Annotated in this window: 55 protein-coding genes and 1 pseudogene (2 of these 56 running past the window's edge); 29 read left to right on the plus strand and 27 right to left on the minus strand. The window is 64.1% G+C overall.

Annotation, left to right across the window (positions count from 1 at the left end):
* Together tdh and G3N58_RS02590 are read right to left on the minus strand one after the other, a co-directional pair.
* Positions 1–276, minus strand: the 5' end (the start) of a protein-coding gene (gene tdh, locus G3N58_RS02585; RefSeq protein ID WP_167038937.1) for an L-threonine 3-dehydrogenase. It extends 756 nt beyond the left edge of the window; 276 of the gene's 1,032 nt are visible here — the first part of the coding sequence; its start codon is at positions 274–276; its stop codon lies off the left edge, out of view.
* 28 nt (positions 277–304) lie between these two features.
* On the minus strand, positions 305–1,519 hold the full coding sequence (locus tag G3N58_RS02590) for a glycine C-acetyltransferase (protein WP_167038935.1): 1,215 nt from the start codon (positions 1,517–1,519) through the stop codon (positions 305–307).
* A 201-nt stretch (positions 1,520–1,720) separates the two neighbouring features.
* Here G3N58_RS02590 and G3N58_RS02595 point away from each other — a divergent pair, with 201 nt between their 5' ends.
* The 3 genes from G3N58_RS02595 (at position 1,721) to G3N58_RS02605 (ending at position 4,131) form a co-directional block, all read left to right on the plus strand.
* Positions 1,721–2,371: an XRE family transcriptional regulator gene (locus tag G3N58_RS02595; RefSeq protein ID WP_205998442.1), complete on the plus strand. Its 651-nt coding sequence runs from the start codon at positions 1,721–1,723 to the stop codon at positions 2,369–2,371.
* Positions 2,372–2,513: 142 nt separating this feature from the next.
* Positions 2,514–2,918, plus strand: coding sequence for a DUF2471 family protein (locus G3N58_RS02600; protein WP_205998404.1), 405 nt, complete (start codon positions 2,514–2,516; stop codon positions 2,916–2,918).
* Positions 2,919–3,048: 130 nt separating this feature from the next.
* Positions 3,049–4,131 carry a tyrosine-type recombinase/integrase gene (locus G3N58_RS02605; RefSeq protein WP_167284118.1) on the plus strand — a complete coding sequence of 361 codons (1,083 nt, stop codon included), beginning with the start codon at positions 3,049–3,051 and terminating at the stop codon, positions 4,129–4,131.
* A 51-nt stretch (positions 4,132–4,182) separates the two neighbouring features.
* Here the strand turns inward: G3N58_RS02605 and G3N58_RS02610 are convergent, their stop codons facing one another.
* The gene (locus tag G3N58_RS02610; RefSeq protein ID WP_205998405.1) at positions 4,183–5,409 is read right to left on the minus strand and encodes a DNA-binding protein; all 1,227 of its coding nucleotides are present in this window, start codon (positions 5,407–5,409) and stop codon (positions 4,183–4,185) included.
* 1,189 nt (positions 5,410–6,598) lie between these two features.
* A complete protein-coding gene (locus G3N58_RS02615) occupies positions 6,599–6,907 on the minus strand; it encodes a hypothetical protein (RefSeq protein WP_205998406.1) in 309 nt (102 codons plus the stop codon).
* A gap of 456 nt (positions 6,908–7,363) precedes the next feature.
* Here G3N58_RS02615 and G3N58_RS02620 point away from each other — a divergent pair, with 456 nt between their 5' ends.
* Positions 7,364–8,713, plus strand: a complete 1,350-nt coding sequence (locus G3N58_RS02620; protein WP_167038924.1) for a replication initiation protein — start codon at positions 7,364–7,366, stop codon at positions 8,711–8,713.
* A 76-nt stretch (positions 8,714–8,789) separates the two neighbouring features.
* On the opposite strand, the gene G3N58_RS02625 is transcribed toward G3N58_RS02620, so the two are convergent.
* Entirely contained in the window at positions 8,790–9,845 is a 1,056-nt protein-coding gene (locus G3N58_RS02625; RefSeq protein ID WP_167038921.1) for a ParB/RepB/Spo0J family partition protein, read from the minus strand.
* A gap of 24 nt (positions 9,846–9,869) precedes the next feature.
* Entirely contained in the window at positions 9,870–10,532 is a 663-nt protein-coding gene (gene parA, locus G3N58_RS02630) for a ParA family partition ATPase (RefSeq protein WP_167038919.1), read from the minus strand.
* Between the two features lie 761 nt (positions 10,533–11,293).
* On the opposite strand from parA, the gene arsC reads away from it, so the two are divergent.
* Positions 11,294–11,653: an arsenate reductase (glutaredoxin) gene (gene arsC, locus G3N58_RS02635; RefSeq protein ID WP_205998407.1), complete on the plus strand. Its 360-nt coding sequence runs from the start codon at positions 11,294–11,296 to the stop codon at positions 11,651–11,653.
* 57 nt (positions 11,654–11,710) lie between these two features.
* On the opposite strand, the gene G3N58_RS02640 is transcribed toward arsC, so the two are convergent.
* Positions 11,711–12,694 (minus strand): sulfonate ABC transporter substrate-binding protein, encoded by a 984-nt coding sequence (locus G3N58_RS02640; RefSeq protein ID WP_205998408.1) that lies wholly within the window; start codon positions 12,692–12,694, stop codon positions 11,711–11,713.
* Positions 12,695–12,991: 297 nt separating this feature from the next.
* Between G3N58_RS02640 and G3N58_RS02645 the strand changes: the two genes are divergently transcribed.
* On the plus strand, positions 12,992–14,368 hold the full coding sequence (locus G3N58_RS02645; protein ID WP_167038915.1) for a gluconate:H+ symporter: 1,377 nt from the start codon (positions 12,992–12,994) through the stop codon (positions 14,366–14,368).
* Positions 14,369–14,549: 181 nt separating this feature from the next.
* Positions 14,550–14,832 (plus strand): annotated as a pseudogene (locus G3N58_RS02650) (DUF1272 domain-containing protein).
* A 140-nt stretch (positions 14,833–14,972) separates the two neighbouring features.
* Here the strand turns inward: G3N58_RS02650 and G3N58_RS02655 are convergent.
* Together G3N58_RS02655 and G3N58_RS02660 are read right to left on the minus strand one after the other, a co-directional pair.
* Positions 14,973–15,179 (minus strand): zf-HC2 domain-containing protein, encoded by a 207-nt coding sequence (locus G3N58_RS02655; RefSeq protein ID WP_167038913.1) that lies wholly within the window; start codon positions 15,177–15,179, stop codon positions 14,973–14,975.
* On the minus strand, positions 15,166–15,774 hold the full coding sequence (locus tag G3N58_RS02660; protein ID WP_205988986.1) for an RNA polymerase factor sigma-70: 609 nt from the start codon (positions 15,772–15,774) through the stop codon (positions 15,166–15,168). The genes G3N58_RS02655 and G3N58_RS02660 overlap by 14 nt, the downstream gene beginning before the upstream one ends.
* A gap of 448 nt (positions 15,775–16,222) precedes the next feature.
* Here G3N58_RS02660 and G3N58_RS34460 point away from each other — a divergent pair, with 448 nt between their 5' ends.
* Both G3N58_RS34460 and G3N58_RS02665 read left to right on the plus strand, forming a co-directional pair.
* Positions 16,223–16,354: a hypothetical protein gene (locus G3N58_RS34460; RefSeq protein ID WP_275692053.1), complete on the plus strand. Its 132-nt coding sequence runs from the start codon at positions 16,223–16,225 to the stop codon at positions 16,352–16,354.
* Between the two features lie 325 nt (positions 16,355–16,679).
* Complete coding sequence (locus tag G3N58_RS02665; RefSeq protein WP_205998409.1) at positions 16,680–17,231, plus strand: NADPH-dependent FMN reductase; 552 nt, start codon at positions 16,680–16,682, stop codon at positions 17,229–17,231.
* Positions 17,232–17,344: 113 nt separating this feature from the next.
* On the opposite strand, the gene G3N58_RS02670 is transcribed toward G3N58_RS02665, so the two are convergent.
* The 3 genes from G3N58_RS02670 to G3N58_RS02680 all read right to left on the minus strand — a co-directional run bounded on the left by G3N58_RS02670 (position 17,345) and on the right by G3N58_RS02680 (position 21,593).
* Positions 17,345–18,457 carry a hypothetical protein gene (locus tag G3N58_RS02670; protein WP_205998410.1) on the minus strand — a complete coding sequence of 371 codons (1,113 nt, stop codon included), beginning with the start codon at positions 18,455–18,457 and terminating at the stop codon, positions 17,345–17,347.
* A gap of 320 nt (positions 18,458–18,777) precedes the next feature.
* Positions 18,778–21,072 carry a hybrid sensor histidine kinase/response regulator gene (locus tag G3N58_RS02675; protein ID WP_205998411.1) on the minus strand — a complete coding sequence of 765 codons (2,295 nt, stop codon included), beginning with the start codon at positions 21,070–21,072 and terminating at the stop codon, positions 18,778–18,780.
* Between the two features lie 275 nt (positions 21,073–21,347).
* The gene (locus G3N58_RS02680; RefSeq protein ID WP_167282522.1) at positions 21,348–21,593 is read right to left on the minus strand and encodes a hypothetical protein; all 246 of its coding nucleotides are present in this window, start codon (positions 21,591–21,593) and stop codon (positions 21,348–21,350) included.
* 33 nt (positions 21,594–21,626) lie between these two features.
* Between G3N58_RS02680 and G3N58_RS02685 the strand changes: the two genes are divergently transcribed.
* The 7 genes from G3N58_RS02685 (at position 21,627) to G3N58_RS02715 (ending at position 28,790) form a co-directional block, all read left to right on the plus strand.
* Complete coding sequence (locus tag G3N58_RS02685; RefSeq protein ID WP_167038903.1) at positions 21,627–21,992, plus strand: response regulator; 366 nt, start codon at positions 21,627–21,629, stop codon at positions 21,990–21,992.
* Positions 21,985–22,608: a chemotaxis protein CheC gene (locus G3N58_RS02690; RefSeq protein ID WP_167038901.1), complete on the plus strand. Its 624-nt coding sequence runs from the start codon at positions 21,985–21,987 to the stop codon at positions 22,606–22,608. The genes G3N58_RS02685 and G3N58_RS02690 overlap by 8 nt, the downstream gene beginning before the upstream one ends.
* Positions 22,605–23,552 carry a diguanylate cyclase gene (locus G3N58_RS02695; protein ID WP_205988984.1) on the plus strand — a complete coding sequence of 316 codons (948 nt, stop codon included), beginning with the start codon at positions 22,605–22,607 and terminating at the stop codon, positions 23,550–23,552. The genes G3N58_RS02690 and G3N58_RS02695 overlap by 4 nt, the downstream gene beginning before the upstream one ends.
* 237 nt (positions 23,553–23,789) lie before the next feature.
* Positions 23,790–24,641 carry a presqualene diphosphate synthase HpnD gene (hpnD, locus tag G3N58_RS02700; RefSeq protein ID WP_205998412.1) on the plus strand — a complete coding sequence of 284 codons (852 nt, stop codon included), beginning with the start codon at positions 23,790–23,792 and terminating at the stop codon, positions 24,639–24,641.
* A gap of 4 nt (positions 24,642–24,645) precedes the next feature.
* Entirely contained in the window at positions 24,646–25,914 is a 1,269-nt protein-coding gene (hpnE, locus tag G3N58_RS02705; protein WP_205998413.1) for a hydroxysqualene dehydroxylase HpnE, read from the plus strand.
* Positions 25,911–28,031 (plus strand): squalene--hopene cyclase, encoded by a 2,121-nt coding sequence (shc, locus tag G3N58_RS02710; protein ID WP_205998414.1) that lies wholly within the window; start codon positions 25,911–25,913, stop codon positions 28,029–28,031. Before hpnE ends, shc begins: the two co-directional genes overlap by 4 nt.
* A gap of 3 nt (positions 28,032–28,034) precedes the next feature.
* The gene (locus G3N58_RS02715) at positions 28,035–28,790 is read left to right on the plus strand and encodes a phosphorylase (protein ID WP_205998415.1); all 756 of its coding nucleotides are present in this window, start codon (positions 28,035–28,037) and stop codon (positions 28,788–28,790) included.
* A 157-nt stretch (positions 28,791–28,947) separates the two neighbouring features.
* On the opposite strand, the gene G3N58_RS02720 is transcribed toward G3N58_RS02715, so the two are convergent.
* Positions 28,948–30,003 carry a VacJ family lipoprotein gene (locus G3N58_RS02720; protein ID WP_205998416.1) on the minus strand — a complete coding sequence of 352 codons (1,056 nt, stop codon included), beginning with the start codon at positions 30,001–30,003 and terminating at the stop codon, positions 28,948–28,950.
* Positions 30,004–30,005: 2 nt separating this feature from the next.
* Entirely contained in the window at positions 30,006–32,621 is a 2,616-nt protein-coding gene (locus G3N58_RS02725; protein ID WP_205998417.1) for an MMPL family transporter, read from the minus strand.
* 212 nt (positions 32,622–32,833) lie between these two features.
* On the opposite strand from G3N58_RS02725, the gene G3N58_RS02730 reads away from it, so the two are divergent.
* Positions 32,834–33,436, plus strand: a complete 603-nt coding sequence (locus G3N58_RS02730; protein WP_167038884.1) for an ABC transporter substrate-binding protein — start codon at positions 32,834–32,836, stop codon at positions 33,434–33,436.
* Between the two features lie 160 nt (positions 33,437–33,596).
* Here G3N58_RS02730 and hpnH read toward each other — a convergent pair whose 3' ends face one another.
* Positions 33,597–34,751: an adenosyl-hopene transferase HpnH gene (gene hpnH, locus G3N58_RS02735; RefSeq protein ID WP_167282508.1), complete on the minus strand. Its 1,155-nt coding sequence runs from the start codon at positions 34,749–34,751 to the stop codon at positions 33,597–33,599.
* Between the two features lie 10 nt (positions 34,752–34,761).
* Positions 34,762–35,706, minus strand: coding sequence for a 4-hydroxy-3-methylbut-2-enyl diphosphate reductase (ispH, locus tag G3N58_RS02740; protein ID WP_167282500.1), 945 nt, complete (start codon positions 35,704–35,706; stop codon positions 34,762–34,764).
* A gap of 361 nt (positions 35,707–36,067) precedes the next feature.
* Here ispH and hpnC point away from each other — a divergent pair, with 361 nt between their 5' ends.
* Both hpnC and G3N58_RS02750 read left to right on the plus strand, forming a co-directional pair.
* Positions 36,068–36,934, plus strand: a complete 867-nt coding sequence (hpnC, locus tag G3N58_RS02745) for a squalene synthase HpnC (protein ID WP_167038879.1) — start codon at positions 36,068–36,070, stop codon at positions 36,932–36,934.
* An 11-nt stretch (positions 36,935–36,945) separates the two neighbouring features.
* The gene (locus G3N58_RS02750) at positions 36,946–38,118 is read left to right on the plus strand and encodes a glycosyltransferase (RefSeq protein ID WP_167038877.1); all 1,173 of its coding nucleotides are present in this window, start codon (positions 36,946–36,948) and stop codon (positions 38,116–38,118) included.
* Positions 38,119–38,257: 139 nt separating this feature from the next.
* On the opposite strand, the gene G3N58_RS02755 is transcribed toward G3N58_RS02750, so the two are convergent.
* Both G3N58_RS02755 and hpnA read right to left on the minus strand, forming a co-directional pair.
* The gene (locus G3N58_RS02755) at positions 38,258–38,827 is read right to left on the minus strand and encodes a hypothetical protein (protein WP_205989068.1); all 570 of its coding nucleotides are present in this window, start codon (positions 38,825–38,827) and stop codon (positions 38,258–38,260) included.
* Between the two features lie 120 nt (positions 38,828–38,947).
* A complete protein-coding gene (gene hpnA / locus G3N58_RS02760) occupies positions 38,948–39,958 on the minus strand; it encodes a hopanoid-associated sugar epimerase (protein WP_205998418.1) in 1,011 nt (336 codons plus the stop codon).
* A gap of 138 nt (positions 39,959–40,096) precedes the next feature.
* Here hpnA and G3N58_RS02765 point away from each other — a divergent pair, with 138 nt between their 5' ends.
* Positions 40,097–40,390 (plus strand): acylphosphatase, encoded by a 294-nt coding sequence (locus tag G3N58_RS02765; RefSeq protein ID WP_167038872.1) that lies wholly within the window; start codon positions 40,097–40,099, stop codon positions 40,388–40,390.
* Between the two features lie 62 nt (positions 40,391–40,452).
* On the opposite strand, the gene egtD is transcribed toward G3N58_RS02765, so the two are convergent.
* The gene (gene egtD, locus G3N58_RS02770; protein WP_167038870.1) at positions 40,453–41,457 is read right to left on the minus strand and encodes an L-histidine N(alpha)-methyltransferase; all 1,005 of its coding nucleotides are present in this window, start codon (positions 41,455–41,457) and stop codon (positions 40,453–40,455) included.
* 586 nt (positions 41,458–42,043) lie between these two features.
* Between egtD and rarD the strand changes: the two genes are divergently transcribed.
* Entirely contained in the window at positions 42,044–42,946 is a 903-nt protein-coding gene (rarD, locus tag G3N58_RS02775) for an EamA family transporter RarD (RefSeq protein ID WP_205998419.1), read from the plus strand.
* Positions 42,947–42,985: 39 nt separating this feature from the next.
* On the opposite strand, the gene G3N58_RS02780 is transcribed toward rarD, so the two are convergent.
* The gene (locus G3N58_RS02780; protein ID WP_167038866.1) at positions 42,986–43,525 is read right to left on the minus strand and encodes an Mpo1-like protein; all 540 of its coding nucleotides are present in this window, start codon (positions 43,523–43,525) and stop codon (positions 42,986–42,988) included.
* A 101-nt stretch (positions 43,526–43,626) separates the two neighbouring features.
* Here G3N58_RS02780 and G3N58_RS02785 point away from each other — a divergent pair, with 101 nt between their 5' ends.
* A complete protein-coding gene (locus tag G3N58_RS02785) occupies positions 43,627–44,340 on the plus strand; it encodes a Crp/Fnr family transcriptional regulator (protein ID WP_167038864.1) in 714 nt (237 codons plus the stop codon).
* 128 nt (positions 44,341–44,468) lie between these two features.
* Here G3N58_RS02785 and G3N58_RS02790 read toward each other — a convergent pair whose 3' ends face one another.
* From G3N58_RS02790 to G3N58_RS02815, 6 genes are all read right to left on the minus strand, one after another.
* Positions 44,469–44,855 (minus strand): hypothetical protein, encoded by a 387-nt coding sequence (locus tag G3N58_RS02790; protein ID WP_167038862.1) that lies wholly within the window; start codon positions 44,853–44,855, stop codon positions 44,469–44,471.
* 481 nt (positions 44,856–45,336) lie between these two features.
* The gene (locus tag G3N58_RS02795) at positions 45,337–45,597 is read right to left on the minus strand and encodes a hypothetical protein (protein ID WP_167038860.1); all 261 of its coding nucleotides are present in this window, start codon (positions 45,595–45,597) and stop codon (positions 45,337–45,339) included.
* Positions 45,590–46,339 (minus strand): DNA/RNA non-specific endonuclease, encoded by a 750-nt coding sequence (locus G3N58_RS02800; RefSeq protein ID WP_167038858.1) that lies wholly within the window; start codon positions 46,337–46,339, stop codon positions 45,590–45,592. The genes G3N58_RS02795 and G3N58_RS02800 overlap by 8 nt, the downstream gene beginning before the upstream one ends.
* Positions 46,340–46,781: 442 nt before the next feature.
* A complete protein-coding gene (locus G3N58_RS02805; protein ID WP_167038856.1) occupies positions 46,782–47,144 on the minus strand; it encodes a DUF3564 domain-containing protein in 363 nt (120 codons plus the stop codon).
* A 219-nt stretch (positions 47,145–47,363) separates the two neighbouring features.
* A complete protein-coding gene (locus G3N58_RS02810) occupies positions 47,364–49,076 on the minus strand; it encodes an acid phosphatase (protein ID WP_205998420.1) in 1,713 nt (570 codons plus the stop codon).
* 106 nt (positions 49,077–49,182) lie between these two features.
* The gene (locus tag G3N58_RS02815) at positions 49,183–49,488 is read right to left on the minus strand and encodes a hypothetical protein (protein ID WP_167038851.1); all 306 of its coding nucleotides are present in this window, start codon (positions 49,486–49,488) and stop codon (positions 49,183–49,185) included.
* Between the two features lie 222 nt (positions 49,489–49,710).
* On the opposite strand from G3N58_RS02815, the gene G3N58_RS02820 reads away from it, so the two are divergent.
* The gene (locus G3N58_RS02820) at positions 49,711–50,682 is read left to right on the plus strand and encodes an IclR family transcriptional regulator (protein WP_205998421.1); all 972 of its coding nucleotides are present in this window, start codon (positions 49,711–49,713) and stop codon (positions 50,680–50,682) included.
* 107 nt (positions 50,683–50,789) lie between these two features.
* Here G3N58_RS02820 and G3N58_RS02825 read toward each other — a convergent pair whose 3' ends face one another.
* A complete protein-coding gene (locus G3N58_RS02825; protein WP_167282486.1) occupies positions 50,790–51,863 on the minus strand; it encodes a porin in 1,074 nt (357 codons plus the stop codon).
* Positions 51,864–52,308: 445 nt separating this feature from the next.
* On the opposite strand from G3N58_RS02825, the gene G3N58_RS02830 reads away from it, so the two are divergent.
* From G3N58_RS02830 to G3N58_RS02855, 6 genes are all read left to right on the plus strand, one after another.
* The gene (locus G3N58_RS02830) at positions 52,309–52,623 is read left to right on the plus strand and encodes a non-heme iron oxygenase ferredoxin subunit (RefSeq protein ID WP_167038845.1); all 315 of its coding nucleotides are present in this window, start codon (positions 52,309–52,311) and stop codon (positions 52,621–52,623) included.
* Between the two features lies 1 nt (position 52,624).
* Positions 52,625–52,936, plus strand: a complete 312-nt coding sequence (locus G3N58_RS02835) for a recombinase-like helix-turn-helix domain-containing protein (RefSeq protein WP_167038843.1) — start codon at positions 52,625–52,627, stop codon at positions 52,934–52,936.
* A gap of 48 nt (positions 52,937–52,984) precedes the next feature.
* Positions 52,985–54,076 carry an aromatic ring-hydroxylating dioxygenase subunit alpha gene (locus G3N58_RS02840; protein WP_167038842.1) on the plus strand — a complete coding sequence of 364 codons (1,092 nt, stop codon included), beginning with the start codon at positions 52,985–52,987 and terminating at the stop codon, positions 54,074–54,076.
* Complete coding sequence (locus tag G3N58_RS02845) at positions 54,069–54,836, plus strand: SDR family oxidoreductase (protein WP_167038840.1); 768 nt, start codon at positions 54,069–54,071, stop codon at positions 54,834–54,836. Before G3N58_RS02840 ends, G3N58_RS02845 begins: the two co-directional genes overlap by 8 nt.
* Positions 54,837–54,862: 26 nt before the next feature.
* Positions 54,863–55,411 (plus strand): cupin domain-containing protein, encoded by a 549-nt coding sequence (locus tag G3N58_RS02850; protein WP_167038837.1) that lies wholly within the window; start codon positions 54,863–54,865, stop codon positions 55,409–55,411.
* A gap of 83 nt (positions 55,412–55,494) precedes the next feature.
* A protein-coding gene (locus G3N58_RS02855) for an alpha/beta fold hydrolase (RefSeq protein WP_205998422.1) crosses the window boundary here: on the plus strand, positions 55,495–55,643 show its 5' end (the start). It continues 730 nt past the right edge of the window; 149 of the gene's 879 nt are visible here — the first part of the coding sequence; the start codon lies at positions 55,495–55,497; its stop codon lies beyond the right edge, outside the window.

The following is a 55,643-nucleotide window of genomic DNA, read 5'->3' on the forward strand; positions in this document are numbered from 1 at the left end:
CGTAATGTGCCCTTCTCCCGACACGCGATCGCCGATCGCAAAGCCGCGCACTTCCTGCCCCATCTCGACGATTTCGCCCACGTACTCATGGCCGACGTGCATCGGCACGGGAATCGTCTTTTGCGCCCAGTCGTCCCACTTCCAGATATGAATGTCGGTGCCGCAAATCGCGGTGCGCGTGATGCGAATCATCACGTCGTTATGGCCGACTTCCGGCTTCTTCACGTCCGTGAGCGTGAGGCCCGGTGCGCGTTCGAGTTTTGCCAATGCTTTCATTTGCGTCTCCGTTCGAATCGCGCGGCGACTAGGCCGGGATCACGCCAAGTTCGCGGCCGACGCGCGCGAACGCCTCGACGGCGCGATCGATCTGTTCGGGCGTATGCGCGGCGCTCATCTGCGTGCGAATGCGCGCGCGGCCGCGCGGCACGACCGGAAACGAAAAGCCGATCACGTAGACGCCTTCCTTCAGCAGCGCGTCGGCCATCTTCCCCGCGAGTTGCGCGTCGCCGAGCATCACCGGAATGATCGGATGTTCGCCCGGTACGAGCGTGAAGCCGAGCGCGCTCATCTTGCCGCGGAAATGCGCGCCGTTTTCGCGCACGCGTGCGCGCAATCGCGCGCCTTCGTCGCTCGCGAGCAGTTCGAGCACTTTCAGCGAAGCGGCAGCGATGCTCGGCGTTAGCGTGTTCGAGAACAGGTAGGGACGCGAGCGCTGCCGCAGCAATTCGACGATCTCCTTGCGCGCGGCGACGTAGCCGCCCGATGCGCCGCCGAGCGCCTTGCCGAGCGTACCGGTGATGATGTCGACGCGCGCCATCACTCCGCCATGCTCGGGCGTGCCGCGCCCGTGTTCGCCAATGAAGCCGACCGCGTGCGAGTCGTCGACCATCACGAGCGCGCCGTATTGGTCCGCGAGATCGCAGATGCCCGCGAGGTTCGCGATGATGCCGTCCATCGAGAACACGCCGTCGGTCGCGATCAGCTTGAAGCGTGCGCCGGCGGCGTCGGCTTCCTTCAGGCGCGCTTCGAGATCGGCGAGATCGTTGTTCCTGTAGCGAAAGCGCTTCGCCTTCGACAGCCGCACGCCGTCGATGATGCTCGCGTGATTCAGCTCGTCGCTGATGATCGCGTCGTTTTCGTCGAGCAGCGTTTCGAACAGGCCGCCGTTCGCGTCGAAACAGCTCGAATAGAGAATGCAGTCGTCGGTTTGCAGGAACGCGGCGAGCGCTTCCTCGAGTTGCTTGTGCACGGTCTGCGTGCCGCAGATGAAACGCACCGACGCCATACCGAAGCCGTCCTTGTCGAGCCCTGCTTTCGCGGCGTCGATGAGCCGCGCGTCGCCGGCGAGGCCGAGGTAATTGTTCGCGCAAAAATTCAGCACGTCCGTGCCGTCGGCAAGACGCACGTCGGCCGATTGCGGACTCGCGATCACGCGTTCGCTCTTGTAAAAGCCATCGGCGCGGATCTGCGCGAGGGTGCCGCGCAGATGGGCAAGGTACTGGTCACATTGGTCACGCATGAACGAGACTCCGGAGAGATGAAGGAGACGACCTGACTCGCTGCGCTGAGTCGCTGCACTGAGCGTCGGCGCTTGACATCAGCATAGTCCGCATCGACGGCGTGTGCAGCAGCGAGCTGGCCTGTTATAGTCGGCTGTCAGCTTTATCGGATATTTTCGTTTTTTCGAACTAAAATCCGGTATATCGAACAACTCTAAACGATAGGTCAGGAAATGGCAAGTTCGGGTATCCGCCGCACCGCGCGCAAGGCAACGGCCCAAACAGCGTCCGCCGCGGGCACGACGGCGGCGCCGGTCAATGCTGCACCGCCGCGCGTCGGCGAGCAGATTCAGCGGCTGCGCGCCGAGCGGCGCATGACGCTCGACGATTTGTCGCGCGCGGCGGGCGTGTCGAAATCGATGCTGTCGGAAATCGAGCGCGACAAGGCCAATCCGACGATCGCGGTCGCGTGGCGGCTCACCAATGCGCTCGGTGTGAGCCTCGATTCGCTGTTTGCGCCGCCGAAGGCGCCGGAAGCGATCGCGGTCTCCGGCGCGCACGACATTCCGACCTTGAGCGGCCATGATGCGAAATATCAATTGCGGGTGTGGGGGCCGATCGAGCTGGCCGGCAAGTTCGAGTGGTACGAGTTGACGCTGCAGCCAGGCGGAGCGCTCGTGTCGAACGCCCACGAACCCGGCACGCGCGAGCATCTGACCGTGCTGAACGGATCGATCGAAGTCGAGGCGGCCGGTACGACGAAGCGGCTCAAGGCAGCGGACACCGCGCGCTATGTCGCGGACGAACCGCATGCGATTCGCAATGCCGGCAAGGGTGAGGCGAAAGCGTTGCTGGTCGTGATTCACGGTTGAGCGGCGGGGCGCGCCCGGTGCGCGGCAGATCGGGCGACCGGTGACAAGCGGATGACGGGCCGTTGGTAAAATAGGCCATTCGGCCGAGGTTGCGCTCAATACTGTATGTTTGTACAGTATTATCTGTCGACTGGAGCCGATAATGAACAACCTGAAAGCGAACCCTACCGATCAAGCTCTGGCCGCGCTGCGTTATCAGACCGCCGCGCGCGATCTCGAACATATCGTGCGCAATATCGCGGCCCGCTACATCGTCAAACAGGTGCCGCTCACGTGGCGTCTGCTGCATGCCATCGAAGCCGAGGCGTTGGCCGATCTCGGCTTCGCAAGCCGGCACGATGCCGTGATGCTGGGCCTGTTCGAGCGGCCATCCGATCTGCCCTATCCCGAAACCGATGACACCGTGGATTTCGGCTCGTCCAATGCGCTGCCCGCAGTGTTTGCGTTTGCCGTTAACGCCTACGAAGACGCGGCGCGGGAAGCAGCACGTCTCGCCGCCACGCAACCGGTGCCGCGCGATATGACACTGAAACGCGCGCATGCCTAGGGCGGGTGATACGGCAGCAAGTTGATTTTCTTCGGCTTTTCGCTCCGGTTTTTGTTTTGCGTTCCGATCCGGTGTCCATTGCCGCCTACAATAGGCACAGCAAAAGGCGCAACTAACGGAAAAAATACCGATGTCACCTCCTCATCTGTCCGACCCTGTCCCACGTCCCGCGCCTTCGACCGATCTCTTCGATCAGCAGCGCGAAGACTGGCGTCGCGATCCTCAGATCGCTTTCGACGCATGGCTAGCGAAGCAGCATTTCAGACGTTCTTCCGCGTTGGTCTATCAGGCGCAGTGGGGACAGTTTCTCGACTGGCTCGGTACGCAGCAAAAAAGCCTGGCCACGGTCGACTCGCACGCGATCGCCGAATTTGTCGCTGGACTCGAAATACGGAAAACGCAACGAGTCCGCTATTTAAGGCTGATCGAGCGCGTACTCGATCACGTTCGCGAGATCGAATCCGCCTCGACCAACCCGGCTCGCTTTATTGCTCAGGACGGCGAAGCTGCGTGGCGCAATGCACGCGATAACGACCCGACCGGCTTTCTCACACATGCCGAGCGAACCGCCTTGATCGCGCAACTGTTTGCACCATTGCCGGATTTATCGGCGGCGCAACGCTGGAGAGAACGGCGTGATCGTGCCTTGATTGCCGTGTTTCTCGGCGGAGGACTGAAGACCGGCGAGGCAGCGTCCCTAACGGTTAGTTGCGTCAATGCGGGTTCGCCGTGGGTCACGATCGAGTCGGCCAATCCAATGCTGACGCGACGTACACGGCTTGCGCCATTCGCAACGGCCATTCTCGACGCGTGGCTCGCCGAACGACGTCTGACGGAACTGGCCGGCAATCTCGTGTTTCCCGCAGCGCCGTCCGGGCGGCCGATGCACAAAGCCACGATGCTGCGCGCCGTCGATGCGCTGGTCGATGCTGCGGGAATCGCCGGATCGAGAACGTCGCGCGCGAGTCCACAGACTTTGCGCAACACATTTGCGGCGGACCTGTTCGAAAGCGGGGTCGAGGCCGAACAGGTCGGTCAGTGGCTCGGCTTCGTGCAGGCAGTGTCCGCCAACCGGCTGTATCGCGCGTGGCAAACGTGGATGGATCAGCAGGATTCGCCGGCCGCCAATGTGCCGGATCCAGCAGCGGCGCCTTTGTCGACACCTCGGCGTGACGGGCGTTTGACGAATACAACGGGAGAAAACCCGCCCTGAAAGTCCTCACCTCTTGACTCCCGGATTTCCTCACCTTTAGCGCTTTATCCGCTATCGCACGATATCGACAGCTCGCGTGGACTGTGCGGCCGCAGCGTCTGACAGAAACTGGCTAACCGCCGCCAGCCTTGATTCGCCGAGGCCCGAGGAATGCTCACACTCTGGGCAAAGCAGCTCGAAACGGTGATCGACCTGCGACAACTCCGGCTCACCTTCCTCGCATTTCGGGCAGCGCGCAGGCAACGTCACGTGACCGTCCGCCGCAGTGCCGATCATGCTCAACTCTTCGTTCGTGAGCCGGCCGGCGTTGACCAGCGAGCAAAGCAGGGCGGCGATCGCCGGGTCGATACCTTGCTGGCCGCGCAGCATCGCGACTTCCCTGGTCAACGTGTCCACCTCATCCGACTGTTCGCGCAATTGCGCGTCGAGCCGGTCCCCACGAGCCCTGGCCGCGGCAATCTGCTGAATGAACTCGAATTCCTTGCGGCTCGCGTCGCGCACACCGGATTGATAGGTCGCGGCCATGCTGCGCAGCGAATCGAGCTCGACCAGCATCGGCTTGACGCGTCGCTCGGCCTCGGCAACCGCGTCCTTGATCTGCTGCGCATAGTGTTCGGTGCTTTGCCGCAATTCGACGTGTAGTGCGTCGATCCGGTCGCGCAGCGTTGCGTTCGTCGCTTGCTCGGTTTCGAGACGCTGGCGGAGCGTCTCGTTTTCCTGGTCGAGTCGTCGCGTGGTCGCTTGCAATCCCTCGAGATGGATATTGCCGTGCGTGGTCGCGCTCGATAGCTCGGTTTCTAGCACCCGGACACGTTCCCAAGCGGCTTCGGCTCGCATTTCGCTGCGTTTGACGGCCTCATCGGCTGCGTCACGGCGAATTTCCGCGTCGCGGGTACGCAGATCGGCAGCGCCGATTTGCACATGGATTTCTTCGCGTTCGCTATCGAGTGCCGCTTTTGCCTCGGCCACGGCTTCTTCAAACAGCACGCCGAGCAGTTCGCCGGCACGTTCTTCGAGCGCTTTCGGGATCGCACCGGCGCCGACCTTGACGCGCGAGACATTGCGGATGCGTTCCCAGAAGTGATCGATGTCTTTTGGAATGTCGCTAGCGCTGCCGGTTTGTGTCAGATCGCGAACCGCAGCCATCGACGGGCGAATGCCCAGATCGAAAAAGAGCCGCTTGCAGGCGTGCAGTGAAAGATCCTGCCGGCGCATGCCTTGGGCACGCATGGCTTCAAGCTCGTCTCGAATGGTTTGCCGTTCCTGATCCAGATTCATATCAACCTCGATGTTGCTCGAATTGGATGAATCATAACAATTTACGTAGCGTTTGCTACCAATTTATCCGTGACGAGGGGATTGAGGTAAACAGATGTGCTTTTGAGGGAGCAAAGCACTGCTGAACCTGCGTGACAGTTTTATTTCCGTGAAACAAAACGAAGAATAGCTAATAAGCTCTTGTAAAGAAAGAGCTTTTATTGATTTTTCAATGATCGCGCACTGTTTCACGAGCGTTGGCGGATTGAGAGGGTTGAGGACGTGGTGTTTCGGAAGCTCGCGGGGTGGAAAAGCTTGAGAGTAATAAAAGTAAACACCCTTGAACCCTTGTTAAAAACGTTAACGCCTCGGCAAACCCTTATCTGGCGGGGGTTTCAAGCCGACAAGGTGAAGCTTTGCGGGAGACGTGGTGAGATTCTGCGGGAACCTCGAGTGATGGGGTTCGGGGAGCCTGGTGAGAAGGTCCGGGACAGAACGTGAGCGAGTTCAGGAAACGCCGTATACGGGCGGTTTGGCGAAAGGTGAGGTTTTGCGGGAGCCTGGCGCCGTGAATCGCCCGGCCACACGCGAAAAGCTCTTCCTGGGCCGGCAGGCCCAACGGTGAGCGCTTTCGGGAGTCTTGCGAGCACTGATTTTCTGGGTTGTTTTTGGGCTGTTAACCCCATTGGTGAGATGAGTCGGGAGAAAATGCAGATTGAAGGTGAGGTTTTACGGGACCAGCAGGTCGTTTTTGCCTCAATTTTGAGCATTCGGAGCCCTAAGGTGAGCTTTTACAGGACAGGAGCGGATTTTGTAATCCAGATTTGTCCGCGGCGTTGACTGGCTGGTGGCCACGAGGATCGGAAAGGTGAGCGGATTCGGGACGTGAGCGTTTGGCTCGATCTGCGAGGCTGCTCAGGCGGACAATTTCGCTAAAGGTGAGGCTTTTCGGGACGTGCTACGAGGGTTTTCGGACGTTAAGGTGAGGAAATACGGGAGAAAAATCGGGTTCATCGGCTGGAGATGCCCGTCTGATGGCCGTTACGATCCACCGGCTCCATGGGAGACTGGATTTCACGGGTGAGGTTTTTCAGGAGGATTGGAGCCGGTAAGCGGGGAGACCTTCGAGGTCCCAAAGTGATTTGAGGTGAGAATTTTCGGGAGATCGAGGCGATTGGTAACGTTTGTGGATTACTCTAACCTACTGAAATCATTGATAATTATTTGGACCGTCGGCAAAGGTGAGGTTTTTCGGGACTTTCCGTGGCAACCTCGCGTCGCCCTCGGGAATACCTAAAGGTGAGACTTTTCGGGAGAGTTTTTCGGCGCAGGTCGGTGCTGGCGCGGCTTGAGCGTGCATCACCTCACGTGATTCAGTGGCGTCGAGGTGAGCTTTTTCGGGGATATCGCGGAAGAGAGGCTGAGTTAACGGCAGGAAACCCACGGTTGACGATGGACTTTGGCCATTGTTTTGAGCCGTTTGGGTGAAAGGAGAAGTTGCGAGCGCAACGCCGAACAAACGGGAAGCGACTGCTTGAGCAGAGCATTGGAGAGGGGGCTGAGCGCATTTCTTTGCATCGGTGCCATTGAAGCGTCGGGTCTGCGCCGCTGGACGCGATCCTGCCGGTGACAAAGCTGCGGAGGGGCGACTTCGCCACCCGGTCGTTACGCCACCGAGTCCCTCTTGTTTACGCGCAGCCTTAAAAAAATCCGCAATTTTTTGAGGTGAGGAAGTTCGGGATCAAAAACTCCCCGTTCCCGTGGACTGCGAATCTGTCCGGATCGGCAAACGCCGCGACCTGCAAGGACACCCCGAACCTGGCGGCAGACGGCTGAGGTGAGGGTTTTCGGGAGTGGTTCGAGGTGAGCCGCGCTTCGTAAACTCACTTCACCGGCAATGGTGAGAGGGACGCTATAGACGCGTATCACCCCAGCCGGTATGCTCACGCGAAATTCCCCCTTCTCACCCCGACGCATGGCCACGAAGCGCGCGAAAAAGACCGATGTAGTCAGCCCGAGTTCGGCTGAGTTGCGCAAAGCCGTCGAGGCGATCGCGATCCAGCCCAAGAGCGGCAAGATCACGCTGCTGACCCGCAAGCTCTTCAACGTGCTGCTCGCGGTGGCCCAGCAGGCCGACGAGTCGGGCGACACGTACCGCGCGCTGCTGTCGGACATCGTCGCGAATTCGGCATTCGATTCGAACGATACGGCGCTCGTCAAGGAACACTTGCGCCGTATGGTGTCGGTGCAGGTCGAATGGAGCACCGGCACGTCCAGTCAGAAGCCCGGCCGTAAATGGGGTATTTCGACGCTGATCGCGGACGCGGAAATTCTCGAAGATCCGACCACCCGACGTGTCTGGGTCGAGTTTTCGTTCGCGCCGAAGATCAAGAAGAAGCTGCTCGATCCGGTTCAGTACGCGCGTCTGAGCCTGCAATTCCAGAGCCAGTTGCGCAGTAGCGCCGGCCTCGCGCTGTACGAGATCTGCGTGCGCTATCTGACCAACCCGAGTCATCTGACGATGCGCGAGACGTGGGAATGGTGGCGTCCGATTCTGTCGGGCACACCGGACACGGAAGCCGGCGACGAAGCGAAGCGCGAGTACAAGTATTTCAAGCGCGATTATCTGCGTCCGGCCATCGCCGAGGTCAATGCGGTCACGAACATCTTCGTCGAGCTGATCGAGCATCGCGAGGGACGGCGCGTCGCCGAAATCCAGTTTCGCGTGACCGAGCGCAAGCAGCCGATGCTCGCGCTCGACGAACATCCGAACGTGTTTGATAGCACGCTCGTCGATCGCATGGTGAAGATCGGCATTCCACTCAAGGAAGCGCAGACGCTCTATGCGGACAGCGAGGAAAATCGTATCCGCGCGGCTTTGCAGATGACCGAGCAGCGCATGCGCAGTACTTCGCTGCCGCCGGTGCGCAGCGCGCCCGCGCTGTTCAAGGATGCGTTGAAAAAAGGCTATGCACCGCCTGTCGAGGCGCTGCCGACCGCTGTCGGCGTGGGTAAAGCCGTCGCGACGCCGGCCGACGACCTCAAGGCGCGTCTGCTGGGCGAATATTCGGCGTATCGCCGCAAGCAGGCCTACGAGCTATACAACGAACAGGGTGACGCGGAACGGGATATGGCGCGGCAGTCGTTCGAGGAGGAGGAACTGCCGGGGCTCGGTTCGCACCTGCGCGACGATTGGCGCCGCCGTGGGCTGGATTCGAAGATCGTCGAAACGGCGTTCTTCGACTGGCTTTCGCGCAAAACCTGGGGCGAGCCGACCGATGGCGATCTGCTTGCCTTTACGCTGAGCCAGTCGCGCGCGGCCTGAGCGGGGTCTGCCGCGCGATAACCGGCCGTCGCGAATGGCGGGTGGCGCTGCGCATTTGCGTGGCCACCTCGTCCGCTTACTTCAGCATCTTTTCAATCTGCCGCAGAATGTCGTCGCGTTTCTCGCGCGTGAGGCCTTTCAGGCGCAGCTCGAGCCGGTCGTCCCCGTAGGACTTGAGATCGCCGACCGATACCCCTTCCAGTTTGATTTCCAGACGTTGCGCGTAGCGCTGCCGACCGGCGGGCTTGGCGCTTTCCTGCGCGGTCGCCCTGCCCTGGACGATGTCGGCGACCTGGCGCGTGCTCAGGTCGTCGGCAAGGATTCGGTTGATCAAGCGCAGTGTGGCTTCCGCGCCGCGCGCCGTGTGATAGCGGCCCACCTGGTAAGCCATGTTCGAGCCGAAGCGGTCGGGGCGCGCGACCATCTCGTGCATCACGGCTTCCGGCAACTTGGCGACGGACAGCGCGACCGCGACCGTCGATTCATCGAGCCCAAGGTGTTCGGCAAGCTCCTTCTGGCTCTGGAAATGCCGTTCATCGAGAAATCGCTTCCAGACGACCGCATTGTCGAACACGGTCTGCGAGTCGCGCTGGACATTGAGGTCGTAGCCGAGCTTGTAGCTCTGCAGGCCGATCGGCAGATCGATGACGATCGCCTTCACCGATTCCTTGTTCGCTTCCTTCAAGGCGCGTACGCGCCGGCCGCCGTCGCTGACGAAGTAGGTGCCGGGATTGTCGTAGTCGGGAATGACGTGAATGGCTTGCTGCTGCCCTTGCTTAGCCAGATTGACGGCGAGCTCGGCGATCGACGACTTCAGATAGAAGTGCCTTGGATTGAACGGGCTCGGCTTGATCGTCTTGAGCGCAAGCTCGATGACCTGGCCCGGACGATAGCCGTGCTCGAGCCGCCATGCACGATACGCCGCCGATTCGTTGGCGGTGTCGACGGCATCGATTTCCTGCATGCCTGGCGGTACGACGGCAGGTATCGCGCGTCCGGCTGCTGCGGGATTTTGCGGCGCGTTTTTGACCAGACCGTCGATCGCGTTCAGACGGTCGAGCGCGGTGCGCTTTTCGCTGCTGGTCGTGTCAGGACGTGCTTGAAAGCCTTTGGCGAATTGGGACGGTTTCATTCAGGCTCCTTTATGCGCATAAATTCAGGGGAGCAGGGCGGCGATCTCATTCGCGCACGCCCTGACTTCGATAGCGGCGAGTTTGGCGCCGCGGTCGGTCATCTGCAGCACCGTCTGCCCTAGCGCCATGGCCTGTTTGTAGGCTTCGCGCGTTGGAATCTGGGTCTTCAACAAAGGGAAGCCGAGTTCTTCGAGCGCGCGTTTCAGTTCGCGCGTCAGCATCCGCTTCTCTTCCGTCTTGTTGAGCAGGAAGACGGCGCGCAGGTCTTCGTTCATGACTTGGGCTTGCTGAACCAGCTTGACGAGGCCGATGCTCGACCAGTAATCGGCGGGCGATGACGACGTCGGGATGACTGCCACGCTCGCCGCAAGCAGTACGACGCCGGAGACTTTTTCGGTGATGGAAGGCGGGCAGTCGACGACGATGATGTCGTAGTCAGCCACGAATTTCTTGATCTCGCGGTGGATCTGACTGCCCGCCTCAGAGAGATTGACGACAGGGAATGGGATGCCGACGTCGCCGTCAGAGGAAGCGCTGGCCCAGTGGATCAGCGTGTTTTGGCCATCTGCGTCGACGACGAGAACGCGTTTACCTTTCTCGTGAAACGCAGCGCCGAGATGCATCGCGATTGTGCTTTTCCCGACGCCACCCTTCTGCTGTGTTACCGCGATGATTTCTGCAGCCAAATTTCACCTCCTCTTTTTAGACGCAGTTGGATTTTACCTGGTTGATTTCCTATTTCAAATGACTTGAGTAAATAGAAATGAAAATTAGCCGTTCGGCAGACGTTTATGCGCATAAAGATGACAGGAGCGCTCGCGAGAGGTGATGCGATGACCGGCTCGCGGTGATGGAGAGAAGGCGCGAGAGGTTTTCTCGTCGTGGGCGCAATCGGGGAATGAAGTATTGAGAGAGGGGCGAGCTGCTTTGAGTGTGTGGTCTTGGGACAAAGAGGTTTGGCTTTGCGTCGGCAGCTACTGAGACATGTGCCGTTGATTTCCGCCTGCGGCGTGCGACGCGCCTGCGGGACTTTATGCGCATAAAGTCCGGGTCATCCCGGCAAGGATTGATGTCTATCGAAGAGGGCAACGCTACGAGGCGCCGATGGCGCATCAGGCGGCGGAGCAAACGGCTTTGGGGTTTGGCGGAAGGTTGCCTACGCCGATCTTCGCGAGAGCCCTTTACCTGAATCACTAGCCCCGCGTGAATTTCTCCAGGGAAACCAGAATTCAATTCTCGACCTCGCCGCTAGCCGAAGCGAGGGCCGGTTTATGCGCATAAACTCGGGAGCTGATAAACCACGTGCCCCGCAGCCGTCATCCAACCACGGCTCAACAGGCGACCCCGCCAAGCTCAACACCCAACCGCCCCCCACCCGCTAAAATCCCTTTTACTACCTCGTCGCCAGACCCTGGAACGCAAACCCAAACCGAACCGCTCAATCTCAATGATCACCATCTACCACAACCCCCGTTGCTCCAAATCGCGCGCCGCCTGTGAACTGATCACGAGTACCTACAACAGCGCGAACGAAGCAACCGAGATCGTCGAATACTTGAAACAACCGCTTACCGTCGCCGAACTCAAACAGATCAATGCACAACTCGGCTGTCCGGTCCGCGAAATGATTCGTGACACCGAAGCCGAATACAAAGAACTCAATCTCGCCGATCCGTCGCTGAGCGACGCGCAGTTGTATGACGCATTGGCGCAGCATCCGATCCTGCTGCAACGTCCGATCGTCGTGCGAAACGGGCGTGCCGTGATCGGCCGCCCGCCTGAAAACGTCGCCGCACTCTTCGCCTGAGCAAATGGGCGAGTACTGACGTCAAGGATGCGCGTGGCGCAAGCTCACGCGCCGACGCTAGGCGTTGCTTGCCAGCGCTGCGTCTCTGGTGACGATCTTCATCGGGATCAGGCGCAGTTCGCTGAACGTATCTGCAATACGTTGTTGTTCCGCAAGCACGTTGGGATCGACAGGTTTGTAGATATGCGCGTAGTGGCGCAGGCCTGATTCGATCACGCTCGCGTCGAGCCCCTGAATCGGCGCGAGTTGCGCCGCGGCCTCGCTATAGTGCCCTCGCACCCACTCCCCTTCCTTGCCGACTTCGTCCATCGCGATGGCGAGCACGTCGCCGTTCTGTTGCGCAAACGGCCGAGCGCTCAAGAAAAACTGATGGTGGCTCACGATGCCTTCGGCATCCGCGAGCAGGCGCGCATTCGACTGTCGCTTCGCGGCTTCGAGGAACGGGTCCCAGATCGCCCATGCATCCACCGCGCCACGTTCGAAGGCCGCGCGCGCATCAGCGGGTGGCAGATAGACGGGCTGAATCTCGTTGAATTTCACGCCGTTCTTCTGCAATGCGGCCACCAGGAACCAGTGCACATCGGAGCCTTTGTTCAGCGCGATTTTCTTTCCCTTCAGGTCGGCCAATGTTTTGATCGGCGCATCGGGATGCACGAGGATGCCTTCGGCGTGCGGCGTCGGAATTTCATACGCGGTGTAGACGAAGTTCGCGCCCGCTGCCTGCGCGAAGATGGGCGGCGCCTCGCCCACGTAGCCGAAGTCGATTGCGCCGACATTGAGTCCTTCGAGCAACTGCGGGCCGGCCGGAAACTCGGTCCATTTGACGCCGATGCCGAGCGGCGCAAGCCGTTTTTCGAGCGTACCGTGCGCCTTGAGCAGCACGAGGGTGCTCGCTGCTTTCTGATAGCCGATGCGAAATTCCTTTACGTGCGCATCGGCGGCAAACACGGACGTGGAGACGATAGGCAACGCGGCGGCGGCCAGTGAAGCCCCTACGCTGGTCAGAAACGCGCGGCGCGTGAGCGGCGAATGACGGGACATGAACATGCTCGTAAAAAAGACGGACGCAAAATGGCCCGATTGGCTCCGACGATAATTCGTCTGTCCGCCTGGACGAACCGATAAATTCGCATAAGCAAATCACGCGGTCGCAGCGAAGCATTGCCATGTGTACCCGTCACATCGCACGACGCAAGCCCAAGCCCACCACACTGCAGCCTGTCGTTCCCCGCCGCTACAATCGGCCAGTCGCCCAAACGTCTGAAAGCGTGAACCCCCAACGCCGCCGGGCAATCACGCAAAACCACGTCCGCATCAACCAATCGAAAAAGGACCTCCGTGCATCCGATAACAACACTCACCCCGTGGGCTGCCCACGATACGCAGCTCATCCTGTCGTGCGTGCTCGGGCTCGCATTGATCATCGTCTTCATCAGCGTGCTCAAGCTCGCGCCGTTCCTGTCGATCCTCGTCGGCACGTTCGCGGCGGGCTTTGCGGCCGGTCTGCCGCTCGAAGCGGTGGCGAGCGCCTTCAGCAAAGGCGCGGGTGCGTTGCTCGGCGATGTCGGCATCATCATCGCGCTCGGGGCGATGCTCGGCGCGCTGATGGCCGAATCGGGCGCGGCCGACCGACTCGTGTCGACCATCCTCAAACATTCGACGCCACGCACGCTTCCGTGGATGATGGCCGTCGTCGCATTGCTGATCGGCTTGCCGCTCTTCTTCGAAGTCGGCCTCGTGATGATGGTGCCGATCATCTTCGTGATGGCGCGCCGCTCGCAGCAGCCGATCCTGCGCATCGCGATTCCCGCGCTCGCCGGCATGACGACGCTGCACGCGTTGCTGCCGCCGCATCCGGGTCCGCTGATCGCGGTGAGCGCGCTGCACGCCGACCTCGGCCTCACGCTCGGGCTTGGTTTGATCGTCGCGATTCCGGCCGTGATTCTCGCGGGGCCGCTCTATGGCGTCTGGTTATCCAAGCGGATACAGGTCGGCGAGCCTGAAGAAATGGGCAAGCTCTTCACGGCGCAAGAAAACGGCACCGAGCCGCCGAGCTTCGCGATTTCGCTGATTACGATCCTGCTGCCCGTCGTGTTGATGCTCGGGCGCACGGTCGCGAAGCTGCTGCTGCAGCCCGAAACATTCCTCTTCGATGCGCTGAATTTTCTCGGCGAACCGTTGGTCGCGCTTGGCCTCACCGTATTGTTCGCGGTGGTCGCGCTCGGCTGGTCGCGTGGCATGGCGCGCGAGCGCGTCGGCGGCATTCTGCGCAAAAGCCTGCCGCCGATCGCCGCGCTGCTGCTGACCATCGGCGCGGGCGGCGGCTTGAAGCAGGCGCTCGTCGTCGCGGGTATCAGCACGACGATCGGCAAGATCGCGCTCGGCTCGCATATGCCGCTGCTTCTGCTCGCCTGGCTCATCGCGGTCGCGCTGCGTCAGGCCACCGGTTCGGCAACGGTCGCCACGACGACCACGGCCGGCATCGTCGCGCCGGTCGTGGCCGGCCTCAGCGCGACACACAATTCGCTGATGGCGCTCGCGATCGGTGCGGGCTCGGTATTTTTCTGCCACGTCAACGACGCGGGTTTCTGGATGGTCCGCGAATACTTCGGATTGCAATTGAAACAGACGGTGCTGGTCTGGTCGGTGTTGCAGACGATCGTATCGGTCGTCGGACTCGCGTTGACGCTCGTGTTGTGGAACGTGCTGACGTAACGATGCCACGCAACGGGAGCGAGGCGTATCGTCATTGCCGGCGATCGACGTATGCACGCACGGTAGGCCGGCGCTCCCGCACCGCTCCTTCCGCCGCGAGCGGCCGGCCGCTTACACTGACCGGAGAGCGAGACGCCCCCGCGCCTCGCGTTCCTGAAGCGGAGCCGCCGATAGGCTCGAGCTGAGACCGTCCTGCGAAGGTTGCGGCAAGTCGCTGCCGCCGAACGCGCCCGCTGCGATGATCTGCACGTACGAATGCACGTTCTGCGAGGTCTGTGCGCTGACGCGACTGCGCAACGTCTGCCGCGAATTGCGGCGGCAATTTCGCGCCTCGGCCGATTCGCACCCGTGCGCAGCTCGCGAAACATCTGGCACGGACCGAAGCCAATCCCGTCCTTATCGATGAAGCGTCGCATGCGCGTTTTTTCGAACGCTATCGCGACACGCCACCGGCCGAGCGTTGATCGCTGGCGCCGCCAACACCGAAGCAAGCGAACAGCGGACAGCGAATGGCACATCGAGGCACAGGCGCCGTGCCAGGCGTCCAAGCCTTGCTACGCCCTCAGCGCTCCGTCCAGAGCCTCTGCATCCCATCGCTTGAATTTCACCGCTCGTCATTCCCCGCCGCATCCGCCGACTCGATTCCGCTGACCGTGTGCGCGGCCGCTCGCAACAACCGTATCTGCTTGCGATAGTTACGGCAGCCGCTGCACGTCGGCAGATGCAGGCGGATCGCGAGCCACTCGCCGCTTGTCAGCGACCGGTCGAGCGCGTCGGATAGCAGCCGCGTGATGTTCTTACACTTCCCCATTGGCATCCTCGCTCGATAAGCCCTTTTCGCTCAGACACGTGCGCAGCCGTAAGCGCGCCCGATAGATCAGCACGCTGCAATGATTCGCGTTGATCTGCAATTCGGTGCAGATGGCCGCGATATCGAGGTCGAGAAACTCGCGCATCATGAATACGCGCCCAATGTGCTCAGGCAGATGATCGAGGCACATCTCGAAGAGGGTCCAGAACTGCTGCTGGCGCAACGCGGTTTCGGGCGTCGGCCACGGGCGCGGTTTCGTCTCGCTCGACCAGTGGCCGTTGTCCTTGAACAGCTCGCGATCGAGCAGCGCCTCGCCGTCGAGTTCGGTTTCGAGCGCCGACAGATTGATCGTGCGCCGCCGCGCGCGCAGCGTGTCGACGAGCTTGTGGCGCAGGATGCCGAACACCCACGTCTTGTGTTCCGATTGCGCGGCGAAGCGCTCGGCCTGGGTCCATGCGGCGGTCAGGGCTTCCTGCACGGCATCTTCGGCGGCCGCGGCGTCGCGCAATTGCAGGCGCGCGAAGCGCACGAGATCGCGCCGCAGTTGCGCGAGATAGACGGGATCGTCGAGCGCCGCGCCACGTGGCTGCGTCATGTCGCGCTCCTTCGATGCACGGACTGCCGCGCCTGTTCTTCTGAGACTTCGCGATTCATGAGCGGATGATCGTCCTTGCGCTGTCTGCGGATGCGTGCGCCATTCTCCCTCACGCTCCTGCGCAAGCGAATCGGTATTGAACATAGATCTCCGGTCTGCGATCGCCAGATAGCTTGGTCGCGCGACGCGGCAGCTTATGACAACGGCAAGAGATTATTTCGAAAAATGAAATTAAAGTCGTGGGGCGAAACGGTGGTCAATCGGCAGCACGGCAAACAGGCATGCGCCGTTCTGCCACCGAATTGACACAGAGGGGCAATGCCGATTATTTCATTTTATAAGAAAATATCTTCCCATCTTCGCTGTTTGTGGGCAGTGAGCGGCTCGCTATGCTTCACGCCAACGATCACCCGAGATCGCAAACCACACGCTGACGAGGACCTTTGCCATGAAACGCATTCTTTCCGCCCTGATCGCTTCCGCCGCCCTGTTTGCCGCTGCTTCCGGCGTGGCTTACGCTGCCGCTCCGGCCGCGTGCAACGGCCCCCCGTCGTACTGCAACGTGTTCTTCGGCAACTGATCGAAGCACGCGCAGGGCCGGACAGGACATCGACCCGGTTCGGTCCTCGATAAATGTATTGCATCGCTTTGCCTCAAATCGTCCCGGCCCGGGGGCGGGCTTGATTGACAAGGCAAAAGTCTCAGTTATCCACAAGGTTATTCAGTGAATTTGTGGATAACTTTCAGGGATAAATCGTTATCCACCGGCACGATCTCCGTAGCCGCCTTCCGGCCTGTCCCGCTCCGCCAATTTGTCGCCCCGCGTCGCCACTCGCGCGGCTTTTGCCTATGATGAACACCTCGTACTCTTTGCGCGTCGAGCGCCTTACCCGAGGAAGCGAACCATGGCTTATCACATTGCAGTTGTCGTTGGCAGTCTGCGGCGGGATTCGTTCAATCGCCAGTTGGCCCAAGCGGTCATTTCCCTTGCTCCATCCGATTTCACCTTCGAGTTCATCGATATCGGCTCCTTGCCCCTCTACTGCCAGGACTACGATGCCGACTATCCCGAAGCCGGTAAAAAGCTCAAGGAACGGGTCGAGGCCACGAACGGCCTGCTGTTCGTGACGCCCGAATACAACCGCTCGATGCCGGGCGTGCTGAAGAACGCGCTCGACTGGGGTTCGCGCCCGTGGGGCACGAACTCGTGGGGCAACAAGCCCGGCGCGATTATCGGCACGTCGCTTGGCGCAACCGGCACGGCGCTCGCGCAGCAGCATCTGCGCAACGTGCTCGCCTACCTCGACGTCGCCACGCTTGCCCAGCCCGAAGTCTTCATCAAGCACGATCTGTCGGTCATCAACGAAAAAGGAGAGATCGTGAACGACGGCACGCGCAAGTTCCTGCAAACCTTCGTCGACCGCTACGTCGCCTGGGTCAAGCGGCACGCGGCGTAACGGGCCGTTTCGCTAACGCAACAACCGGCGGCGCGTCGCATGCCCGAAGGCCGCGCCCGCGTGTGAGAGGCCCACGCGGGCGGCGGCCACAGCCTGATCCGCCGCTCGCCTGTCTAGGCGTGGTGATGTCCCGTCACCCGCTCCCACCCATGACGCACCGCGAGCTTGAAGCGCTCCCACGTGCTCTCCGGCGACGTGGTTTCCCAGTAGCGCCGCGCTTCGGGCTCGATCTCTTCCCACGGACGATCGCGGAATCGCGCATCGTTGCCGATCTCCGCGCCATAGCGATAAGCCGGCACATAGTCCTCGTAACGCGGGTTGTCGGACGCGTACTGTTCGTCGTAATGGGCGCGGAAATCTTCTTCGTACTCCAGATACTCGTTAGGCATCCGGGCACCGGGCTCCGCAGTCGGCTGCCCGCGTTCGGGGATGACTTCCGGCGGCTGCATGACCGCGCTCGAGCCCGGCACCGAGCCGGCGGCAATCGCGCTGCGGTCCACGTCGCTGGCTCGCGCGTTCAGCGGATCGGACTTCGGATGCTCGTCGAGCGGCGACGGCGCGAACGGTTCGGCTCGGAGGCTGTCCGGCGGCGTGGTGTGGCGCGGATCGCGTGGCGTGGCACCCATCGGCACAGTCGCGCTCGTCGTTCCGGCTACACCGGTGTTGTCACTTGCCGCGGTGGCGGGCGCCGCGCCAGCCGCACCCGGCGCCCCCGCCGCCCGCAGTGACGTAGCCGCCCCGGCCGCCGCCGTCGTTGCGCTGGACGTGTGCGGCGTGCCCGGCATCACCGCGCCGATGCCCAGTTCGTCGAGCACCGAATATTCGCGCCGTGCCGCGGCCTGCGCACCTGCTGTCTGCGCGTCCCAATCGGGCAGGCGGTCGTCGACCTCGGTCGCACCGAGCCGCACGAGCGTATTGCGCGCAAGCTCCGCATGCGATTCGCTCGCGGCATTGACGCACACGAGCACTGCGCCGCGCCGCAGCGCTTCCGCGTAGCGCGTGGTGTCCAGCGCGCGCGAACCGGTCGCGAACAGGCTCGACAGAAAGCGCTCGATATTCGCAAACATCCCCGCATTGGTGACATCGTCGCTCGCCGGGCAGGCGGACGGCTCGGGGTTCGTCCGCAGATCGATCGCCTCGCGTGCAAAACCGGTCTGCACGAGCGTGTCGCGGGCGCTTTCGGCTTGCACGCGGGTGTCGAATAAACCCATCACGGTGTGTTGCATGGCTATCTCCCGACATGTTCAGGCGGAACGGGCAGCGCCGCACGCGCTATCCGCCTTGCCCCGTGGACGCCGCAACGATCGTGCCGGAGCGTGGCCGCGCGCTCGCGTATCCGCTGTGATCTGCCGTGAGGCCACGCCGCGTGGGGCGTCCATGCAAAAAAGCGCGGCGTGTCGCCGCCGCGCTTTTACAAGTCCTGGTAAATGACGCCTGAGTGACGCCTGAGTGACGTGCGGGTGATGCCTGCATGACCCCCGGATTCAGGCGCACGGAGCACACGGCCGAGAAGCTACGAGGCCATGAGGTCAGGAGGCCCCGCCCCTCAGGAATCGGCCGGATGCGTCACCGGATCGTTATCCGTCTGCGCGAGATTGCGCTGGATCGTTTCGAGCAGCTTCTCGAGCAGACCGATGTCGAACGGCTTGGACAGCACGCGCACGTTCACATGCCGCGCGCGGTCGAGTTCTTCCGCGTAGCCGGTGACGAGAATGACCGGCAGTTGCGTATCGAAGGCGAGCACCGCTTCTGCCAGATCGATGCCGTTCAGCTTGCCGGGCATGTGAATGTCCGACAGCACGAGATCGAACGGCAGCGGCTCGCCGGTGTCCGCGCGCTTCGCGCGGGCGTCGTCGAGCAGGCGCAGCGCGAGGTCGGCGTTGAATACGCCGGTGACCTTGTGGCCCATCATCTGCAGTAGCGCTTCGGTGCCGGCGGCCACTTCCTGGTTGTCCTCGACGAGCAGCACGCGCAGCCCCTGCGGCGCTTCGATCTCCTGCGGACCCGCTTCGTCCGGGCTGACGCTTTGCGGCTCGGCCGACGCGCGCGGCAGATACAGGCGCACCGAGGTGCCCGCGCCGATCGCGCTGTCGATCGCGGCAAGCCCGCCCGAACTCTCGCAGAACGCAAACACCTGCGGCAGCCCGAGGCCCGTGCCCATGCCCTTCGGTTTGGTCGTGAAGAGCGGCTCGAAGGCGCGCGCGAGCACCTCGGGCGCCATGCCGGTGCCGGTGTCCTCGAGCGAGATCTGCACGAATTCGCCGGTGAGCGGGAAGCCGTCCTCGTGACGGAACACCACGTTGCTCGCGCGCACCGCGAAGCGCCCGCCGTTGGCCATTGCGTCGCGCGCGTTCACGGCGACGTTGATGAGCGCGAGCTCGAGTTCCGCGACGTCGACGCGCACCGGCCACGTATCGGCGCCGCTGTCGATCACGAGCGACACCTTCGCGCCGAGCGACGCGCGCAGCAGTTCGCGGCAGGTCGGCAGCCAGCGTTCGAGCGACAGCGTCTCGGTGCGCAGCGGCTGCTTGCGCGCGACGCCGAGCAACTGCCGCGTGAGCGACTGGCCGCTCTTCAACGCGCGCTCCATCGCCGAGAGTTCGCGCTCGACCCCGCCGACGCCGCGCCGCCGCACGATCTGCACGTTGGCGGAGAGGATCATCAGCAGGTTGTTGAAGTCGTGCGCGACGCTGCCGACCAGCGTGCCGAGCGCTTCCATCTTGCGCGACTGGCGGTATGCCGATTCGATCGAGCGGCGCATCGACGCCTCGGCCTGCCAGCGCTGCCACGCTTCCTCTTCGGCGCTCAGACGCCGCAGCGACAGCCAGATCACGCACCACAGCGCGATCGACGGCGTGAACATCGACAGGATCAGCACGCTCAGGTGCGTGTACCAGGCGGTCCAGATCGCCGAGGTGCGGTAGCCGCACAGCACGTACACGGGATACGAGCCGACGCGCCGGAATGCGACGATCAGGTTGCCGCCGGCGAGGGGCGAATGCATCCGCACGACGCCCGTGCGCTGGCCTTGCGCGACCGCTTTCGTGAACGGCGTGTCGGGCGAGATCGCCGTCGCCTCGCGCGGGCCGGACGGATAGTGCGCGAGCACCGCGCCGTCGGTGCGCACGAGACTCATGATCATCGGCGTATCGCCGCTGCCGCCGAGCAGTTCGCGATAGAACGCGTCGAAATAGCTCGGCCGCAGCGCGATCGACACGACCCCCGCGAACGAGCCGTCGGGCATCTTGCGCTCGACGCCCATGTTGAACACCTCTTCGCTCGCCACGCGTCCGCTCATCACCTTCGAGACGTGCTGGAGTTCGTTGCCGTCGCGGATGCCGACGAAGTCGTCGCGCTCGCCGATCGACAGCACCGGTGATGGATAAAAGCGGCTGCTCGCGAGCAGGTCGCCCCCGAGCCCGAAGATCGACACCGCGGCGACCTGCGGATAGCCGCCGCCCATCGTGCGCAGCTTGTCGTGAATCGTGTGTTCGCGCCCGCGAATGCCGTCGTCGTCGAGGCCCGCGGTCAGATCGACGATGCGCGAGTTGAGCGTCTCGTTCATGTCGAACACCTTCAGCGCGTGTTCTTCGGCGACGCGCACGGTACGTCGCGTCATGTCGGTCGCGTCGGCCTCGCGCGAGCGCAGATCGGTGAACGCCATCGCCGCGACGTAGACGAACGGCAGCACGACGGCCGCGACCAGCAGCGCGATCAGCGTGATGCGCCGCACATGGAAATTCTGTTCCGGCACGGCGGGGAACGAGGCGTCGTCCTGTTCGCGGACAGAACGGCGGGGAAGGCGGCTCGCACGTGGTGAGTCGACCCGGTCAGGTGTCATTTTCGTTGATGCCAAAAGTCATTTGAAGCGGGCAGCCCCGTAGCGGCCCGGTAGTTTGTCGCCGCTTTCAGAGGAAGCATAGACCCCGAGCGGCAAAAGTTGCCGCAAAGCGCCGGGAGCCAGGGTTTGCCGTTCCCGCTGTTCTTTAAAAGTAGTCTTAAAACAAACAGCGACGAATCGGCAAGCGCAAACGTACACAAAAGTATAAAGATAAAAGAATGGGCACTGGAACTAGTTAATCATTTTTAAAATCTGCTTCGCATAGAAAAATCTCATTAATGAACCTCGTCCTGGTGAGTTGCCTTTGCGCGAGTTTGCTTCGACAATCCTTGCCACGACAAAAAAGCCGTTGCCACGTCCGTGCCGCGGATCGTCAGGGTCCGCTGAACGCGTCCCGCCGCACACGCTCCCTTCTCGCCAGGCAAGCCGTATTTCGACAGGCGCCAGTGTGCTTTGTCGCGCATCGGTCGATTGCGCGCCGAAGCCCAGGCCGCCATCCGTTGCAGATACGAACGAGCCATTCCGCTTTTCAACCCGTCCGAGCCGACGTTGCCATGCTGCCCATTGTGATCGCCGACGATTCGCTGCTTGCCCGCCGTGTGCTGACGAAAGCGCTGCCGCCGGACTGGGACGTCGAGGTGTCCTACGCGGCGAACGGGCGCGAGGCGCTGGCGCTGTATCGCGCGGGCAAGGCGCCAGTGATGTTCCTCGATCTGACGATGCCGGACATGACCGGCTACCAGGTGCTCGAAACGTTGCAGCACGAGGACCTGAACTGCTTCGTGATCGTCGTTTCCGCCGACGTGCAGCCGCTCGCCCGGGCACGCGTGCGCGAACTCGGCGCGCTCGCGTTCATCGCCAAGCCCGTGACGTCCGAGGCGCTCCTGCCGGTCCTCAAGGAGTACGGGCTGTATGTCTGAGACGGACTTCACCGAGGACCAGCGCGACGCGCTGCAGGAGATCGCCAATCTCGCGATGGGCCGGGCCGCGACGCGGCTCGCGCGGCTGCTCGATTCGTTCATCGAACTCTCGGTGCCGCGCGTGCGGATGGTGGCCGTGAGCGAGGCGGCGCGCGCGCTGCGCGAGATGACCGGCATCGACGATACGGTCAGCGCGGTGCGCCAGGGCTTTCGCTCGGACATCAAGGGCGAGGCGCTCGTGATCTGCCGCAGCGACAGCATCGCGCAGCTGTGCGCGCTCGTCGGCGATCCCTACGCGCGCTCGAGCTACGAGTCGATCAGCCAGCGGGAGCTGATGTTCGACGTGGCGAATCTGCTGAGCGGCGCGTGCGTGTCGTCGATACTCGACCAGCTTGGCCGCACGCCGGTGTTCTCCGCGCCGGGCCTGCTCGGCGAGGCGCTCACGCTCGACGAGGTGTTCCAGCCCGGCGTGCTGCAATGGCGCGTCGCGCTGCTTCTCGAAGTCAATTTCACGCTCGAGGATCGGGACTTCCGCGCGCATCTCGTGATGCTGATGGCCGAGGAATCGATTCTCCCCATGAACGACGCGCTCGACGCGCTGCTGTCCAGCCTATGAATGAACCGGTGGAATCGTTGAGCGACCTCGTGGTCGAGCGGGTCGGCTTCGGCATTTTCGTGCTCGACCGCGAGATGAACGTGCTGATGTGGAATCGCTTCATGCAGGACCACAGCGGGCTGTCGGCGCAACAGGTGGTCGGCCGCCCGATCTTCGCGCATTTTCCGGAGCTGCCGCGCGTGTGGCTCGCGCGCAAGATCGAGAGCGTGTTCCAGCTCGGCACCTTCGCGTTCAGTTCGTGGGAGCAGCGCCCGTATCTGTTCAGATTCGATCACGACCGGCCGATCACCGGCGGCGTCGACTTCATGCAGCAGGACTGCACGTTCATGCCGCTGATGCGCGAACGCGACGTGGTGGCCGTCTGCGTGACGATCTCCGACGTCACGCACGTGAGCATCGTGCAGCGCGAACGCGAGGAAGCGGTCGAGAAGCTGCGCGAATATGCGAACCGCGACGGACTGACCGGCATCGCCAACCGCCGTTTCTTCGAGACGCGTCTGCAGGACGAATTCGCGCGCTGGCAGCGCTATGGCGGCGATATGTCGATGCTGCTGTTCGATCTCGACCACTTCAAAAAAATCAACGACCAGTTCGGCCACAGCGTCGGCGACACGGTATTGCGCGTGATGACGCAGCGCGTCGCGGGCGTCGTGCGCGCGCAGGACACGTTCGGGCGCTTCGGCGGCGAGGAGTTCGCGCTGCTGCTGCCGTGCACGCCGCTCGAAGATGCGATGCGCGTCGCGGACAAGATTCGCAGCGTGATCGCCGAAACGCCGGTCGAACTGCTCGGCACGAGCGTGCCGGTGACGGCGAGCCTCGGCGGCGCGGCGGCGCGCGAAGGCGTGCCGAGCTACGACGTGCTGATCAACGAGGCCGACGCGGCGCTCTACAGCGCGAAGCGGCAGGGGCGCAACCGCTCGGTCGCTTTCCGGCCACCGGGCTGACCGGGCGGCGGGCGCGCTGGCCGCTGGCCGGAGCGCCTCGCCCGGCGGCCTTCCTGTCTGTCCCTAAATGGGGCCGCGAAACTGCGGCCACCGGCAAAGGTTGTTATACTTTTCGCCGTTTCCGGCCTCCCAGCCGGATGTTTCGCGCGTGTCCGCGCGCGCGGGCCCACTGTCCTGCGGGTCGGCATAAAACCTTCTTTGAACGCCTTTCAGCAGGCGCCTCCAGCGGAGATCGTCTTGGCTGTTTCCAATCTCGTCGTGGACGACAACGAAATCGATGCCGCTGCCGCCACGTCCGGCAGCTCGTTTTATCTCGCCATGCGCATCCTGCCGGCTGCGCAGCGCGATGCGATGTATCAGGTCTATGCTTTCTGCCGCGCCGTCGACGACATCGCCGACAGCGACGACATACCGCGCGCCGAGCGCTCGGCCGCGCTCGATCAATGGCGCGCCGACATCGACGCGTGCTATGCCGGCCAGCCGCGCGCCTCGTTGCGCGCGCTCACGCGGCACATTCACACGTTTCATCTGCAACGCGAAGATTTTCACGCGATGATCGACGGCATGGCGATGGACGCCGCCGCCGACATCTGCGCCCCCGACGACGCCACGCTCGACCTCTATTGCGACCGTGTCGCGAGCGCGGCGGGCCGTCTGTCGGTGAGGATATTCGGGATGCGGGAAGAGCCCGGCCGGCTGCTCGCGCACCACCTCGGCCGCGCGCTGCAGCTGACGAACATCCTGCGCGATATCGACGAAGACGCCGGCATCAACCGCTGCTATCTGCCGCGCGAGCTGCTCGCGCGCGAGGGCATCGCGATCACGAACCCCACGCAGATCGCCGACGATCCGCTCCTGCCGCGCGTCTGCGCGACGCTTGCCGAGCGCGCGAGGCAGCACTTCGCGGCGTCCGACGCGATCATGGATCGCGAGCCGCGCGCCCACGTGCGCGCGCCGCGCATCATGTCGGGCGTCTATCGGGTGCTGTTCGAGCGCACGCTGGAGCGCGGCTTCGACATTCCGCGCACGAAGGTCAGCAAGCCGAAGCTGCGTCTGCTGTTGATCGTCGCGCGGTACGCGCTTTTCTGAGCTGATGCCGAAGCTCGTCCACGTGGTCGGCGCGGGCGTGGCGGGCCTCGCCGCCGCCGTGCAGTTGCAGCGGCGCGGCGCGCGGGTCGTGCTGCACGAGGCGCGAGACCACGCCGGCGGCCGCTGCCGTTCGTACTACGATGCGAAGCTCGGCATGACGATCGACAGCGGCAATCACATCGTGCTGTCGGGCAATGCCGCGACGCTCAACTACGTGCGCGCGATCGGCGCGATCGACGAACTGAGCGGCCCGGCGCGGCCCGAGTATCCGTTCGTGGATCTGGCGACGCGAGCGCGCTGGACCGTGCGGTTGTCGCCGGGGCTCGTGCCGTGGTGGATTTTCGATGCGCATGCGCGCGTGCCGGACACGCACCCGGCCGATTACCTGGCGCTTGTGCCGCTGCTGTTCGCCAAGCCGGCGCGCAGCGTCGCGCAGACCATGCGTTGTCACGGGCCGCTGTGGGACCGGCTGTTGCGGCCGCTGTTTCATGCGCTGCTGAACGTTGAGCCGCGTGAGGCGTCGGCCGAGCTGACCGGCGCGATCGTGCGCGAGACGCTGCTGGCCGGCGGCCTCGCCGGCCGACCGCTGGTGGCGCGCAACGGGCTCGGCAGCGCGTTCGTCGATCCGGCGCTGCGGCTGCTGCAACACGGCGGCACGACGATCCGGCTCGGCTCGCGTCTGCGCGAGATCACGTTCGCCGCCGAGCCGGCGCGCGTGCAGGCGCTGCATTTCGCCGACGAAAGCATCGCGCTCGACGCGAACGATGCCGTGATCCTCGCGCTGTCGTCCGAAGACGCACCGGCGCTCGTGCCGGGTCTGTGCGCGCCGACCCGCTTCGCGGCGGCGCTCAATGTGCATTTCGCGGTCGAGCCGCCGTTCGGCTCGCCGCAGATCACCGCGTTGCTCAACGGGACGGCCGCCTGGCTGTTTGCGTTGGACGGCCGCTTCTCCGTGACGCTGAACGGCGCGGAGAGCCTGCTCGACACGCCGCACGAAGCGCTCGCGGCGAGCGTCTGGGCCGAGGTCGCGCAGGCGGTCGATCTGCCGCTCGCGCCGCTGCCGCCGTGGCAGGTGGTGAGCGAACGACGCGCGACGTTTGCCGCGTTGCCCGATCAGGAAACGCGGCGGCCGGGCATGCGTACCCGCTGGAACAATCTCATGCTCGCGGGCGACTGGACGGCCACCGGCCTGCCCGCGACACTTGAAGGCGCGATCCGCTCCGGCCAGAAGGCTGCGGACACGCTGCTGAATCAACCGATGGAACGCCGATGAACGACCTATCCCAGAACCCGCCGCTCGACGCGGTCCTGCCTGACGCCGAAGCCGCCGGAACGGCGCTTGGGGCTGCCGCCGCGCAGAACGCGCCGGAAGCTGGCGCAACGTCAACGACCGCGCAAGCGGCGGCGCCTGAGGCGGCGGCTGCGGCGGCAACCGAAGCGACTGCTGCTGCTACCCCCGACGCGGCCTCGCTCGACGCCGCTATCACGCGCGCGACCGACGCGATCCTCGCCGCTCAGCAGCCCGACGGCCACTGGGTCTACGAACTCGAAGTCGACGTGACGATTCCCGCCGAGTATGTGCTGCTCGTCCACTATCTCGGCGAAACGCCGAACCTCGAACTCGAACAGAAGATCGCGCGCTATCTGCGCCGCACCCAGTTGCCGAATGGCGGCTGGCCGCTCTTCACCGATGGCGCGCTCGACGTCAGCGCGAGCGTGAAGGCGTACTTCGCGCTAAAGATGATCGGCGATTCGCCCGACGCCGAGCACATGGTGCTCGCGCGCGAGGCGATCCTCGCGCACGGCGGCGCGGAAAACGTGAACGTGTTCACGCGGATTCTGCTTGCGCTGTTCGGCGTGGTCTCGTGGCGCGCGGTGCCGATGATGCCGGTCGAGATCATGCTGCTGCCGACGTGGTTTCCGTTCCATCTGTCGAAGGTGTCGTACTGGGCGCGCACCGTGATCGTGCCGCTGCTCGTGCTCAACGCGAAGCGGCCGCTCGCGCGCAACCCGCGCAAGGTGCGCATCGACGAAGTGTTCCGCGGCGCGCCCGTGAATACCGGCATGAACGAGCGCGCACCGCATCAGCATGCGGGCTGGTTCGGCTTCTTCCGCTGTGTCGATACGGTGCTGCGCGCGGTCGATGGCCTGTTCCCGAAGGCGATGCGCGAGCGCGCGATCCGCGCGGCGGTCGCGTTCGTCGACGAACGGCTGAACGGCGAGGACGGCCTCGGCGCGATTTTCCCGGCGATGGCGAACTCGGTGATGATGTACGACGTGCTCGGCTATCCGGCCGATCACCCGAATCGCGCCATCGCGCGCAAGTCGCTCGACAAGCTGCTCGTCGTCAAGGACGACGAAGCGTATTGCCAGCCGTGTCTGTCGCCGGTGTGGGATACCTCGCTCGTCGCGCATGCGCTGCTCGAAACCGGCGAGAAGCACGCCGAGCAGGCGGCCGAACGCGGGCTCGAATGGCTGCGTCCGCTGCAGATTCTCGACGTGCGCGGCGACTGGATTTCGCGCCGCCCGAACCTGCGGCCGGGCGGCTGGGCGTTCCAGTACAACAATGCGCATTATCCCGACGTCGACGATACGGCCGTGGTCGTGATGGCGATGCAGCGCTCGGCGGCGCTCACGCAGTCCGACGCCTATCGCGAAGCGATCGCGCGCGCGCGCGAGTGGGTCGTCGGCATGCAGAGCAGCGACGGCGGCTGGGGCGCGTTCGAGCCCGAAAACACCCAGTACTACCTGAACAACATTCCGTTCTCCGATCACGGCGCGCTGCTCGATCCGCCGACCGCGGACGTGTCGGGCCGTTGCCTGTCGATGCTCGCGCAGCTCGGTGAACTGCCGCAGGGCAGCGAGCCTACGCGGCGCGCGTTCGACTACATGCTGAACGAGCAGGAATCGGACGGCAGCTGGTACGGCCGCTGGGGCATGAACTACATCTACGGTACGTGGACCGCGCTGTGCTCGCTGAACGCGGCCGGCATGCCGCATGACGATCCGCGCATGAAGCGCGCGGTGCAGTGGCTTCTGTCGATCCAGAACAAGGACGGCGGCTGGGGCGAGGGCGGTGAAAGCTACAAGCTCGACTATCGCGGCTACGAGCGCGCGCCGAGCACGGCCTCGCAGACCGCCTGGGCGCTGCTCGGCCTGATGGCGGTGGGCGAGGTCGGTCACGAGGCGGTCGCGCGCGGCATCGATTACCTGCAGCGCGAGCAGCGCGAGCATGGGCTGTGGGAAGAAGAGCGATTTACCGCAACCGGTTTCCCGCGCGTGTTCTATCTGCGTTATCACGGTTATTGCAAGTTCTTCCCGCTGTGGGCGCTCGCGCGCTTCCGTCATCTGAAGCGCAACGGGTTGACGCGCGTCGCGGTCGGGATGTAACGGATGCCTTTTTCGACAGCGCGTTCCGCCGATGCGGACCGCCGCGGTTTGCCCGTGATCGTCGTGACGGGCATGGCGTTCGAGGCGCGCATTGCGCGCGGCGACGGCAGCGATGGCGTCGAGGTGGTCTACGCGGCGCGGGCCGATCTGCTCGAACGCGCGCTGAACGCGGCGCTCGAGCGCGGGGCGGCGGGCATCGTCAGTTTCGGGACAGCGGGCGGGCTTGCGCCGGACCTGGAGCCGGGCGCGCTGATCGTCGCCGATGCGGTGCATGGGCCGTTCGGGCGGATCGAAACCGACCGGCCATGGGCGGATCGGATCGCCGCTGCCGTGAGCGCGGCGGGGGCCGCGCGTGGCGTTGCCGCGCGGCTGCGGCGCGGCCCGACGGCAGCAGTCGCCGCACCGCTGATTACCGCTGCCGACAAACGCGCTCTGCACGACTCGACCGGCGCGCTCGCGGTGGATATGGAATCGCACATCGCGGGCAGGATCGCCGCCGCGCATGGGTTGCCGTTCGCCGTGTGCCGCACGATTGTCGATCCGGCCTGGCGCACGTTGCCGCCGGCCGCCACGGCTGGCTTGCGCGACGACGGCAGTACGGCGCTCTGGCCGATTCTGCGGGAATTGCTGCGGCAGCCGTCGCAACTCGGCGCGCTGCTCCAGTTGGCCGCCGACGCGCGCGCCGCGAAGCGCACGCTGGTCGAGACACGCGAGGCGCTAGGCGAGAGCGGCGCGCTGCGGATGGCGGCGGGCAACTGAGATCAGGCGGCGCGGGTGGTGCCCGTGAAGGTGGCTGACAAACGCTTTGGCCCAGACTGATTGGGATGCCCGGATGCCCAGACGATGTAGCTCGCTCGAACGGGGCGCCCATTGCGGGCGCTCCGTTTTGCTTCAAGGGCTTTCGTCCAAAGCAGCCTTATTGCGGAGCCGGTACTGCCGCCGGTTGTTTAGCGTCGGCGGGCGCGGTTTGCGGTGCTTCAGCGGCAGGCGATGCCGAAACCGGCGTTGCGCCGGGATCGCTGTAGTTGGGCAAATCGCTCGGCTCGCCCTTATCGGCTCCGGCTCCACCGCCGGGTACCCCCGATGCTCCACCGGTCGCCGGCGCAGCCTCACCCGGATCGGTGTAATTCGGCAGATCACTCGGCGCACCCGTCGCACTCTTCGCGGCCCCAGCACCAGACGCCCCATTCGGCGCCTGCGCCGCCTCACCCGGATCCGCATAGTTCGGCAGTCCGGCCGGCGTCCCCGAACCGGACTCGCCGTGATCCTCGTAGTCGGGCAGGGGCGCGGCATTCTCGCTCGTGCCGCGCAGACGCGCACGCCGCTGCTGCGTATAGGCGTCACGCACGAACGAGTACTTGTCGAGCGCGGCCTGCTGCAGCAGATCGGTCGCGCCGAGCAGATCGGAGCGCGTGCTCACGAACTGCAGCACATACAGCGGATTGCGCGTTGCCGGTTCCACGTAGTTGAGCGGATTGAATTTCACGTCGACGACGAGCCCCATGCTGTCGCGCACGGTGCTCGGCCCGAACAGCGGCAGCACCAGATACGGACCCGACGGAATGCCCCAATGCCCGAGCGTCAGACCGAAGTCCTGATGATGCTTCGGCAGCCCGGCCGGGGTCGCCCAGTCGAGCAGACCGCCGATACCGAACACCGAGTTGAAGGCGAAGCGCACGATGTCTTCGGTCGCGTCGGTCACATTCAATTGCAGCAGCGCGTTCGCGGCGTTGGTGAGGTCGCCGAGATTCGAGAAGAAGTTGCTGACGGCCGTGCGCAGCGGCTGCGGCGTGACCTTCTGATAGCCCTTCGCCACCGGCACCGCGATATAGCGGTCCACGCCGTCGTTGAAGTTGAAAATGACCCGGTTCACGGGCTCGAACGGATCGCCCGGCTTGTGGTCGGGCGCGGTTGCGCAACCTGAGATCAGACCGGCGGCGGCGAGCGCCAGCGCGGTGTTATACAGCTTCATGCTTAGATTCCCTTTTGCTTCGCGCGACGTTGGCGCGGCTTGCCCATCAGTACGGGCTGAAATACCACTGCACCGATCAGTGTGCAGAACAGCGAAAGCGCGAGCAGCCTCCCCATGCTGGACGTGCCTGGATGATGCGACAGCCAGAGGCTACCAAACGCGGTGGCCGTTGTCGCTGCGCTGAACAGAACTGCGTGCGTGAGGCTCGACTGCAACAGGCTCGTCTGGCCGTGGCGCCACGCCATCACGAAATAGATCTTGAAGGCCACGCCGACGCCGAGCATCAGCGGCAGCGCGATGATGTTCGCGAAGTTCAGCGGCATGCCGAACACGACGCACAGTTCCAGCGTGACGAGCGCGGAGACCAGCAGCGGCACCAGCGTGCGCAGTACGTCGCCGATGCGGCGCAGCGCGATCCACAGCAGGATCGCGATCGACAGCAGCGCATAGATGGCGGCTTGCAGGAACGCCTTGATGATCGTGTCGGCCGAATGCAGGATCGAAATCGGCCCGCCAATTGCGCCGGGCTCAGCCTTCTTCACCGCGTGCGCGAAGCGCGCGAGCATCGTGTCGTCGTTCGGATCGACGCCGGCCGGCACCTTCGGCGCGATGTCGACGAGCGCGCGGCCACCCTTGCCGATCCATGACGCGACGATGTCCTTCGGCAAGTTCTCCTGCGTAATTTCGGTCGGTTGCAGCAGATTTTCCAGTTGCTTCAGCGCGATGCGCAGCGGCTCGGACAGCGCGGCTTCGGCACGGTCGCGCGTGGCGGCGTCGGCGGCGGCGAGCTTCTGCAACGTCGCCGACAGATGCTGCGCCTCGGCGGCGCCCGGCCCTGGATGATCCTCGGCCGCGAGCGCAAGCTGGTTAGAGGCGCGCCTGAGCGCGGCGACGCGGACCTCGTCGGTGGCCGGCGCCGCGGGCTGCTGCTGCAACGCGGGCAGCAACTGCTGCGCAGCGCTCGCGATCAGCATCATCTTCTGCTGCTGGTCGGCGGGCACGAACGTGCTCAGCGTCGTCACGCGGCCTACCTCGGGCAGCTGGCGCAGGCGCGCGGCGATGGCATCGGCGTCGGCGAGCGACGGCGCGAGCGCATGCACGTTGTTGACCGCGGCTTCCGGCGAATCCTTCAGCGACAGCAGCGTCGCCATCGATTCCGTATGCGGGTCCTTCAGGTGCAGCGGATTGAAGTCGAAGCGCAGATGCGTGAGCAACGGCGTGGCGCCGATTACGACGATCAGCGTGCCGATCAGCACCGGCTTGCGATGGCGATCGAGGAAATCGTCGACGGGTGCGAGCTGCTTGAAGCCGGGCGAGGCAGCTTCGCCCGGCGGATTGAAGACCTTCAGCAGTGCCGGCAGCAGCGTCATGTTCGTGAAGTACGCGACGAACATGCCGACGCCGGCGATCTGGCCGAGCTCGGACACGCCGCGATACGCGGTCGGCAGGAACGAGAAGAAGCTCAGCGCGACCGCGACGGCCGCGAGCGTGAGCGGCACGCCGATGCTGTGCGCGGTGTGCATGAGCGCGGCGGAGAGCCGGTCGTCGCGGTTGCGCTCCTCGCGATACTTGACGCCGAACTGCACGCCGAAATCGACGCCGAGCCCGACGAACAGCACCATGAACGCAACCGAAATCATGTTGAGCGCGCCGACCATCATCAGACCGAGCGCGGCCGTGATCGCGAGCCCGACGAACAGCGTGATGAACACGGCCGCGATCATGCGGCCCGAGCGCAACGCGAGCCACAGAATAATCAGTACGACGATGAACGTGCCGATGCCGTTGAGCACCGCGCCGTCCTGCACGGATGCGAACTCTTCGTCGGCGAGCGGTTGTTCGCCGGTCAGGCGGATCGTCGCGCCGAAGCGCGAGTCGAGATGCAGCGACGCGGCCGTCGCGCGAATCGCTTTCGAGGCGCTCGCGCCGGCTTCGAGGGCGTCGTAATTGACGACCGGCTGTACGACCACGAACGCGCGCGTGGGATCGGTGGCGACCGTTTTGTCGACGAGCGCGCGCCATGAGAAGGCGGCCGGCTGGCCGGCCAGCACGCGATCGAGCGTGTTCGCGCTTTGCGAGAGCAGATGGCTCATGTCGGCGAGCTTCACCTGGCCGAGTTGCAGCGGCAACAGCAGGCTCGTGGTTAGCGTGCCGGCGAGGCCGGTCAGGCTCGGATCGTGCGCCAGCGCGTTGACGAGCGGGCGCGACTGCACGAGTTGCGAGGTGGTGGACATCACCTCGTCGGTGGACGGAAACAGCAGGCCGTTGTGTTCGAAGAACGGCCCGCCGGCCGGCTGCGAGACCGCGGTGAACTCCTTCGAATCGGCCTTGAGCGCGGCGCTCAGCACGTTGGCGGCGGCGTCGGCGAATTCGGGCGCGCGCGCCTCGACGACTACGAGCACGGTGTCGCCGCGTTCGGGGAAGGCGGCGTCGAGCGCGTGCTCGAGTGCCGACCATTGCTTGTCGGTCTCGATGAGACGACTGATGTCCGTGTTGATCTTGAAGTTGTGCGCGACGTAGACGCCGCTCAGAACGGCGAGCACGATCGACAGCGCGATGATCCTCAGCGGATGACGCACCGAGTACGCGACGAGACGGACGATATATGACTTCAGCATGTAGGCGGACGTAGCCTTATCACGGAGATGGTTCTTGACGAAGGTGCATAAGTATACAGAGCCGCGGCAACGTAGCCCGAGTTCGGTCGCAAGCGCGGCACCCGGCCGGCTGGCCCGGTTGGGAACGCAATCCCGGCTATACTGGTCTATCCCTCATTAGCCTTGGGCTCGCGAGCCCGCCGGCGCTACTACTTTCAGGTCCTGACGCGCGTATGAAACGATATCTGACTGCTTTTCTGGCCGCGGCCGTGGTGTCCACGGCGGCATTTGCGCAAAGCGCGCCCGATGCGGTGGTAAAAAGTGCCGTCGAGGGCACGGTGACCGCAATGAAGGCCGATCCGCAGGCACGCGGCGGCGACATGGCGAAGATCACCCACGTCGTCGAAACGCACTTCCTGCCGGCCACCGACTTCCAGCGCACCACGCGTATCGCGGTCGGCAAGCCCTGGTCGACCGCCACGCCGGAACAGCAGAAGCAGCTGTACGAGCAGTTTACGCTGCTGCTCACGCGTACCTATGCCGCATCGCTGTCGCAACTGCGCGACCAGGACGTGAAGTTCAAGTTTATGCCGGTGAGCGTGCCGGGCGGCGCAACCGACATCGTCGTGCAATCGCATGTAATCAGCAACGGCGGCGACGATGCGATCGACTACCGGCTCACCCGGGGAGCGTCGGGCTGGAAGATCTACGACATCAACATGATGGGCGCATGGCTGATCCAGGTGTATCAGACACAGTTCGCCGACCAGATCGCCAAGGGCGGTATCGACGGGCTCATCAAGTTCCTGACCGAGCATAATGCGCGCGGCGCCTGAGCGGGTCGACCGTTTGCTCCGGCGGTAACGGTAAAGCAACGGTAAAACAAAAGCGCGGTGGCCTCGAACGGCCACCGCGCTTTTTTCATCTGCAGCGCACGGCGCGCGGACATTCACGCACCGTACGCGAGGCGGCGCGCAACCGCTCCGCCCGAACCACTCAGTGCGCCGCGGTTGCGGTCTGCACCTTCTTGCCCGTGCCGGCGCGCTTGATCTCGTCGAGCTTGATCTCGACGTGACGCGAGAACACGTACTCGGCGGGACGCTGCTTGTCGAGCGGGATGTCCTTCGCGAACGCGCCCGTCGTCTTCGGACCGCGCAGGCTGACCTTCAACGCCTTCAGCGGATGCGCAACCGTGTCCATCACGGCCGTTGCTTCGAAGCCGCAGTGGACCATGCAGTCGGCGCACTTCTCGTAGTTGCCGGTGCCGTACTTGTCCCAGTCGGTCGTTTCCATCAGCTCCTTGAAGGTCTTCACATAGCCTTCGCCGACCAGATAGCACGGCTTCTGCCAGCCGAACACGGTACGCGCCGGGTTGCCCCACGGCGTGCATTCGTAGCTCTGGTTGCCAGCGAGGAAGTCGAGGAACATCGCCGACTGGCTGAACGACCAGTTCTTGCCGTTGTTGCCGCGCTTGAAGATTTCGCGGAACAGCTGCTTGGTCTTGTCGCGGTTCAGGAAGTGCTGCTGGTCCGGCGCGCGCTCATACGCATAGCCCGGCGACACCGTGATGCCGTCGACGCCCATCGGCCCGAGCGTGTCGAAGAACTTCGCCACGCGCTCCGGCACCGCGTCGTTGAACAGCGTGCAGTTGATGTTGACGCGGAAGCCCCGGCGCTTCGCTTCGCGGATCGCGGCCACGGCCTTCTCGTAGACGCCTTCCTGCGACACCGAGTGATCGTGCGCTTCCTTGTCGCCGTCGAGGTGAACCGACCAGACGAAGTACGGATTCGGCTGGTAGTCGTCCATCTTCTTTTCCATCAGGAGCGCGTTCGTGCACAGGTAGACGAACTTCTTGCGCGCCATGATGCCCTTGACGATCTCCGGCATTTCCTTGTGCAGCAGCGGCTCGCCGCCCGCGATCGAGACGACCGGCGCGCCGCATTCGTCGACGGCCTGCAGGCATTCTTCGAGCGACAGGCGCTGGTTCAGGATCGGATCCGGATAATCGATCTTGCCGCAGCCATTGCAGGCGAGATTGCAGCGGAACAGCGGCTCCAGCATCAGGGCGAGCGGATAGCGTTTGTTGCCGGAGAGATGCTGGCGCATGATGTATGCGCCGACGCGGACTTTCTGTAGCAGCGGAATAGACAAGATGTCCTCCTTAAACTTCGCGTGCAGCGAGTGGTTGCATCAGCTTCGATGGCAACTTGAATTCGACTTTCTCTTCACGGCCCGCCATCGTCGCGACATCGACGGGCCCCAATGCGCGCAGCGCATCGATTACGTTCTTCACCATCTCTTCCGGCGCCGATGCGCCGGCCGTCACGCCGACCGTCTGCGCGCCGGCAAACCATTCGGACTTCACTTCCGAGCCGTCGGCGACGAGGTAGCTCGCCACGCCGCTTTCGCTGCCGATCTCGCGCAGCCGGTTCGAGTTGGAACTGTTGGTTGCGCCCACCACGAGCAGCACGTCGATTTCCTTGCTCAGCTCGCGCACCGCCGCCTGGCGGTTTTGCGTCGCGTAGCAGATGTCGCGCGTGTCCGGACCGACGATGTCGGTGAAGCGGCGCAGCAGCGCGTCGATGATGCCGCGCGTGTCGTCCACCGACAGCGTGGTCTGGGTGACGTAAGCGAGCGGCGTATCCACCGGCAGATCGAGCTTCGCGACTTCGGCTTCGCTTTGCACGAGCAGCACCTTGCCCGGAATCTGGCCGATCGTGCCTTCCACTTCCGGATGACCGGCGTGGCCGATCAGGATCAGCGTGCGGCCGGCGGCCACATACTGACGGCCTTGCACGTGAACTTTCGTGACAAGCGGGCAGGTCGCGTCGAGCACGTCGAGGCCGCGTGCTTCGGCATCGCGTTCCACCGTTTGCGCGACGCCATGCGCGCTGAATATTGCCACGGCGCCCTGCGGCACTTCATCGAGTTCCTCGACGAAACGCGCGCCTTTCTGGCGCAGATTGTCGACCACGTGACGATTGTGGACAATCTCGTGGCGGACATACACGGGCGCGCCGTGTTGTTGTAACGCGCGATCGACGATTTCGATTGCGCGGACAACGCCCGCACAAAAGCCGCGGGGCTGAGCAAGGATGACTCGCATATATTGGCGAACTCCGACTGACGCGGGTTTCGAAGAAGTCGGTGAAACCGACTTTATCGCCGCGCTCATCTTGATTAGTTGACGTCTTGAGCCCCGGCGACGGGCCGGTACAGCAAAACCAAACGCGCATTCTAACGCTATCGGGGCCGCTTTGCTTTCTGGCGCAGCCCCCGTGTTGGATGCCCGCCGCCGCAAGGGCGCCGCGTATGGTGCCATGCCGGGCTGCCGCGCGGGTGTCACGGCCCTGTGCCAGGCCAGGCCGGGACGCTGGCTGCACCGGTTTGGCGGAACCCTTAAACTACCGGTCCTTGCGGCGCGCATGATGCGCCGTGTATTACAGAATGGTTTCGAGGCTCGCTGGATGGACGTCGATCAGCACGAAAATTTTCCGATCGCGAGCGTATTGCTGCCGAAGACGCTGCGCGCGCCTGTCGGCATTATCTACCAGGTTGTGCGCACCGCGGCCGATATCGCCGGCGAAGGCGACTGGAGCGCTGCCGAGCGCCATGCGCGCCTCGCCGATTTCCGCGCCGGACTCGACGCGGTCGCGCAGCGGCGCGCGGCGCCCGTGCATGCGCTGCTGTTCGGCAAGCTCGCGGGCGTGATCGCGCAATATACACTGCCGCTCGGGCCGTTTTACGACCTGCTCGACGGCTGCGCGCAGGACATCGATACAAAGCGTTACGCGGATCGCGCCGCGCTCGTCGACTATTGCCGCCGCTCGGCGCATCCGGTCGGGCATCTGATGCTGCACCTGATCGGCGCGGCGACGCCGCGCAATCTCGCCGACGCCGACGCGATCTGCACCGCGTCGCAGCTCATCAGCTTCTGGCTCGACGTCGCCGCCGACTGGAAACGGCAGCGCGTGTACCTGCCGCAAGCGGATTTGCGGCGCTTCGGCGTGAGCGAGGCGCAGATTGCCGGCGGTGTCGTCGATGATGCATGGCGCGCACTGATGGCGTACGAGGTGGACTTCGTGCGCGATACGCTCGTGCGCGGCGCGCCGCTCGCGCTGCGCATGCCGGGGCGGCTCGGCATCGAGTTGAGCGCCGCCGTGCATGCGGGTTTGCGCTTTCTCGAACGCATCGAGCGCGCGGGCTACGATGTGTTTCGCGAGCAGCCGGTGCTCACTCCGTTCGACTGGTGCGTGGTCGCGGCGCGCACCGTGGCGATGCAACTGTCCAGACGCGTCGGCGTGACGGCGCGTTCAATCGAGGGTAATGCTTAATGGCGGGCTCAATGGCGGCGGTCCTGTTTGTTCTTTCGTGTGTTTCCCTGCTGATCTGGTGCGTGCTGCTGTTTGCGCGCGGCGGTTTCTGGCGCGCGCGTCCGGCCGCGCCGCTGACCGTCGCGCCGCGCGTCGCATGGCCGGCGGTCGCGGCCGTGGTGCCGGCGCGCAATGAGGTCGACGTGATCGCCGAGGCGGTGACGTCGCTGCTCAAGCAGGACTATCGCGGCGCGTTTCACGTGATCGTCGTCGACGATCACAGCACCGACGGCACCGCCGACGCCGCGCGGGCCGCCGCGCTCGCCCTGCAATGCCCGGAGCGCCTCACGGTACTGGGCGCGAAGCCGCTGCCGCCGGGCTGGTCCGGCAAGGTGTGGGCGCAATCGCAGGGCATCGAGGCGGTGCGCGCGCTCGGCCTGCCGGCTGACTACCTGCTGCTGACCGACGCCGACATCGGCCATCCCGCCGATGCGCTCGTGCAGCTCGTTGCGCGTGCCGACGCGGAAAAGCGCGACCTCGTCTCGCTGATGGTGCGGCTGCGCTGCGATTCGTTCTGGGAAAAAGCGCTGATTCCGGCTTTCGTGTTTTTCTTCGCGAAGCTCTATCCGTTCGCGTGGGTCAACAATCCGCGCAACCGTACCGCGGCCGCCGCCGGCGGCTGCATGCTGGTGCGCCGCGCGGCGCTCGAGGAAGCGGGCGGCATCGAGTCGATCCGCGCCGAATTGATCGACGATTGCAGCCTCGCCGCGCGCATCAAGCATCGCGGCACGGGGCGTCATCCGATCCGGCTCGACGTGGCCGCGAAGAGCGTGTCGCTGCGTCCGTACGATAGCTGGCGCGAGATCTGGAACATGATCGCGCGCACGGCCTTCACGCAATTGCGCTATTCGCCGCTGCTGCTCGCGGGCACGCTCGCCGGCATGGCGATCATCTATCTGCTGCCGCCGGTCGCCGCGCTCGTGCTCGGGCCGCTCGGCTGGCCCGCATGGCTCGCGTGGGCAGCGATGTGCTGCGCGTATGCGCCGATGCTCGCCTACTATCGCCGCTCGCCGTTGTGGGCGCCGTTTCTGCCGCTGGTGGCGCTGTTCTATGTCGGCGCGACGTTCGCGTCGGCGGTGCGCTACTGGCGCGGCAAGGGCGGGCAGTGGAAGGCGCGCGTGCAGGCGCCCGTGCAGGAGCGTTGAAGGCCGGCGATTGACGGTGCCTGACGGTGGTTTGCTTCGGGCGATGCGCGCAGGCATAAAAAAAGCGGCTTCATCAAGCCGCTTTTTTTTGCGCTCGGCGTTTCGCTTGCCTCACGCGCTTTTCGTCAGGTACTGCGCGTCATGCGTTCGTGAGCATCATGTACATCTGGATCACCACGTCCGGCGAGAACGTGAACGGCACCCAGCCGTGGCCGGTATGGCGCATCACGAGCAGGCGGTCGCCGTTCGACTGCTTCTGCACCGCCATGACCGGATTTTTCGTCGACACGAACTGCCAGCCCGGCGGAATGCCCTGCGGCTGTTCGGGTGTCATCGAGGCGCGCGCATTCGACAGTTCCTCGATCAGCCGGCCGATCTGGTCCGGACGCAGCGCGACCGTCTGATTGCCGATCGTCATCGTGATTTCGTCGCGCGCGGGGCGGTTGATTGCGAGCGTCGGCTGGAATTGTGGGGCGGCCGCATCCGCCGGAGTGCCCGCGGGCGGGGCGGCGGGTTCAGCGGCTTCGTTGGCGGGCGCGCCGGCCACAGCGTCCGGCGCCGTCTCGGTCGCCTCTGCATTTGCTGCCGCTTGCGATGCCGCGGTCTGCGCGGGTGTCTCGGGAGTGTTGTCGGCCTGCCTGGCCACGACAGCCTGAATGAGCTGATCGACGCCCACTTCCAGCACGCCGAGCTGTTCGTGAAGATTCATGCGAGGTTTCTCTGATAAGACCCGCGATTTTACCTGCTGCGCGCGGGCTTGGACCCGTCGCGGGTGCGGGACTTGTAACAAAATGCTTACGCCCCCGCGCAAGCGGGACTCAGCCCTTCATCAGCCCTTCAGATACCCCGCCTGCCGGAACCATTCGAGCGCATCGGCAAGACCCTCGCGATACGGCCGCGCGCGATAGCCGAGCTCGCGCTCCGCCTTCGCCGAGTTGAAATACATCTTGTTCTTCGACATTTTCAGCCCGTCGACGGTCACGAACGGTTCGCGCTTCGTGAATTTGGCGACCGCTTCCGCGCCCATCGCGAGCGGATACAGCGGCCAGCGCGGCAGGCTCAGCGTCGGCGCCTTGCGGCCGGTCAGCGCGGCGATGTCGGCGAGCATCTGCTGCAGCGGCAGGTTCTCGCCGCCGAGAATGTAGCGCTCGCCGATCTTGCCGCGTTCGAGCGCGAGGAAGTGGCCGGCCGCGACGTCGTCGACGTGCACGAGGTTCAGGCCCGTATCGACGAACGCAGGAATCTTGCCGAGCGCCGCTTCCAGGATGATGCGGCCGGTCGGCGTCGGCTTCACGTCGCGCGGGCCGATCGGCGTGGACGGATTGACGATCACGGCGGGCAGGCCGTCCTCGGCGATCATGCGCTCGACCGCGCGCTCGGCGAGCACCTTGCTGCGCTTGTACACGCCGATTGCCTGCGCGGCCGTGAGCGGCGAGGTTTCGTCGGCGGACTGGCCCGAACTCGTCACCTTCAGCGTTGCGACGCTGCTCGTGTAGACGATGCGCTCGACGCCTTCCTTGAGCGCCGCGCGCATCGTCGCTTCGGTGCCTTCGAGATTCGCGCGCTCGATCTCGCCCGGGTCCGGCGCCCACAGCCGGTAATCGGCGGCCACGTGCAGCAGATAGCGCACGCCGCGCAGCGCGTTGCGCATCGACGTTTCGTCGCGCATGTCGCCGACCACGATTTCCGCATCGAGCGATTCGACGTTCTGGCGCGGACTCGTCGCGCGCACCAGCACGCGCACGCGAAAGCCCTTGCTTTGCGCGGTACGCGCCACCGACGAGCCGACGAAGCCGGACGCACCGGTCACAAGCACGAGATCGCGATTCTGTTCGGTCATTCTGTTTCCGTTTCCTGCATGAAGGTCGACGGATTGTACGTGGCGCGTGAGCGGGATGGGCGTTCTCGGGCACGCGCGCCGCGAGGCGACTAGAATGCCGGCTTGAAAGACTGCGATGCATTAAAAGGAGAGAGCGGCATGGCCCCGGATCTGGATGAGCGGATCGAAACGTATTACGTGCGGGTGCGCGGCACCGTGCAGGGCGTCGGTTTTCGCCACGCGACGGTGCGCCAGGCGCACGCGTTTGGCATCAAGGGATGGGTCGCGAATCTCGACGACGGCTCCGTCGAAGCGATGTTGCAGGGACCGGCCAATCAGATCGACCGCATGCTGTCGTGGCTGCGTCACGGACCGCCGGCGGCGCGCGTGAGCGAAGTGAGCGGCGAGGAACGCACGACGGACAAACGCTACGAGCGCTTCGAGCAGCATTGAGCGCCACGTAAAAAAACGGCGCGCCATCCAGCGGCCGGCGCGCCGTTTTCGTCATCCTGCCTTTATGTATGCGTGAGTGAGGCAGGGCGTGCCACCAGCAGACTCTCCGCGAATCCCCACTCCTGCTCGACCCACTGATGACTGCACACGAAGCCGGCGCCGTCGGCGATCGCGGGCAGTTCTTCCGCGCGATATTTGTGGCTGCTCTCGGTCCAGATCGTTTCGCCAGCCTTCAGCGACACCGTCAATTGCGCGGCGCGCACGTGCGCGGTGAGATCGCGCTTCGCACGCAGATGCATCTCGATGCTGCGCGCGTCCGGGTTGAAGCGCGCGACGTGCTCGAACGCATCGAGCGGGAAGTCGCCGTCGAGCTCGCGATTGATGCGCGCGAGCAGATTCAGATTGAACGAGGCCGTTACGCCGACCGCATCGTCGTAGGCGGCGATCAGCTTCGGCGTCGGCTTGATGAGGTCGGTGCCGAGCAGCAAGGCGTCGCCGGGCGCGAGCATATTGCGGATATCGCGCAGAAAACGCGTGGCCGCGAGTCTGCCGAAATTACCGATCGTGCTGCCGAGAAACAGCACGAGTAAGCGCTCGCCGTCCTTGCGCTGCTTGCTCACTTCGGCAAGACCGGCCAGATAGTCGCGCTCGTAGCCGACGATCGAAATCCGCTCGATGTCGCCGAGTTCGCGCCGGCATAACTGCAACGCGCTGCGCGAAATTTCAATCGGGCAGTAAGAAGTAGGGCGTTTTTTACACAGCGCTTCGAGGATGCGCCGCGTTTTGCGGCCGCTGCCGCTGCCGAGTTCGGCGACGGTCACGTCGTGCGGCAAATGCTCGACGATCTCGGCCGCGTGCTTCGTGAGCAGCCGTTCCTCGGCGCGTGTCACGCCGTATTCGGGCAATACGGTAATCACTTCAAAAAGCGCGGAGCCCACTTCGTCGTACAGATACTTCGACGGCAGTTCTTTTTGCGGCGCGTGGGTGAGTCCGGCGCGCACGTCGGCGGCGAAGGCGGCGCGCAGGTCGGAGGGCGAGTGGCTGAGCGATAGGGCTGGCTGGGTCATGCTGGCTCCAGTAGTCACATTCGTTGAGCGGGATGGCTGGCCGGGGTGGCATGCGCGCTGAAACGCGGTTGACGCATGCCGCGGGCGAGAAGCGCGGGCGCGGTCCGCGCGGCGGTCTGCGGACGGTGCCCGCGACAGCATGCGGGGCTGCATGGGCCGGCCCGGCTCGTGAGTGCTGCTCGTGCGGTCGCGGACGACGTGCAAAGCTTCGTAGCAAGATTCGCGCTCGAGCCGGGATTGAACCGGAATCGTACGCGAGTTGAGCGGCGCTTGCCGCGCAACCGGGTGCGTCCGTGGCGGCGCATGAAGTTATGTTCTAGTGCATCGACACGCGATGCACACGGACAAATTGCAGCTCGTTGGCGAAAAAGCGCCGACCCCGCTGGCCGATAACCCGTCTAGAATGCCGGCTTGTGCCGTCGATCCAGAACAAAAACGCAGCGTCTGCCGCATGAAACGCGGGGCTGCCTGCTTGCGAGACTTCAGTTCCAATGACAACAACGAATGCCGCGCGTCCCCACACCGCGCCGCCAGCCCACACGCCCTCAGCCGTAGCGCTGGCGCGCGACGTCCGCCGGACCGCGCGATGAACCCCAACCACCAGGACGTCAGGCGCGGGATTGCGCTCTCGGTCGGCGCGTCCGCGTTGTTCGCCTTACTGTCTGCTTACGCGACGCTGCTTGCGCCGCTCACCGGGCTCGACATTTTCGCGTGGCGCATCATATGGACCGCGCCAGGCGCGTTGCTGCTCGTCGCGGTGCGCAAGCGTCTGCCGATTCTGCGCCAGCTTCTTTGCCGCATGATGACCGAGCCGAAGCTCGGCGCCGTGATGATCGTGAGCGCGGCCTTGCTCGGCGTGCAGCAGTGGCTATTTCTATGGGCGCCGCTGCATGGACGGATGCTTGAAGTCTCGCTCGGCTATTTTCTGCTGCCGCTCGTGATGGTGCTGGTCGGCCGTTTTTATTATCACGAACGGCTCGATGCATTGCAGTGGCTCGCCGTCGCGTGCGCGGCCGTGGGCGTCGGCCACGAACTATGGGCGACAGGCGCGTTTTCATGGCCGACGCTGATCGTCGCGCTCGGTTATCCGCCGTACTTCGTGCTGCGTCGCAGGATCGACCAGGATTCGCTCGCGATGTTTACCGTCGAGGTGGCGTTGCTGGTGCCGGTCGCTATCGCGTTCGTCATCAGCGGCGGCTCGCTGCAGGCGGTTGCCGGCCGCGCGGCGATGTGGGGGCTGCTGCTGCCGGGCCTCGGCGCGCTGAGCACGCTGGCGCTTGCCTCGTATCTGAAGGCGAGCCGTCTTTTGCCGCTTGCGCTGTTCGGCATTCTTGGCTACGTCGAGCCCGTGCTGCTCGTGTTCGTGTCGATTACGCTGCTGCGCGAAACGCTCACTTCGACGCAACTGGCGACGTATGTGCCGATCTGGTTTTCGGTCGCGTTGGCCGCGCTGCATAGCGTGAGACTGATCCGCTTCGCGCCGGACTGATCGGCGAGTCGCGCCCTATACGGCCGGTGCGATGAGCGCTCAGCGATGCGCTTCGGCGCGCCCGGCCGCGCCGCGCGTCGGACCGGCCTGCGCGTCGATCGCCGCGCGCAACTCGGGACGCCAGCCGAAGCCGAACAGCGCTTCGGCGAGCACGAAGAGCGGTCCGATCAGCAGGCCGATTACGTCGTCGACGAAGGCGGGTTTGCGGTGTTCGTACGCGACGTGGCCGACGAACTGGAACACCCAGCCGATCACGAACAGACCGATGCCGGCGGCGAGCCACACCAGTGTCGATTGCGCGGCGAGCCACGCGCCGAACGCGACGCACAGCGCCGACACGCAGGCCATCATCACGCCGAGCGGCACGTCGAGCGCGAGGTAGTAGACAGTGGCCGCGACGAACAACAGCCAGGCCGGCGACAACGTGACCGGGAACATGCCGGCGCCGAAAGCGGGGCGGCTCAGCAGCACGGCGAGCGCGAGCACGATCAGCGGAATGCCGACGAAGTGCGTGGCGATATTGCGCCGGTCGCGATGATAGGCCGCGTATTGCGTGAGCTGCTGCGTCAGCGTTCTCATGAGTGCCGCTCCTGTGTCAAAGTCAGCATAATCGCGGGCAGCGGAATTTGAAACCATCGGGTAGCCGACAATCGGCGACAATCGCGCACGGATGCTGTCCCATGACTGAGCGTTTTTCATCGAACGAGCTTGCCGAGCTGCTTGAGCGTAGCGCATGGTTTCGCGCGGCGCCTGCCGATATGCGGCGGCAGTTGATCGAGGCGGGGCGTATCGAATGTCTCGCCGCCGGTCAACGGCTCTTTACGCGCGGCGATGCCGACGACGGGCTCTACTGCGTGCTCGACGGCCTCGTGAGAATCGGCGCGGCGAGTTCGACGGGCAAGGAAGCGTTGCTCGCGGTGATCGAGCCGGTGAACTGGTTCGGCGAGATCGCGCTGTTCGACGCCCGGCCGCGCACGCACGACGCCTACGCCGAGCGCGACTCCGAACTGTTGCATGTGCCGCGCGCGGCGCTTGCCGCGTTGCTCGAACGCACGCCGGCTTACTGGCATGTGTTCGGACTGCTGCTCACGCATAAGCTGCGTCTCGCGTTCGAGGCGATCGAAGAGGCGGCGCTGCTGCCTGCCGCGCCGCGCGTGGCGCGCCGTCTGTTGCTGATGGCAGGCGGTTACGGCGAAGCCCACGCGTTGCGCCGCGTGCTCCGGGTCCCGCAGGAAGACCTCGCGATGATGCTCGCGTTGTCGCGTCAGACGATCAATCAGGTGCTCAAGCACTTCGAGACGCAAGGCGCGTTGAAGCTCGGCTATGCGGAGATCGAGATCGTCGATGCGGACAAGCTGCGCGCATTGGCGAACGAAGCGGGTGCGGCTTCGTAGCCGGCGCGGCTCACATGAAAAAAGGCGAGTCATGCGACTCGCCCTCCCTGAACGGCACAGCCCGGCTTCGATCAGCTTCTATTGCAACGACATTGGCGTGGCCGGTAAGCGCCGGAACCGATCACGTGTTATTGCGTTTTCGTCGTGCCGGTTTGTGCGCCGTCGGCTTTGGCCGCGGCATTGCTGGTCTCTTTCGCGCTCTCCGTTTTAGTCTTGGCGGCGCTCGTTTCCACGGCGTTCTTCTTGCTCGACTTGTGGGCCTTCTTCGTATGGGTGGCGGTCTTTTTCACATGCGACTTCGAGGTGGCCTGCGCGGGCGCTTTCGTCGCGGTTGCGCTTTCGCCGGTGGCGCCGGTTTGCACGGCGGTGCTCGCCTTCAGATTCGCCTGAGCGGCGGGCTGCGTTTGCGTGGCTTGCGCGGGTTGTGCCGATGGCGTCGTCGACGGTGCGGCCGTTTGAGCAAAGGCGGTCGACACGAGCAGGGCGGAAGCGAGAGCGGCGAAAAGCGTCTTCATGATGTGACTCCTTGGTTGAACCGGTGGATTCTTGTGTCGCGGCTGAATCATTTCAGCGCTGCCGGTTTAACGTAGGGCCGAATACCGTAGTTGACGCTGCCGTGGTGACAAAACGTAACGGGTGCATCGTCGCTGATACAAGTCGGAATGCCGGTTTTAGCGGGTGGTGCCAGGAAGAGCGAGAAGAGAGAAGCGCAACGGAAAAGAGCGCAAAAGAAAAGGCGGAAGAAAAGTTCTCCCGCCTTTTGACGATGCTTTGCATTCAGCGCGATATGTGCATCAGTTACATGGTTACCGATTTCGGAGCAAATTCGTAGTTAACTCCGTGCCATACGAAAGTGCGGAATCCAATCACGAGGCACGCCAGGAATACGATCAGTGCGATTACAAAAAGAATTCTGGTTGCGCGTCCCATGTCAATTCCTTCTTTAATTCCGTCCCGTTCGCAGCGTATTCTAAAGCGTGGTGAACACCGCCGGCATCATTGAAACGGATTTTGCACCACACCCGGTTTCGCATCCGGCTCGTCCTTCACTTTCGCCGGCAAGCTTGCCTCCGCCTGCAGATTTGCGACGATCGCATCGACCGCTTCCTTCAGCGCGAGCGCCGCCTTCAGCCCGCGCTGATCGCGCGTCAATTCCAGCGTGCCGTTCAGCACGACGCGCGTGGTGCCGTTGCTCAGCGTGAGCGCGTCGCCCTGAATGTTGAGCACGTCGTCATCGTTCGAATAGGGTTTAAACACCTTTCAGTCCTCCTGGCCGCTGGTCCTTGAGGTTCTCCGGAATGCCCGGAAAACGGATGCCCGATACCGCTTCGAGTTCGTGAATCGTCCGGATGTCGTAACGGTTGGTCGAGACATTATCGACCACGACCGCGAACGCCATGCGTCGCGACGGCACATAGACGACCTTGTATAACTGTGTCGGTACGAAGACGCGCGTGGGTCCGATCGTCCGCAACTGCTGACCGGAGAAGATCGGACCGGTGACGACGTAGGTGTCGCCGTAGGACAGCGCGATCTTGCGTACCGAGGTTTCGATGCGCGACCACAATCGTTGGTTGTTCTGACGGTCTTGCGGCACGACGTTGGCAAGCGAGAACGATTGCGCCATCGCCTGCTCGTTCCAGCGATTGCCGGCCGGGCTCATATGGCCGCGATCGAAACCGCTGCGCTTATAGTCGGCGAGCGTCGCGCCTTCGCCGTCGGGCAAACGCGCGTCTTCGAAGAACTTGTTCGTGCGGACCATCTCTTTGGCCGCTTCGATATGATCGCGCGTCAGATGCTCGGCGGACCACAGCGGACCGTGCGTGATACCCGAATGCAGCACCGCGAAATCGCTATAGCAGAGCAGGCGCGTTTTCGGCGCCATCTTCTGATTGGCGAGAACGGGCCATTGCGCATTCGGCGTGAACTGGGTGCAGGAAGGCGCCGCGCTCGCGTGAGCGGCGACGGCGAATAACAGACTGGCAAGCCACTTCTTCATGTGTCGGGGGATCGATGGATGGGGGCGCAAGTATAGCGTCGCGGCTCGCATCGAGCGACCTCGAAAGACCCATCGAGCCCACGGAAATGGAGCAGGCGGAAGCGGAAGAACATCGGGCTGCGAATGAACGGTACTTTGGCTTCGGTACCGGATTCGCGGCTGCATCGCGGCGCGCAGAACGCAGCGGAAAAACATGGGACAGAACGCAGCGCAAAAACACAACGGAAAACCGCAGTGCAAAAAAAATGGGCCGCTTTGCAGCGACCCGAATGCGTGGACTTCCGACTCTACGTACACAAGCTTAAGACCATCTTAAGTGCTGCAACGCCACGTGCAGCCGTGTGCGTTTGCGTACGCGCAGATTGATGCCTGCGAACAGGCGTTCGCGTATGAGCCGGAAGTTTCGACCGGAAAGCGCGCGACAGATAAATCGCGCTAGAACTTAATTACCGAATACGCTGTGTTCCGCGCGGACCTTTTGGCGGTCCACCGCTTGCAGGCGCCAGAACCCGCTGGTTGCTTGATGCGTGCGTAACGTGGTCCATGCGGCGGCGCCTTGTGCCGCGCTCACGCGTTCCTTGCGATCGACGTGCAGGCCGCGCAATGTACATAGCGGCGCATCGGCACTCGGCGCGCAGAGCGTGGTTACGCCGTCTTCGTCGTCGTGTAATTCGCCCCATGGGGGCAGGTCGATCCCTTGATGCGCTTCTCTCGACCACCGGTGTTCGTCGGTGTCGAGCCAGAGCACAGCATAGTCGTGGCTTACGGTGGGATCGGAACCGTTGATCAGGATGGTCAGTCGCATGTCAGTTCCGTGCAAAGTGCAGTTTGCGAAGTGCTTTATCAGTCTAGGTGGCGCCGCGCGTTATGCAAGGCAAAAGACATGACCTGAATCAAAGACGAAAGTAAAGTGCGCGCACGACGTGTGTGGCGTCGTGCGCGCACATCAACAGCGCAAGAAACGAGCAGAAATACACTCGATAAAACGTGCTCGATCGCGCCTCGAAAACGTTCCGACACTCGCTCAGGCGAGATCGAGCGAAGCCGTCAGATCGCCGAGCGGCGCGAGACCGTTGCTCGCAAACGCTTTGTCGCGCGCAACCACGCCGTCGAGCGGCGCGAGTCCGTGCACGCGGGTGATGAAGCGCAGGATCGAGTTCGTGTCGTACACGGTGTGATCGACGTAGCCTTTCTTCGCGAGCGGCGAGATCACCAGCCCGGGAACGCGCGAACCCGGACCCCAGCGGTCGCCGACCGGCGGCGCGACGTGGTCCCACCAGCCGCCGTTTTCGTCGACGGTGACGATCACGACCGTGTTCTGCCATTGCGGGCCGCGCTGGATGTGCTCGATCAGCGTCGCGATATGGCGGTCGCCCGATTCGACGTCCGCGTAACCCGCGTGCATGTTCAGGTCGCCTTGCGGCTTGTAGAACGTGACGGTGGGCAAGCGGCCCGCATCGATATCGGCGATCAGGCGATTGGTCGACGCATCGTTGCCGAGGCCGCCGTCGCGCAGATAGCGGCGCCGTGCCTCGGTGCCCGGCGCGTAATTGGCGAAGTAGTTGAACGGCTGATGGTGGTACTGGAAGTCGGGCACCGCACCCGTGTCGCGATGATCGAGCGCGTATTGCCACGCGCCGCTATACCACGCCCAGTCGACACCCCTGGCCGTCAGGCGATCGCCGATCGTCGCGTAGTGCTGCGGCGGCATCACGCGCGGGTCCGACGGGTCCGCGAAGGCCGTGTCGCCGCCTTCGGCCGGGCGCACGCTGCTCGGCTGATACGGCGGGGCCATCGTGTTGACGCCGTAGCCGTCGGGCGTGAACGCGCCGTCGTTGACGAATTTCGGCGGACCGTCGAGCGCCGAGGCGGGCGAGTTCGCCGCGAGTTTCAGGCGCGTGCCGGCCGGGTCGTCGCCGTCCAGGACCGACACCATTTTCTTCGCCGGGCTGTTGTGGATGTCGGGGTAGTACGGCGCCTGCGCCGAGATCAGGAAGATGTGGTTCAGCCACGAGCCGCCGAAAGCGGCCATGAAGAAGTTGTCGCACAGCGTGTATTGCTGCGCGAGATTCCACAGACGCAGCGTGTCGGCAGAGCTGCGGTAGTGCCCCATCACGAGGCCGCCCGAGTCGCCCCACGCGGCGAACTGGTTGTTGCGTCCCGCGTTGATCTGCATCTGGTTCTGATAGAAGCGATGGATCAGGTCGCGCGTGATGACGCCGTTCGGCAGCGGCTTGCCGTGCGCGTCGACAATCTGGAACGGCCGGTTGTGCAGAGGCTCGAGGTCCTTTTCGCCGATCATGTAGCGCTTGCCGCCCACTTCCTGCGCCTGCGGCACGAGCCCGCCCCAGATCGCCGGCAGGCGCGGCAGCGGCGTCTTGCCGTCGCGGTCGAGCTGCACGTAGCGTTCGGCGCCGACCGCATCGAGCGGATGCTGCACGCCCGGGTAATGGCCGTACAGGTTCGCGAAGCTGCGATTCTCGGCGTAGATCACCACGATGTTCTTCACCTGATCGTGCAGCGCGGCATCGAGCCGCAGATCGGCGGCGCTGCGCGGCGGCCCGTTGCCGGCAAGACCCTCGCCGGTCTTGCAGCCGGCCAGCGCGAGGCCGATGCCGACCGCCGCGAGACCGGTGAGGACGCGCCGGCGTTCGGGATCGTCGGGGGTGTCGGCGGCGTTGTCGATGCCGTTGGCGTTGTCGAGATGCGGCGGCTGGTGTGGATCGTGGTCGGTCATCGGTGAGTTCCGGTTGGACGTGACGCTTGCATCCGCGACACACGAGGCGGGGCGCGCGACACCGGTTGCGAGTGCGCGGAGGCCGGCTGGCCTCGCGGTTTACCGCTTATGGCAGCCGACGCTTCACACGCCAGCTGCTGTGCGTCGCGTCGACGGCAAATAGTAGCCAGTGGCGCGCGGCCACGGGATGACGTTTTTGTGTCGCATAGCCGTCGACGGTCAATTCGAGTTCGTCATGCGCGCGCCGGTGGCAGGTGGCATGCGCGCCCGAGCCGTCCGCGAATTCGACGATCGCCTCGGCGCGGCTGGCCGCCTCAGTCGCGGCCGCGGGTTCAGGCAGATGCGCGATGCGCACCGCGCAGCCCGGATAAAGATGCGAGTCGGCAACCTGAATCTGCACGGCATCGGACATGGCATGCTCTCCCTACGCATGGGCGGTGCGAGAGCGCGGCAGTGCAGCATGCCGCGCAATGGACCGGCACAAAGAATAGCACCGCATCGGTGCGCCACGATGCACCCGACGCGTGCGCGTCGCGCGCCGCGCACGCCGAACCGGCCGCATGGCCGGGCGCCGCATGCTTCGCGCTATGATGACGATCTATACACAGTGAATCGCAGAGAAATGGCAGCCAAGATGGCAAAAGAAGACCAGACAGGCGTGGGACGCAAATCGCTGAAGTCGCGCGCGGCGGCGGTTTCGACTGCACACAGCGAAGCGGCGCAGCCGCTCACGGAGAGCGTCGACGCAACCGGCGCCGCCGACGACGAAAACACCGGCGGCTCGACCTATCTGGTGCCGGGCCTCGAACGCGGCCTGCGCATCCTGGCCGAATTCAGCGCGCGCGAGCCGGTGCTTGGCGCGCCCGAGTTGTCGAAGCGGATCGGCATTCCGCGCACCACCACGTTTCGCCTGCTGCAGACGCTCGAAGCGCTTGGCTTTCTCGAACGCGCCAACGGCGACCGCTATTTCCGCCTGAGCGTCGCGGTGCTGCGGCTCGGCTTCGAGTACCTCAGTTCGCTCGAACTGACCGACATCGGCACGCCGATCCTCGAACGCCTGCGCGACACGACTGGCCTCAGCACGCATCTGCTGATCCGCGATCAGCGCGACGTCGTGTTCGTGGCGAAGGCGCAGACGCACGAGCCGATGTTCAGTTCGGTGAAGGTACACGTCGGCACGCGCCTGCCCGCGCATGCGACCGTGCATGGCCAGGTGCTGATGGGCGATCTGAGTTTCGAGGAATTGCGCCAGCTTTATCCGGAACCGCAGCTTCAGCGCTTCACCGAGCGCACGCCCGCGACGGTCGAAGAACTGTACGGGCGGGTGCGCGAGAGCGCGGCGCTCGGCTATGCGGTGAGCGAGGCGTCGTTCGAGCGGGGCATTTCCGTGGTGAGCGCGCCGGTGCGCGATCAGAGCGGCAAGATTGCCGCCGCGCTGACGATCACGATTCCGCGCTCCGACATCGGTGAAGTCGCCGAGCGCGAACCGCTCGTCATTGCCGTGTGCCAGGCGGCGCTCGATCTGTCCGAGCGTCTCAGCTACCGTCCGCGCCCGGACGATCCGACCGCGATGCAGGCGCGGCGCCGGCGCGTCGCGGCTCATTGACCGCACGCCGACCGTACGCGCTTATTTCAGCGCTTGCTTCAGATCCTCCGGCGAGTCCCGCTGCCCTGCGCAGCCGGACTCGCCGTTTCACATCGTCGGGCAGGTAATCAGAACGAGTGGTGGATGCCGCTCAGGACGATCGCCTGATTGCGGCCGCTCGACACGCCCGCGGTGAAGAACGCCGCATCGGTATTCGAACCCGCGCGCTGATACAGCGCGTTGACGTAGACCTGCGTCGACTTCGACAGCGCATAGATGTCGCCGATCATGAACTGCGTCCAGCGATGGCCGGCGAGCGTCGTGGTCGCGGCGCCGCCGGCGATCGTGTTGTACGGCGTGATCATCCAGTTCGCGCCGCCGTCGTAGCTCTGGTAGGTGTCCGAATGGCCGGCGCTTTCGAGCTTCACGCGCGTGTACAGGCCGTGCACGAGTACCTTGCCGAACTGGTACGACAGACCCGCGCCCATGTTCTGCAGCTTGTCGGCCATATAGGTCGCGGCCGGCTGACCCTGGAAGCTCGTGATGCCGGTCGTGACGATCGACGGCGTGCGGTTGTTTTCGTCGGAGTAGCTCGCGCCTGCCTTGAAGCCGCCGTTCGCATACGTTGCCGCGAAGCCGTATTCGCGGCCGGTCGCGAAGTTGGTCTGGTTGCCGAGGCCCATCATCGCGCCGACCGTGAAGCCGCCGAACGTCGCCGAGCGGAATTTCACCGAGTTGTCGTAAGGCACGATGGCGGTGTTGGCGAGCGCGTCGATGTTGCCCGGGTGGAACGCATACCAGCTCGCGCCCAGATAGGCGGTGCTGAACGTGCCGAGCACGTCGAAGCTGAACGGCGTCTGATGGCCGAAGGTCAGCGTGCCGATCGAGTCCGACGAGAGGCCCACGAAAGCCTGGCGATTGAACAGCGTGCCCGCTTTCGCCATCGCGCCGGTGTTCGTATAGAAGCCGTTTTCGAGCTGGAACACCGCCTTCAGGCCGTTACCGAGGTCTTCGACACCCTTCAGGCCCCAACGATCGGGCTGCGTGTTGCCCTGTTCCATCATCCACTTCGAGCTGCCGCCCACGTTGCTGATGTAGGCGACGCCGGCGTCGAGGCTGCCGTATAGCGTCACGCTGCTCTGCGCCCATGCGCAAGGGGTCATGCAAGCTGCCGTCAAGCCGGCCGCAATGATTTGCTTCACCGTTGGTTCTCCTGGTCCCTGATCCCGCGGCGCGGACTCTCGCCGGATGCGCCGTCGCTGACCTGTACTTGGGGTTGTCGATGCCGTTCTGATTTCTTTGCCAGAACCTCGTGGGTCTTACGTTCCATATATGGACAGACGTATCGCCTATGGAAAGTATAGTGAAGCCTCGAACGAGTAAATTAAATTTTGAGATCGGTATAAACCCGCACGCGGGGCGGCGCGTCCCTCTGCGGATTGCGCTCCGGCCATATCCATCAAAGGCCCGCGTGGTATGCGGTTGCGCGCGGCATGCGGCGCCTCGATGTATCGCCGATGCGACAGTCAGTGTTTTCCCCTAAGGAGCGATTTTTTTATTTTCTCCGCGCGGGACGACTCCTATAATTGACCATACACGAACTGATGTTCCTTATATGGAACGCAGAGGCTCAGGAGAAGGCGAGAAATGACTGAACAATGGCGCTGCGCCGGACATGCCGGCGAACTGTCCGAAGACTCCCCGCTCGAGTTCAAGCTCGACGACACGGAAATCGGCATCTACAAGGTGGGCGACGAAATCTACGCGATGGAAAACGTCTGCCCGCACGCGTACGCGTTGCTGACGCAAGGCTTTGTCGACGGCGACACCGTCGAATGTCCGCTGCACGAAGCCGTGTTCCATATCCCGACCGGCAAGTGTCTGAAAGAGCCGGGCGGCCGTGACCTGAAGATGTACGCCGTACGTCTCGCAGGTGAAGAAATCCAGATCAAGGTGGAATGACATGCGAGAGGTAGCCGTGAATTTCAATCCCTTCCTGAAGCCGTGGCTGGCGCCGCAACCGAACAACGTCGCGGGTAAAGGCCTGATCGAAAAGCCGGGCGAGAGCAGCAACATGATCTGGCAGAACCGCAAGGCCGAGCCGACCCAGTACGAAAACGACTTCGGCGATGCGCTCGAACGTGTTTTCGAAGCCGGTGCGACGGAATTGCAGGAAGTCGCCGATGGCCTGAACCGCGACGGTTTCCGCACCGCCGAAGGCACTCAGTGGAACGCCGAGCGCCTCGCCGCCGAATTCCGCCTGCTCGCCGACTAGGCGCGCTCTCCCGAACACGTTTCATCGCATCCGTACTGGAGTCTCTTCATGACGTCCCCCACTACAACCGAAGGCACGGCTGATCCGATCAAGTCGTACCTCGACCAAGGTCTCCGCAATTACTGGTATCCGGTCGCCCCGAGCTGGCAGGTCGGCAACGCGCCGATCGGCGTGACCCGTCTCGGCGACCAGATCGTGCTGTGGCGCGATCAGGAAGGCAAAGTCCACGCGCTCGAAGACCGCTGCCCGCACCGTGGCGCGCGTCTGTCGCTCGGCTGGAACCTCGGCGGCAGCGTCGCATGCTGGTATCACGGCATCCAGGTGGACGGCAGCGGCACGGTCGTCAACGTGCCGGCGGTCGCGAGCTGCCCGCTCGAAGGCCAGAAGTGCGTGAAGTCGTATCCGGTCGAAGAACACGCCGGCGCGATCTTCCTGTGGTTCGGCGACGAAGCGCACAAGGAACCCGTGCCGCTCGTGCTGCCGGAAGAACTGGTCGGCGAGGAATACGCCAGCTTCCTGTGCATGTCGAACTGGAAGTGCAATTACCAGTACGCGATCGACAACGTGATGGACCCGATGCACGGCGCCTATCTGCACGCGACCTCGCACTCGATGGCCGAAGGCGACAAGCAGGCCGACATGCGCGTGCGCAAGACCGAAACCGGTCTGATGTTCGAAAAGATCGGCCAGCGCGACGTCAACTTCGACTGGGTCGAACTCGGCGAAACCGGCGCCCTGTGGATGCGCCTCGCGATTCCCTACAAGAAGAAGTTCGGCCCGGGCGGCAGCTTCGGCATCATCGGCTTCGCGGTGCCGGTCGAGGGCGACAATTGCCAGGTTTACTTCTGGCGTACCCGCAAGGTGCAGGGCTGGCAGCGCGACGCATGGCGCTTCCTGTATCGCAACCGCCTCGAAGGTCTGCACTGGGACGTGCTCGAACAGGACCGCTACGTTCTCGAAAGCCTCGCGCCGAACGCGCGCGATCACGAGTTCCTGTATCAGCACGACGTCGGCATGACGCGCGTGCGCCGCATGCTGCGCCAACGCGCGCAACAGCACGTCACCGACCTCGACGCCTATCGCGCGGCAGCGGCCGCTGCCGCGCCGGCCACCACCGAAGCCGGTCACAGCCATGCATAACGACGCACTCGCAGCGCTCAAGGGCCGGCGCGTTCTCGTCACGGGCGGCGCGCGCGGTCTCGGCGCGGCGTTCGTCCGCGCGCTCGTGGAAGCCGGTGCCCAGGTCGTGTTCGGCGACGTGCTGCACGACGCGGGCCGCGCGCTCGCGGCATCGCTGAAGGAACAGGGCCACGCGGCGACCTACCTGCCGCTCGACCTTGCCGATCCGGCCAGCGTCAAGCAGTTCGCCGAGCAGGGCGCGGCGCAGTTCGGCGGCCTCGACGCGCTGATCAACAACGCGGCAATCACCAATTCCGGCGGCAAGTTCGCGGACGAGCTGACGGTCGATACGTGGGACGCCGTGATGAACGTCAACGTGCGCGGCACCTGGCTCATGAGCACCGCCGCGCTGCCGTATCTGCGCGACTCGGGCCGTGGCGCCGTCGTCAACATCGCCTCGGACACGGCGATGTGGGGCGCGCCGAAGCTGCTCGCGTACGTCGCGAGCAAGGGCGCCGTGATCTCGATGACGCGCTCGCTTGCGCGCGAATTCGGCGCGCACGGCGTGACCGTCAACGCGATCGCGCCGGGCCTGACCGAAGTCGAGGCGACCGCCTACGTGCCGGCGGAGCGCCATCAGTATTACCTGCAAGGCCGCGCGCTCACGCGCGCACAAGTGCCCGACGACGTAACCGGGCCGGTGTTGTTCCTGTTGTCCGATGCCGCCCGCTTTGTGACCGGCCAATTGCTGCCGGTCAACGGCGGCTTCGTGATGAATTGATCTTGTCGAATCGAAAGGAGAAACAGATGGCGGACGTTGACAACGAACGCAAGTCCTGGGACCAACCCGCGGACGCGAACTTCCAGCAGTGGCTGGACGGCCGCGTCGCGCGCTTCGAAACGCGTCGCTACGACTGGGACGCGCTGAAATTCCAGGCCGACTACGACCCGAAGTATCGCCGTGCGCAGATGCGCTACGTCGGCACGGGCGGCACCGGCGTCGCGAAGGACATGAACACCGTGCCGGCAGGCGGCTTCACGTTCTCGACGATGGTGATCCCGGCCGGCAACATCGGTCCGAGCCATATTCATATGGATGTCGAAGAAATTTTCTTCGTGCTGCGCGGCAAGATGAAGGTGGTCTGCGAGCGTGACGGCGAAACGTGGGAAGCCGTGCTCGGCGAGCGCGACCTGATCTCGGTGCCGCCCGGCGTGTACCGCTCGGAGATCAACGTGGGCGAGGAAGACGCGCTGATGTGCGTGATGCTCGGTTCGCCGAAGCCGATCACGCCGACGTATCCGCCGGATTCGCCACTCGCGAAGATCAAGCGCGATCTGGCTGCAAACAAGGCGTAACCGCAGCACCACTGAGGCGCAATTGAAGTACCGCGCCATCGTCGAGCCGTTCACGTCGTTTCACTTCACCCGCGAAGGCAATCATGTCCGTAGTCCCGTCCGCCAATGCCGATCAGCATGCCGCGCTCGAAGCGCGTCTCGCGCGCTATCCGGCGCAGCACAGCAGCCTGGCCGCGCAACGCGTCGTGAGCTATCGCGAAGCCGGCCAGGCCGGCAACGATGCGCTGCCGCT

Source organism: Paraburkholderia sp. Ac-20342, from assembly GCF_017104985.1.
Taxonomy (GTDB): Bacteria; Pseudomonadota; Gammaproteobacteria; order Burkholderiales; family Burkholderiaceae; genus Paraburkholderia.

What these genes read in the sequence shown, in the direction of transcription:
- G3N58_RS02590 (WP_167038935.1), bottom strand. Translation starts at nt 1,519, where the DNA reads ATGCGTGACCAATGTGACCAGTACCTTGCCCATCTGCGCGGCACCCTC.
- G3N58_RS02600 (WP_205998404.1), top strand. Translation starts at nt 2,514, where the DNA reads ATGAACAACCTGAAAGCGAACCCTACCGATCAAGCTCTGGCCGCGCTG.
- G3N58_RS02605 (WP_167284118.1), top strand. Translation starts at nt 3,049, where the DNA reads ATGTCACCTCCTCATCTGTCCGACCCTGTCCCACGTCCCGCGCCTTCG.
- G3N58_RS02610 (WP_205998405.1), bottom strand. Translation starts at nt 5,409, where the DNA reads ATGAATCTGGATCAGGAACGGCAAACCATTCGAGACGAGCTTGAAGCC.
- G3N58_RS02620 (WP_167038924.1), top strand. Translation starts at nt 7,364, where the DNA reads ATGGCCACGAAGCGCGCGAAAAAGACCGATGTAGTCAGCCCGAGTTCG.
- G3N58_RS02625 (WP_167038921.1), bottom strand. Translation starts at nt 9,845, where the DNA reads ATGAAACCGTCCCAATTCGCCAAAGGCTTTCAAGCACGTCCTGACACG.
- arsC (WP_205998407.1), top strand. Translation starts at nt 11,294, where the DNA reads ATGATCACCATCTACCACAACCCCCGTTGCTCCAAATCGCGCGCCGCC.
- G3N58_RS02640 (WP_205998408.1), bottom strand. Translation starts at nt 12,694, where the DNA reads ATGTCCCGTCATTCGCCGCTCACGCGCCGCGCGTTTCTGACCAGCGTA.
- G3N58_RS02655 (WP_167038913.1), bottom strand. Translation starts at nt 15,179, where the DNA reads ATGGGGAAGTGTAAGAACATCACGCGGCTGCTATCCGACGCGCTCGAC.
- G3N58_RS02660 (WP_205988986.1), bottom strand. Translation starts at nt 15,774, where the DNA reads ATGACGCAGCCACGTGGCGCGGCGCTCGACGATCCCGTCTATCTCGCG.
- G3N58_RS34460 (WP_275692053.1), top strand. Translation starts at nt 16,223, where the DNA reads ATGAAACGCATTCTTTCCGCCCTGATCGCTTCCGCCGCCCTGTTTGCC.
- G3N58_RS02665 (WP_205998409.1), top strand. Translation starts at nt 16,680, where the DNA reads ATGGCTTATCACATTGCAGTTGTCGTTGGCAGTCTGCGGCGGGATTCG.
- G3N58_RS02670 (WP_205998410.1), bottom strand. Translation starts at nt 18,457, where the DNA reads ATGCAACACACCGTGATGGGTTTATTCGACACCCGCGTGCAAGCCGAA.
- G3N58_RS02675 (WP_205998411.1), bottom strand. Translation starts at nt 21,072, where the DNA reads ATGACACCTGACCGGGTCGACTCACCACGTGCGAGCCGCCTTCCCCGC.
- G3N58_RS02680 (WP_167282522.1), bottom strand. Translation starts at nt 21,593, where the DNA reads ATGGCTCGTTCGTATCTGCAACGGATGGCGGCCTGGGCTTCGGCGCGC.
- G3N58_RS02685 (WP_167038903.1), top strand. Translation starts at nt 21,627, where the DNA reads ATGCTGCCCATTGTGATCGCCGACGATTCGCTGCTTGCCCGCCGTGTG.
- G3N58_RS02690 (WP_167038901.1), top strand. Translation starts at nt 21,985, where the DNA reads ATGTCTGAGACGGACTTCACCGAGGACCAGCGCGACGCGCTGCAGGAG.
- G3N58_RS02695 (WP_205988984.1), top strand. Translation starts at nt 22,605, where the DNA reads ATGAATGAACCGGTGGAATCGTTGAGCGACCTCGTGGTCGAGCGGGTC.
- hpnE (WP_205998413.1), top strand. Translation starts at nt 24,646, where the DNA reads ATGCCGAAGCTCGTCCACGTGGTCGGCGCGGGCGTGGCGGGCCTCGCC.
- shc (WP_205998414.1), top strand. Translation starts at nt 25,911, where the DNA reads ATGAACGACCTATCCCAGAACCCGCCGCTCGACGCGGTCCTGCCTGAC.
- G3N58_RS02715 (WP_205998415.1), top strand. Translation starts at nt 28,035, where the DNA reads ATGCCTTTTTCGACAGCGCGTTCCGCCGATGCGGACCGCCGCGGTTTG.
- G3N58_RS02720 (WP_205998416.1), bottom strand. Translation starts at nt 30,003, where the DNA reads ATGAAGCTGTATAACACCGCGCTGGCGCTCGCCGCCGCCGGTCTGATC.
- G3N58_RS02725 (WP_205998417.1), bottom strand. Translation starts at nt 32,621, where the DNA reads ATGCTGAAGTCATATATCGTCCGTCTCGTCGCGTACTCGGTGCGTCAT.
- G3N58_RS02730 (WP_167038884.1), top strand. Translation starts at nt 32,834, where the DNA reads ATGAAACGATATCTGACTGCTTTTCTGGCCGCGGCCGTGGTGTCCACG.
- ispH (WP_167282500.1), bottom strand. Translation starts at nt 35,706, where the DNA reads ATGCGAGTCATCCTTGCTCAGCCCCGCGGCTTTTGTGCGGGCGTTGTC.
- hpnC (WP_167038879.1), top strand. Translation starts at nt 36,068, where the DNA reads ATGGACGTCGATCAGCACGAAAATTTTCCGATCGCGAGCGTATTGCTG.
- G3N58_RS02750 (WP_167038877.1), top strand. Translation starts at nt 36,946, where the DNA reads ATGGCGGCGGTCCTGTTTGTTCTTTCGTGTGTTTCCCTGCTGATCTGG.
- G3N58_RS02755 (WP_205989068.1), bottom strand. Translation starts at nt 38,827, where the DNA reads ATGAATCTTCACGAACAGCTCGGCGTGCTGGAAGTGGGCGTCGATCAG.
- hpnA (WP_205998418.1), bottom strand. Translation starts at nt 39,958, where the DNA reads ATGACCGAACAGAATCGCGATCTCGTGCTTGTGACCGGTGCGTCCGGC.
- G3N58_RS02765 (WP_167038872.1), top strand. Translation starts at nt 40,097, where the DNA reads ATGGCCCCGGATCTGGATGAGCGGATCGAAACGTATTACGTGCGGGTG.
- egtD (WP_167038870.1), bottom strand. Translation starts at nt 41,457, where the DNA reads ATGACCCAGCCAGCCCTATCGCTCAGCCACTCGCCCTCCGACCTGCGC.
- rarD (WP_205998419.1), top strand. Translation starts at nt 42,044, where the DNA reads ATGAACCCCAACCACCAGGACGTCAGGCGCGGGATTGCGCTCTCGGTC.
- G3N58_RS02780 (WP_167038866.1), bottom strand. Translation starts at nt 43,525, where the DNA reads ATGAGAACGCTGACGCAGCAGCTCACGCAATACGCGGCCTATCATCGC.
- G3N58_RS02785 (WP_167038864.1), top strand. Translation starts at nt 43,627, where the DNA reads ATGACTGAGCGTTTTTCATCGAACGAGCTTGCCGAGCTGCTTGAGCGT.
- G3N58_RS02790 (WP_167038862.1), bottom strand. Translation starts at nt 44,855, where the DNA reads ATGAAGACGCTTTTCGCCGCTCTCGCTTCCGCCCTGCTCGTGTCGACC.
- G3N58_RS02800 (WP_167038858.1), bottom strand. Translation starts at nt 46,339, where the DNA reads ATGAAGAAGTGGCTTGCCAGTCTGTTATTCGCCGTCGCCGCTCACGCG.
- G3N58_RS02805 (WP_167038856.1), bottom strand. Translation starts at nt 47,144, where the DNA reads ATGCGACTGACCATCCTGATCAACGGTTCCGATCCCACCGTAAGCCAC.
- G3N58_RS02810 (WP_205998420.1), bottom strand. Translation starts at nt 49,076, where the DNA reads ATGACCGACCACGATCCACACCAGCCGCCGCATCTCGACAACGCCAAC.
- G3N58_RS02815 (WP_167038851.1), bottom strand. Translation starts at nt 49,488, where the DNA reads ATGTCCGATGCCGTGCAGATTCAGGTTGCCGACTCGCATCTTTATCCG.
- G3N58_RS02820 (WP_205998421.1), top strand. Translation starts at nt 49,711, where the DNA reads ATGGCAAAAGAAGACCAGACAGGCGTGGGACGCAAATCGCTGAAGTCG.
- G3N58_RS02830 (WP_167038845.1), top strand. Translation starts at nt 52,309, where the DNA reads ATGACTGAACAATGGCGCTGCGCCGGACATGCCGGCGAACTGTCCGAA.
- G3N58_RS02835 (WP_167038843.1), top strand. Translation starts at nt 52,625, where the DNA reads ATGCGAGAGGTAGCCGTGAATTTCAATCCCTTCCTGAAGCCGTGGCTG.
- G3N58_RS02840 (WP_167038842.1), top strand. Translation starts at nt 52,985, where the DNA reads ATGACGTCCCCCACTACAACCGAAGGCACGGCTGATCCGATCAAGTCG.
- G3N58_RS02845 (WP_167038840.1), top strand. Translation starts at nt 54,069, where the DNA reads ATGCATAACGACGCACTCGCAGCGCTCAAGGGCCGGCGCGTTCTCGTC.
- G3N58_RS02850 (WP_167038837.1), top strand. Translation starts at nt 54,863, where the DNA reads ATGGCGGACGTTGACAACGAACGCAAGTCCTGGGACCAACCCGCGGAC.